We start from the raw sequence: 57,671 nt of genomic DNA on the forward strand, positions 1-57,671 counted from the left end.
AAACGTGGCTTTACCGGATCACCGCGAATAAATGCAAAGACCATTTAAGAAGTGCTTATGTGAGAAGGGTTTTTCCTGTCCATTACATGAAGGAAGCCCGCCATAATGAGAACCAGACAGAAAAGGCTCTTATGGATGGGGAATTTTCAGAGTGGCTGAAGGATTGTATTTTCAAGCTCCCGGTTAAATACAGAGAAGTCATTATGCTCTATTATTATCAGGAGCTGAGTGCTGCAGAAATAGCTGAAGTGCTCCAAGTACCTGAGAGCACGGTAAGAACCCGGCTCGACCGCGCCCGAAAAAAACTCGCACCCCTCATTAAAGAGGAGGAATTATTTAATGAATAAATTCAAAGTACAAATGGATCAAACGGAATTCGGTTCGATGAAGTTCGATAAGGTGGATCAGCTTGCGGTGATGAAGGAAATAAGGGGAACTCAAAACCGCGGCCGAAAGCGCAAGAAGAAGTTTCCATCTGTTATTCTGACCACGATGGCAGCCGCCGCCATCCTGTTTATTCTATTGATGCAATCGCCTATTAAAGATCAGATTGAAGCGGGAAAATCGAAGCCGGACACCTTGTTAAGCCAGTCCAATGATCCGGGGCTCGTCGCCTGGAGCCAAAAAAATGATCCGCAGAAGGTGAACAAAACATCAGAGAGCAGCGGCATCAAGGTAACCATTAAAGAAATCATGTACGACGGATACCGGATGGCCATCGGCTATGAAGTTCAATCGAAAACAAAATTCGTCGGTCCTGTTCACAATCCGAAGATTACCGTGGAGGGGAAGGGTGTCAGTGTTTCTGATTCAACCGATTCAGTAGAATCACAGATCACTGCCTTTCAAAAGGAAACCCACTCTTTTAAAGGCGTGACAAGCTTTTTTATAAAGGAGAAGCTGCCGGAAAAATTTGATGTGAAGCTCCAATTTTTCTCGAATCAAAACCTATTAGAAGCTCGTAAAGCGGCCGCATCTGATAAGACAAGAGGGACAAAAGGGAAATGGGAATTTTCAATTCCAATAGACCAAAAAGGAGAGGTCTATACCGTTAAACCAAAAGTGAGTACTACAAAAAATTCAACCAAACTTAGTGTGGAACAAATCATTCTAGCGCCTTCCGTAACGGAAGTTTCTGTATTGAAGGAAGATAAAGGGAGAGGTGCGTTTGGAGGAGCTAATTATAGACTCTTGGATGATAAAGAAAATCTGATTTCTGTTTTCGGTAATAGTGATTACTCAGGAGAAGAGAAAAAAGGAAAGTTTATTCTTCGCGCCACCGGAAAATATGCACCCACTGATGGTATTCCATCTTATATCCTGGTGCAGCCCTTCTCATATAATGATGCTGAAAACAATCCCAATCAAGGACAGATTACGATAAAAAAGATTACTGATCCGCTACCAATGACCTTCCCGCAGAACAATAAGGCTATTGTGGTAAATAAAATTGAGGAATCTAAGGATAAGAAAAGGTTGAAAATTTATTATAAAGTAAAAGGTGATCTTCCTGAGCTGAGGTCTAGGTTTCTTCATCTCACCATAGGAAAGGAATCGAATGGTGGTAAAAATCTATTGATGGATCAAAACTTATTCGAAAACATCAACAGCAATGAGAGTGACAAAGTAGCAGAGTTTAATACTGGGCTTAGAAACGACTTGTACTTATCAAGCCCGAATGTAAATCCGGTCCTCTATAAAGAGATGGAATTGAAAATCCCGATTAACAAAAAGGACCTGATTAAAAAATAGTCAAAAACCCGGTGATTGCAGCACCGGGTTTTTTAAATACTTTGATCAATCGACTTCGAAAAAACAGGTCGTAGTTTTTTGTATGATATCTTGTAATAATGTGTATTAGAAAGAGAAGAATAAAATCGTTTGTTTGGAGGAATTCCAATGAATTTGGAAGAACAGAAAAAGTTCATTTTAACAGGTCAAATGTACAACGATTTAACCCCGGAACTAATTAAAGCAAGAGAAAATGCAGTTTTCCTTACAAATGAATACAATAATAGCTTTAGCAAACCCCAGTATGAGAGAGAAGAACTGTTAAAAAAGCTTGTGAAAAGCATGGGAAAAGGCGTTCATTTAGAACCGAATTTCAGATGTGAATTTGGGTTTAATATTACGATAGGGGATCATTTTTATGCTAATTTCGATTGCGTCATGCTGGACGGGGCAGAGATACATATAGGAAATCATGTTTTGTTTGGACCTAGAGTTGGAATCTATACCTCTAATCATGCAATAGATCCAAAGGAAAGAGCAGCTGGAGGATGTTATGCCAAGCCTGTACGTATTGGACATAACGTATGGATTGGTGCAGGCGTTCATATCAATCAGGGTGTAACTATTGGAGAAAATACAATCATTGGATCGGGCAGTGTGGTTACAAAAAGTATTCCGGCAAATGTCATAGCAGCTGGTGTTCCATGTAAAGTCATTCGGGAAATTACAGAAAACGATCGAACTGGATTTGAAATATAAGGGTGGTGCCAGACACCACCCTTAGTTTGTTGATAAAACACTCTATGCTGAAGAGAACGCTATATCCTTGAGAGCTCATTTCCGGAAAAAATTCGTATAGTCCGCCTTATCCTCAATATTAAATTCAATCATTTTCTCAAGCAATTCGTAATTTACCGGCTCATTCCAAGGAATGCGAAACAATCCTTTTGTAGCGCTGTAGCCGGCTTTTGCAATGTCATCAGCAAAGTGCGCAATGCCTGCTTCTTCAGGTGAAACGCTCAAATGATGCTTCGCTGTGGAAATGCCGAGGATGAATGTGCCGTGATCCGTAAACATGGGGGTATTCCACTTGATCTGCGGCTCCAATTTTGGGAATTTAGTTGCGACCCACGTCAGGATTTCCTCTGTTCGGCTGCGGTGGGCGGGGTTTTCAATGCCAGCTAAATAGTCTGTGAAAACGTTCATATCGATCTCCTCCAATTATTGCTTCAAATAGTGGACAGGCCGGATTTCAATACGCCAGTCAAAGTGTTCACCGGCTGGGATTTGCACGGAAGGATGCAACGAGGCTACCCGAATCGCATCATCTATGTCCAGTGCTTCAAGAAGGAATACACTTCCCAGCGATTCTTCTGTTTTTGCACTTGAACCGTCCGTAACCACGATCTGCCCGTTCTCCCGCCGCAAACCGATTGTTTCTGACTCGACACCAGCATCGAGCCGAACCTGGCCGCTTTTGTGAAATTCATCAAGATGAGGCTGGCATTGAGTCATAACCGCCTCAATCTCTGTTTTAGGCCGGGCATCCATTTTTGCTGAATTTAAGTAACCTAAGCATAGGTACAACATATTAATCGCTCCATTCTATTCCTATGAGGAAATTTTAAAGCCTGCATTACAAGGTTGTTTTTTCTTATCAATTCCCAATTCCAAGACATTTGCTTATGGGATTAATCCATTTCCATCCGTATTTCAATGCCTGATAAATACTTTAAAAAAGCGTCCATGTGTCTCTCCTTTGATTATTTTTCGGAGGACCATTCTTTAGCATTTGTCCTGATTTTTTCACCTAACTCAGAAACATGGCCTGTATCATTTAATGCTTGCTGTGCATATTCCTTTGGAAACATCTTTTCAATCGAAGATCGGTATTCTGATCCATCCCTTGGCTGTTTGTATTCGATGGCTTGAAACTTGCCATTTTCTTTTTTGAGCTTAATTAATACAGGTGTAGAGTAACCTGGTGCTCCATTTTGTGCTCCTTTGTTGAAAGCTTCATATCGGGTATAGGTATAAACTGAAGTGATCTCATTCTTTTCGGTAGCTCCATAAATTAGGTGCGCCTCAAATTCATTAGCTGATACAGTATCCACAAAAGTATTCGTCATCTCTAAAATTCCTTCTGAAACAGCTGCATCCATTTCATTGGTTACCTTTACTTGATCCCCGGCTTGAACCATGCTGCAGCCGGCTAAATTTGCTTCGAGTAGTAATATAACTCCTATTTTAAATCTCAAATCAGTCTACCCCCTAAAAATTAACAATCCTTCCCTATGTGATTTTAACATATAGTGGTTTTTGATGGTGGTGTGAAAGATATTTGCACTTAAACTGACGAAGTACTAAATCATCAGAATAAGAGAACAACAGAGCTATAAAGAACCCGATATGGGGATGAATTTTATCTTGCCTATCGGAAAAACATTGGTATACTCTACCTGTAAATACAAACACTGGGGAGGATATTGCAATGAATGCAATTGATTTAATTGTTTTAAATTTTGAAGAAGTTAGACGCAGGAGTATAAAAGTATGGAAATATTTACCTGAAGAAATGTTAAATTGGAAACCTGATGAAAATGCTCTTACTTGTGCTGAAATGATTAGACACTTAGTAGAAAGTGAATTTTTTTATCACCAAATTCTTATCAGGAGAGGAAGTCATTCTTTATCTGATTTAATTAATCCCTATGATACAAAAGAATTTACAACGGTTGATGCTGAACTTACATTCGCCCATCCTTATCGTGAAGAATTCTTAAATTATATTAAGTCATTTCGTGCAATTGATTTAGAAATTATCAAAATAGACCGTTCTGATGCAGGCTATGTAAGGACGCTTGGGGATATGTTATTGCGTATCGCTTACCACGAATCTGTTCACACAGGGCAGTTATTAGACTATATGAGAACAATGGAGATTGACCGCCCAAAGGTCTGGGATTAATAGTTTAGTTCAAACAAGACTTTATTAAGCGAGCCAACCTCCTCTTCAAGCTCCCTAAGCGGGGGAAGATCGCGGTTTTGAATGGGTTCTTATTGGTAGTTCAACTACGACCCGTGTCAGTATCTCCTCAGTTCGACTGCACTGGGAGGGAGAACTGATACCAGCTAAAGATTCTGCCTCCATGTTTCCCTCTTTCGACAGGCTGCTATTTGGCCGGAAAATTAGGAGAGATGCAGGAAAGTTCGAATAAAGAAATGAAAGCTTCAATTAAATGGACTTGTGTGATCCATCACAGGAGGGCATTTTTTGAGATTGTCCGCACGTGCAATCTTTTAATCCCTTCCCATCCAGGATTTGAGGCAAATACTTTTCAACTCTTGCTACCCGGGTTTTGGATTGTTTAGGCGCAGCAAAGTAAAGAAGATAGGCTCTTTGCCGTCCTGGGGTAAGTGCTTCAAAAGCCGTTTTCAACGAAGGCATTTCATCTAATTTATTTTGAAATTCTTCAGGAACGGCGAATTCTGTATGCTTTTTAAGGTTTACTTCCAAACCGGTTTTTTCAACTTCAATGGCTTCATAAATATAGGCTTTCAGAGTCGCTTCCATTTCAGCTATTTCTTGAACATTGGTGAACCGGATTTGGCGCGCCGCCTGTACATTTTCTGTTTGCTGGACTAGAATCCCGTGAGCATCTTTCAGCAATGCACCTTTGTGGAACAGAAGCGCACAATACTCTTTGAATCCGTGCATTAAAACGATGTTTTTCCCCTCAAGTGTGTAACATGGATGCATCCATTTAAATTCTTCGGTAAGCTCGCAATCAAGAACGATTTTTCTTAGCTTCTCGTATTCTTCCTGCCAGGTTTTGGCTTCGCTTAGAAATTCATCAACTTTAGGATTTGTTTTGCTTGTTGTCATCAAAAAACACCTCATTTGAAAATATTTTTGCTGAATAAACTTATTCAAATCTCCAGCCCTTTAGCTGCAGTGCAATTTGGTCAATCTAAGTGACTTGTACGATTAGCAAATTTTATAATTTGCCGTCCTTTGTAATAATCCAAGAAATGAATACCTGTGTTGTTCGTATGAAACCAATTGTTGTTTTCAAACGGTAAATGAAGAAAACTTTCAATTATTTTCGTTATCATTCCACCGTGGGTGATGACGGCAATGGTAGAGTATGCTTTACTGTTTTCTCTAATATAAGAAAGAACGGATTCTCCCCGCATCCTAAATTCGTGGTTACTCTCTGAATCCTGCTGTTCGATTAATTGATCTATGTAATGAACCGGACAGCCGATAGTCTTTGATAAAACGTCTGCCGTGCCGCTGGCTCTTTTTAACGTGCTGCTCCAAACAAAATCGGGAGGGAATTCTTTAGAAACCCGCTGCGCCATTTTCTCTGATTGCAGCAGCCCGTTTGGGGTTAAAGGCAGATCCGTTGAACCATTATAATTCTGCTCTAAAAAGTCGTCTTCTGATTCCCCGTGACGAATCAATAAAATCTGCATCCAGACCATCCTCTTCAATCGAATTTCCTCTGCATATTATAACTAACAAAATTCGATGATAGCCTGCTATTATCCTTCCTTGTTGCAGGATGCAGACCTTCCTTTTTAGATAAGCACTACTATTAATCTCTATTCACTGCAGAATAGCCGTCAATCATCCTTCTATATTCCGGGACCAATCTGGCAAAGAAGGGGGTAACAGCAGTTGCAGGAAAACGGTCTTTTTTGTATTTGAGTATTTTAAAGCGAAGTGTCCAGATTAGTAATCTTGCCGAAAAGCAATGCATCATAATACATACCCTCTATAAAATAGTGGTCTTTTAATCGGCCTTCTAACGCATACCGGTTCTTTTCAAGTATCCGTCCAGACCCAACATTTGCATGCACGACTCTGGCATAGAGTTTATGAAGATTAAGGGATTTGAATGCAAAATCACTCATCAATGCAACAGCTTCTGTGCCAAACCCTTTACCCCAATGATTTTTATGCAATACATAACCAATTTCAGCATGGTTTGCATCACGGTCAAAATTGAAAATCATGGCAGTCCCTATCATTTTTTGTGTTGATTTTTCAGCAATGGAGGCATATAAATGGGTACCTTCCGATTCACGTCTTAACATGGTTTCGATGTGCGCAGAAGTTTCCTCCAAACTATTCATCAAATTCCAGCCGATAAATCGCGAAACGTCTCGATCAGACGCATAAAGATGCATCTCTTGAACATCATCGATTCTGAGTGGTTTGAAGAAGATTTTTTCACCGTCCAGTGAATGAAATAACTTAGCCTGCTCCTTCATTAGTAACATCCATTTGTAAATGTTGATCTATCAAAGCGGTACATTCCCAAGCTTAGCGTACTTTTTTAAAAGAAGGACTTGAGTAGAGTCCTATTCTGCACACTGAAAATTAGCTGCCTGCCGCATTATAGGATCATGTGATTTTTTCAATCCCTTCAATTGCTTCCAAGATTACGGGGTCGAAGTCCAGTGACTCAAGAAGAGCGATTCCTTCCACTATTACCAGGGCCAAGGCAGCCGCCTGTTCATTCGTTTCTCCTTCACCGACTTTTATGACCTTTTTGTAAAACTCATAAAAACTGTCACAAATCTCTCTTGCTATGGGATAGAAGGGATCTTCTTTTTTGGAGGCAATTGCAATTAATTCGAGCCACAACTTCATGTAGGGGCTAACTTCCGGATTTTTCATCATCTGATAAAGATACTTTACAACGCTTGAGAATGATTTTTTCTCCATTTCTGTGTTGTCTAACATATGGATTAACTTTGCTGAAATCGATGATAGGACTACAGTGAGCAGTTCTTCTTTATCTTTAAAATAGTGAAGAAGCATTCTATCACTTGTTTCCGCTGCTTGTGCAAGGTTTCGCAGGCTGGCAGATTGGATTCCATTTGAAAGGATATACGCAGACATCTCTTCAATTAATTCTTGTTTTCTTATTGCCCCTTTTTTCACAACGAACACCCTTCATCTCTTTTTGTGTAGTATATGCTACATCTTATTTGTGCAGCAAACGAACCATAGGATTACGATTAACTATTTCAAGGCTGAGTCTTAGTTCACTTTATCATGTTTATCCCTTTTTTCGTACTTGATATATAGTGTAGCAGGTGCTACATTGATTACATGTAGTGAACGCTACACTTTTAAAAAGGGGGGGAATCAATATGTTACAGAATAAGACCGAACCGCAGAATAGTTCTTATGACAGTCCAATTTCCAAAAAGCTTATCATCGCTGTACTTGTGCTATTTACTCCGTTAACCGCAATGGCTGTTGTTCAAAATGGGTTTTTGGGGATATTCGCCAAGGCGTTCCAAAATTACGCCACCATTCAAATCTTTGTAGATTTGCTCATTGCCAGTTTCTTAATCCTTATATGGATGTGGTTTGATGCCAAGAAAACAAATCGCTCTTTTTGGCCTTGGGCATTGCTTACTTTGGCAGCAGGATCATTCGGTCCCCTTTTATACTTATTATTCGGCAAAGATAGGCGAGCGAAAACTGCTAAATAACAAAGCCGATTGTCCTTGTATGATCGGGTTGGTTTTAACGAAGTCATCCAATACATGGGGAATGGGTAAAGCTATAATCACTCTATAACGTATTTTTAAATAGAGACGCAGATAAGGTGATTAGATGCTGCCGGACACAATCAGATTAAAAGGTTTCACAAGAGAAAACAGGCATGAAATGATCGACTATTCAGCTGGAAGTATTTCGAATTGTTCAGGGTGGGTTACAAATCATACGATGTATTCCAATAAAATCATTGTGATTAATTTTGAGATGAAAGTTAAGGGAGTAAAGGAACTAATCCATTTAATTAACAGTAACGGCATGACTTTATTTGAAGACAGCCTCAAAATCATTGCAGATTTTCCAGAAAATCTGGTTGACGCTGATAAGGAAAAGGAGATAATGGGTTCGATTAATATTACGTTTATCAATGATGAACCCGATATAAGAATTCCGATTCCTCCTATTCCAGGGTAAGAGGAATACAATTTAATATGCTTATGAGGGAAGTGTTAAAATAGCTTTCCTTTTTTAAATTTGCTTATGGCCAAAATATAAAAAAGCGAGGGATAAAAATGACCGTACATATGAGCAAGTGCAGTGCAGAAGATTTGCAGCTGCTGCAGGAAATAGGAATTGAGACATTTAATGATACATTTAAAGATCAGAATACAGCTGAAAACATGGAAGCCTATTTAGAAAGGGCCTTTGAATTAAAACAGGTAGAAAAAGAATTATCGAATCCCTTCTCCGAGTTTTATTTCATTTATTTTAATGAAGAGCTCGCTGGATATTTAAAGGTGAATATCAATGATGCCCAGTCGGAAAAAATGGATGACGAGTCACTTGAGATTGAAAGGATTTATGTACGAACAAGATTTCAAAAGCAGGGGCTTGGAAAAGTTCTTTTAAACAAAGCGGTCGAACGAGCGGCAGAACAGGATAAAAAGAAAATCTGGCTTGGAGTTTGGGAAAAGAACGAGAACGCCATCGCTTTCTATAAAAAGATGGGATTTGTTCAAACGGGAGCCCACTCTTTTTATATGGGCGATGAAAAACAAACCGATTATATTCTGGTCAAGTCACTTGGCTGAATGTCAGATGACTGTGGAAAAGTTTTACTGAGCAGCACTTTTCCACAGTTTAATAACAAGAAGTGTAATATCGCCTTAAAAGGTTTAATGAAATCGATTTATCCACACTGTGGATAAAATAATCTTTTATCCAAAAATCTGTGCAGCAATCCCATATAAATGGTTGTTTCTGGTAGGCATGCTATCAGAATTGATGATCATTATTGGAGGTTGACTGACTTTTTCAAAACCGCTATTTCTCAAACGATTCATAAACATTCCATCCCGGGGTGGAAGATCAATCCTTAGCTTTCCTTTGTGATTAAATGCCAATCGATTAAGCAGATAAGCAGCCGCTCTGTCATTAACGGCAACAATCGGACCTAAAATTAAATGGCATGGACCTAAGACAGAAAGACCGAAACCAAGCACGCTTCCTATTTCATCTCTCAAAACAAGAGATTGATGTGACTGTTTAATTCTATTTATGAGGAGTTTTCGGCGGAAATCACCAAAAGCATTTTTGTCTAATTCAAAAACCTTAACTAAATCAGCATCCTGTAAAACCTCTGCTTTTAATCCTTAGCAGGAAAACTATTATAAGGTACATAGTTAATACAAATGAACTTATGTACATCACCGACTACTTTAAAGTCCATTCTATTCCGCAATTGATTTTCCATTTGAACTTTTCCACAGCTTATTAAGAATCAGCACAAAAGGACTGCCGAGCTCAGTTTATAAATGATCCACAATCCTGATATAATAGGTAGGAGTAGAATTCATCAAAAGGGAGATGGTTTTAGCGTGAGTATGCCTAAAGAAAACCATGTATCCATCCAAGAGTATTATAAAAGACGTGAGCAAAGTGATACGCTGATGGAATATATAAATGGAGTGGTATACATGACTCCTTCTCCTTCAACCGCCCACCAGCGAATTTCAGGCCGCTTATTTGTGCAGCTGTACCAGCTTTTAGAAGGAGAAGAGTGTGAAGCCTTTCATGCTCCATTTGATATTGAGTTATCGAAAGAGGATATATCGGAAAACAAAGTGGTTATTCCCGATCTTTCGGTAATCTGTGACAAATCCGGGTTAAGTGAGAGTAGATATACGGGCGTTCCTGCCTTAATTATAGAAATTATTAGTCCCTCCAACCAATCGCATGACTTGGTAACGAAGTTAAATCTGTATATGCAGTACGGGGTCCAGGAATACTGGATTGTTAATCCGCTCATTCATACGATCCACGTGTATACCCTTTCTGATAATAAGCAATATGTGCAAAAAGATGTAGTGAAAGAAATAGGGGTTATTCAATCGAGTTTGTTTGAAGAGTTTTATGTAGATGCGAAATTCTTGTTTAAGCAATAAAAATGCCTTTTTGGGGCTTTTTTTTGTTGGATTGGAAAATCACCCTTTCCCCCATCCGCCCATAGAATACATATCAGCGATTATGGGGGGAAGTTATGTACACGTATGATCCCAGAGCCATTCAGCCGCAGGTTGTCGCGTTTGCGAGGAAAGATGTCACAGGAGACCGGATCCCGGACAATGTGTATTTAACCGGGATTAAAACGGCAGACAGTCCATTTATTAAAAACATCACGCTTCTTGTGCAGGACGGCAGAACAGGCACAGCTACAAGAGTTCAGCTGCGGGAAAATGCGGGCTATAGTCCGACTTTATTTTTGGAGGACTTTACTGGTGATGGAATTGCCGATATTTTAATCAGAATTGAATCGGGTGGAAGCGGGGCTTTTACGTATGACTACCTCTATTCATTTCTCCAAAATAAACCCCGGCTGCTTTTCGATTCCGAGAAGTATAACGGGCAGTATGAATATGAGGTCACGTATCAGGACTACTATAGGGTGAAATTGGTCAGCAAGGCGAATAATCTGACCTATTTAATTGATATTTCCTTAAGGGACCCGGAGTACTTAAATGAAATCTATGATCGAAACGGCAAGCTGAAAACGCCTATAAAGGGATTCGTGAATCCATTGAGCGGCTTGTATCCTGTGGATTTCGATTCGAATGGAGTGTATGAATTGCTGGCGTATCAAAAGGTCGCGGGAAGATACAATGCGGATGCTTTAGGATATGTCCAAAACACGCTGGCATGGAAAACGGACCGGTTTGTGCTGCAGAATCAGTATGTGGCTATATTTGGAGCTTAAACTTTTCCCCTCGGACATTGGTCTGAGGGATTTTTTTTTGTATCGCGGCTTGAAGATCAGTTTGTATGAATATCTTTATACGAGTAGATTGGAGGGAAAGGAATGAAAGCAATCGTTTCTGATAAATATGGTCCGCCTGATGTTCTTCAATTAAAAGAAATCCCAACACCTATTTTTAAAGACACTCAAGTACTTGTAAAGGTGCATGCAGCCTCCCTGAATTATGGCAACGTGGTTCTTCTTAGAGGAAAACCGTTTCTGGCCCGATTTGCCTTCGGTCTGCTAAAACCTAAATACTCTATACCTGGGGGTGACATATCAGGGACGGTTGAAGCTGTCGGCAAAGATGTTAAGCAGCTTCAGCCCGGTGATGAGGTGTTCGGCGATCTATCCCTGAGCGGGTGGGGCGGTTTTGCTGAATATGTATCGGTTCCTGAGCGTGCACTCGTTCGTAAACCAGCCAGCCTTTCCTTTGAGGAAGCAGCTGCTGTCCCGATGGCTGGCGTTACGGCGTTACAGGCTCTCCGTGATAAAGGGAAGATCCAGTCAGGACAAAGGGTTTTAATTTATGGAGCATCTGGTGGTGTAGGGACGTTTGCGGTGCAGATTGCGAAAGCGTTCGGAGCAGAGGTAACGGCTCTATGCAGTACGAGAAATGTAAACATTGCGCAATCAATAAGTGCGGATTATGTGATTGACTATAGAAAGGAAGATTTTAGCAAGCAGACGGAGCGATATGACCTGATTTTGGCTGCTAACGGGTACCAGCCAATTTCGGTTTACAGGCGTGCACTAACTTCGAATGGAACCTATGTAATGGCTGGAGGCTCCGGTGCTCAAATGTTCCAAGCCATGGCTCTTGGCCCATTGCTGTCGATGTCCGGAAGAAGGAAAATGGGAAATGTTCTCCAAAAGGCAAACCAAAAGGACTTGGTTTTCTTGAAAGAACTTATTGAAACCGGCAAAGTAAAACCCGTGATTGACCGGGGTTTTAAGCTATGTGAAGTTCCCGAAGCATTCAGGTATTTTGAAGAAGGACACGCTCAGGGAAAAGTGGTCATTTCTGTGTGAAGTCCATGAAAAGTAAAAAAGTCTGCTTTATTTCAAAATGCTGTCGTTTATCCCCTTTAAATTTTCATCAGTTCTTCGTATAATGACAACGGATGAGGAAAATGGGGGTGGAACGATGGAGATACCTTTGAATGAATTGAATATGTATAAAAATTTTGAAGAAATGGCATCTGATATTCTTGAAATGGCCAATGAGTTTATGCCTGATAAGCTGATTTTTTTAAGCACGCTGACCGATTCTGAGCAAATTATCCTTAAAGTACGTGATAACAACACGAACATTCCAGTATGGGAAGGAATGCGTATGGACCTTCCTGACACCGCTTGCAACCGGATTGATTTCGACCGGAATGCGCCATTGATATTTGAAGACGTGCGTAAAGAGAGCCATCTCAATGGGGTGAAGAAAATACTGTTGGATGCCAACATCAATTCATATATTGGCGTTCCGATTATCCTTCACAATGGAGAAGCCTTTGGGACGCTGTGCGCGGTTGAAGCATCTGCCGCCGCATTCAGCACAAAAAGCATTCAAATGTTTCAAAGGATTGCAAAGATGTTTTCTTTTTATTTGGATTTGGAGCGGAGAGCGTACAGAGATTCTTTAACCGGTTTGTATAATCGGGAGTTTTTATCGAAACATTTTCATGATTATTCAGCCAGCGGGGGAGCTTTGTTCTTTCTGGATCTGGATGGCTTTAAAAAAGTGAATGATATGTATGGGCATGATAAAGGGGATGAAGTGCTAAAAGAAACGGCGCTGAAACTGGATGAGTTCATGAAACTGCACAGCGGTTTCGCGACCCGTTTGGGAGGAGATGAATTTATCCTCAACTTCGTCGGTCTTTTCCAAATGGAGGATCTACGCATGCTTGCCGAAAACCTGCTTGCATACCTATCCTCCTCGGATACGCAGCTAGCTGATTTCCATTTGTCTGTCAGTATTGGAATTGCGTCCTACCTGCCTGGTGACAGCAAACCTTTAAACATGCTTCTCAAAAATGCAGATCATGCATTATACCGGGCTAAAACACAAGGAAAGAACACGTTTCGGTTTTATTAAGAATGCGGAAGGCAACTCATGGTTGTCTTTTTTTAATTCTATCTAAATCCAATTATGGTAAAATTATGATGTTCAAATAGAGTAAGTGAGGAAGTGTTTCCTATAAACTTTACGATTAATTTTCCCCCGTTTAATGTAGCAACTGCAATGGCCGGCTTGGGGGCGTGGGGAGTCATTATCTTTTTTGCCTATTGGATTTATAAGAAACAAACAGCCAAACCGAAAGTTTGGAAGATTGCTGCTGTCGTATTGGTCGGGTTCTTTTCTTTATCCTTTGATGTAAATATGTTCGGTACAGCAGTTAAGCTGTCCATTTTGCCTCTTGGAGTAGGGATTCTCTATTATCTGTTAAACAAAAATAAAGAAAAGTGGCAGACGTATCGGGCGTTTGCCTGGTTAGGATATCTGGCGAATTTTATTTTTCTTCTATTTGCTTTGCTGGCTATTCCGGTCCACCACGTGCTTTATCCTGCAAATGAGCCATCTACCTATCTGGCAAATGTGGAGGATGCATCGATTATCGCCATTCATCCCACTGCCAAGGAATCCAACATACATATTGAAAGTCTGAAGAAACAGCTGCCTTTGCTGAAGCAGCGTCCGATCCATAGTGATGTGTGGTACTACGAGATGGTTAAGGATAAAGAAGCGAAAGAACGAGATGAACGGTTTCCCAACCTCCTTACCGGGACCATCTCGAAATGGGGAAGCGGGTTGAATCCGCTCATTTTTATTGAAGCCGACGGAAAAGGAATCCTGCTCTCCACCCCTAAAGAGCAGTTTTATTTCCGCTCTGGAGCTTCATTGCTAGAGGAGGAGGTCAAATGACGAAGAAAAAGATGGTTCCTCTGGCAGCAGTTGTTTTAGCGGCAGCCCTATTCGCCTATTGGTTTTATTTTTCAAAGCCCTCTGAGTTTCCGGCGAATGAGCAAGCGGTCGCTGAGATTAACCGTACATTCCCGAAGGCTTACTCGCGGACCATTCAAGAAGCCATTAGAATTGACGACCGCCATATGGTCCTCCCATTTATTTCGAAGGTAAAGAATTACGGCCTGAGTTATTGGGTGTGGAGAAATCACAAATGGAATGTCGTGAGTGTTGATACAAATGGAAAGCCGTCGATGTGGAAAATCGATCCAACGGACCCATCATCGTATTATCTGATTTGGAATCTACAGCCTGATCACCCGTTAAGTTCGATAAACTTTTACCTGATTGGAGAAAGAGAATACCATATTTCAGGAGGAATCGAGGATTACCAGCCAAAAGTCCAAATGAAAAAGAAAATTTTCCTTCAGGAGAAATCTTATGGAGCGGTTCAGCTTCCTGAACAATGGACAGCATCAATTAATGTTTTATCACAAGCAGAATCAGCACAAAACCCTGATGTGCTTACCATGGATATGTTCCCTGAACAATCCATGTTTATTGGCTGGATCCCCTATGATAAAGCGGGTAAAGAATCGAATATCATGTTTGAGGGCCCCAGCTACTCAAGCAGTTATGAAGCAATTGAAGAGCTGAGGCCGATTAATGAAAGTGACATGGAGCGTCCGTAGCCGGCTCGTATGGTGAAAAAATACTCAAAAGTCATTATTAGAAAAATAGTAAAGAGTAAAGAGTCCAGTAGAAATATTGCCCTTTAACTCTCCCAATAATTGAAAAAAAGGATGATTTTTGATTAGTTGAACCTATTAAGATTCCTAAATTGAATTTTAAGAGTCTAAATACCTATTATTAAATAGGTATTTTTCAATCGTTACCGATTGTCTCTCGTTGTGGTACTATGGTAGCGGTTATAAAGTAAGGAATCATATCGAGGGGGACAACTTTCATCATGAAAAAAAGCCTATTCTTGGGAGTGGCTTTGGCAGGAGCAATTAGTTTCGCTGCAGCTTCGGATGCAGAGGCTGCATCATCCCAAACGTACCGGGTAAAATCGGGAGACAGCCTGTCAAAAATCGCAAATGTTTACAAGGTAACCGTCAGCCAGCTGAAACAGTGGAATCACCTCAAAACCGACATCATCTATGCTGGAAAAACACTGTATGTAAAAAATCCCGCCGCCGCTCAAGCCACTGCCTCCAGTTCAAAAAAACACATCGTCCGTTCAGGAGAAACACTATCCAGCATTTCAAAAAAATATGGCGTAGCAATCGACAAGATCAAAGAGGCCAACCGGTTAAAGTCTGCGGTCATTAAAACAGGACAAACCTTGGTTATCCCTAAAGCAGCGCCTGTAAAAACAACCAGCACAGTTAAGACACCAGCACCAGCTAAGACACCAGCTAAAGCAGCTGCGCCGGCCAAAGCAACAACCTACTATATCGTAAAACCGGGAAATACCCTCTCTGCCATTGCCAAACTATTTAATACATCGGTCCAGGAGATCAAAAGATTAAATAGTTTAAAGAGTGACAAATTGCTTGTAGGGCAAAAATTAAAAATGACAGAGGGTGTATTGCCTGTACTGGCTGAAGGAGTCTTTCCTTTAAAGCCTGGAAGCTTCCAGACCTATCCTAATTCATGGGGCAATTCCAGAACTTATGGAGGTTCAAGGACCCATGAGGGAATCGACATTATGGCGAAAAAGGGAACGCCTATCTATTCCGTAACCGATGGAGTCATTGAAAGATACGGCTGGAATGAATTGGGAGGATGGAGATTGACCATCAGAACAAAAGAAGGCTACCGAATCTATTACGCCCACTTGGATCAATATGCGGCCGGCATGAAGCAAGGCCTATCTGTGAAAAAGGGACAGTTCCTTGGTACAGTCGGAGACAGCGGATATGGAAAAACCGGAACAAAAGGGAAATTTGCTCCGCATTTGCATATCGGCGTCTACAATCAAAGCTTCCAAGCCGTTAACCCCTATCCGTTTTTGATTTATTGGGAAAGAAATTAAATGAAGTGCTAGGAGCAGGTGGACTGCTCCTTTTTTGTGGTTCAAAATATCAGTAGTATGAAAATTCCGGTGAAGGAACCCTTCGAACCCTAATCAACGTACGAAATCAGCTGAAACTCCCAACCAATCTGTACCGTTACGGCTCTCAGATCAAAGCAATCAGTGGAAAAGACCTGCTTTATCTGAGGAAGTCAGCAGCTAAGTCAGACGGTCGGGGGAGCGGACACGTTTAACGTAACGGACAAAATCCTGCGGTGAACGGCCAGTATATGGTTGTGGACGGACAGAACAAATGGAACGGACAGATTCGGTGGGGCAGCAGACAGAATAGGCGGTTCAACGGATAAATCAGCTAATTTCAACATACAAAAATGCCCGGAGAAAGAAATCTCTCCGGGCAATAATACTATTTAAAGGATGCGTATCCTTCATCAGCCATTACAACACTGCCGTTGATTGCGTCGGCTTCTTCTAATGAAAGAAGGTAGACCGCATTTGCCAGTTGTTCAGGCTGAGTAAGTTTGTTGCCCATGACCTTGGCTTTCATAGAATCAATGATGCCATGGTCTTTATAGGTTTGGATAATCGGGGTATCAACCACTCCAGGCGCAATTCCCACTACACGGATTCCGTAAGGAGCTAATTCAAGGGCCGCTGATTTTGTCATCATGTTTACGGCTCCTTTTGTCGCATGGTATGCGAATGTGCTCGGGGATGCGAGAATTCCGTATACGGAGGTTGTGTTAATTATAACCCCTTTAATATTCAGTTCTTTCATCTTTTTGCCGGCTGCGATGATTCCATATGCTACACCGTGCTGATTAATATCAATAATTTTATGATAGGCATCCATATTCATATCCAGAACAGGTGTGGATGAGCCAATTCCGGCATTATTAAACATAATATCAATTCTTCCGTATTCTTCAACGGTTTTCTCGATTAAGCGGGTAACATCCTCATACTTGGAAACGTCCGTTTTGATGAAGATGGCTTCCCCGTTATTTGAACGGATCATCTCGGCTGTCTCATTTCCGGCTGCTTCATTAAAATCAGCAACGACAACACGATCTCCTTTTTTGGCAAATTTAAGGCATGTCTCTCTTCCAATCCCGCTGGCTCCGCCTGTAATAACAGCTACTCTTTTCGTCATTTTCTATTTCCTCCCTGTTTTTAGCATAATTTGATTTTATCATTCCTTATCATTCATTATAATTTAATAAAAGTAACATTTAGTTAAGTGCAGCTTAAGGAGGGACGGACGTTGAATATTGAGCAATTGGAGCATGTTGCAGAAGCGGCGAAAGCAGGGTCTCTTACGAAGGCGGCCGATCATTTGCATGTAAGCCTATCAGCCATCAGCCAGTCGATCAGCAAGCTGGAAAAAGAACTGGGAGTCCAGCTTTTTATCCGCAATCGCCAAGGCACAGCTTTAACGGCCGAAGGAATACTAATAATGGAGAAAACAGAAAAAGTTCTGGCAGCGATTGGAGAACTGAGAGAGGAAGCCAACCGCTGCTCGGATACGCTTGCCGGTGATTTGAAAATTGGCATGATTCCGGGTCCTATTAACCTTTTAATCGATATGGTTTCAGCATATAAAACCGATTATCCGAACGTCAAAGTGGAAATCTATGAAATGGGGCCCGTGAAAATTGCCGAAGGGATTCTGAATAATGATCTGGATATCGGTCTGATCTTAACCTCCCATTCGTTTGCGGTTCAAAACCACGAACTGATTGCTGAGAAGATCTTAGAAGGGAAGATGGTGGTGGGTGTTCATAAACAATCCCCGCTCGCAGAACTGGATCGGATCTCTCCGGAGCAGCTTTTTAAGGAAACGCTCGTCCTGTATAACGATGACTATATTAAAAAGTTCGCGTACGATACCTTATCTCCATATGGGCCAATTGATATTCTTTTTACCACGAACAACACGGAGGCTATTAAGCGCGCTGTACAAAGCGGAGTAGCTGTTACACTTGGGATAGATTATTCTTTCCGCAGCCGTTCCCCTTATCCAGATCATACAATCATTCCGATTGATATTGAAGGAAAGGATAAAGAGCCGCTTAACCTTGCTTTGATTAGGAGGAAAGACAAGGCCCCTTCGCGGAAGGTAGAAGAAATCATGAGAAGAATTCATAGGGAGCTAAAATGAACATAAATTAAGTGGCAGTAGCCCAAGATGCGGTTATAGGCTGGTTAAAAATCAAGAGAAATGAGATACTGGATAAAAAAGCAGATGTAGTCTGAAATTAAAAATGACATATTGATTTCCAAAAAGAAATAGGGTAATGTTGGAAATATCAATGAAGTTTTTCGGAAGGGTGACCAAGAGGCGATGATCTGCTAATTCCTTATTAGAAAAACAGTCGTAATCATGCCAAATACGAGCTATTTTTCTGGATTGGATTAGTTTTGCCTTTTGAGCGCTGAATTGTAAGACACTTATGCCCCCTATGGGGATGTTCTGTCTTCTAACTGTGATCAAAGCAAAACCTCTTGTCCAGGAATGGAAAAGGAGGTTTTTTTATGTCAGAAATGACGAGCCCGAAAAAATTAGGTATGGGGGCTTTGTTTCAAAATCGAGTAATTCGGACGATTTTGCTATCGGTGTTTTTTCTTCAGATAGGAATTTGGGTGAGGAATTATTCGATCCTGCTGTACGTAATCGAAAAGACGAATGAAAGTCCAGTGGCGGTATCACTGATTTCTGTTGCTGAATTTGCTCCGATCTTTTTATTTTCATTCATAGGCGGAACGTTTGCGGATAGGTGGCGTCCGAAGAGGACGATGGTATGGTGTGATTTATTAAGCGCCGTTTCCGTGTTTGTCGTTCTTCTTACTTTGTTCTTTGGAGACTGGAAAATCATTTTCTTCGCGACTCTCGTTTCCTCAATTCTTTCTCAGTTTTCCCAGCCGGCGGGGATGAAGCTATTCAAGCTGCATGTTCCGGCAGAGCTTGTTCAAATGGGGATGTCAATGTATCAGACCGTTTTTGCCCTGTTTATGATTTTAGGTCCGATTCTTGGAACGTTTGTATTTCAGCGGTACGGAATTCTGGCGGCCGTTGGTGTAATGGGCGTGGCCTTCTTAATTTCAGCTGCGGTTCTCCTCATGCTGCCGGCGGATCCTGAACCGAAAAAGGAAAAACCGAAGACCACTTTAATGGAGGAAATGAAGGAAGGGTTCCGTTATGTATTAAACAGCAAGGCACTAACTCTTCTTGGGGCGTGCTTTGCAGCGGCTGGTCTTGCGATCGGATTAACGCAGCCGCTCGGTGTGTTCCTGATAACGGAAAGACTCGGACTTCCTAAAGAAGAGCTGCAATGGCTCATGGCCGCCTTCGGAATCGGGATGATCCTCGGCGGGGGAATTACCATTGCCATTTCCAAAAAAGTGATGCCTCAAATGCTCCTTGCCATCGGGATGACGGCAAGCGCGATTGGAATGGTCGGGATGGGACTCTCTACAGAATTATGGCTCACATTGACGGCTCAATTCTTTGCCGGGCTGTTCATGCCATGTATTCATATCGGAATCAATACAATGATCCTGCAAAATACGGAAGAGTCTTTCATCGGAAGGGTAAACGGGATATTGAATCCGCTGTTTATGGGAGCGATGGTTATTACTATGTCCGCTTCCGGATGGCTGAAAACCCATCTATCCATTGTGTACGTATATGAAATATCCGCTGTACTCCTGGTTATTGGCGTGCTGGTGCTTGTGCCGATAATGAGGAAATCGTCCGTTAAGCAGGAATTTAAACAGGGGATGTAATAATTAGAGGCGTGCAGTGATTTAGCTGTACGCCTTTTCATTTAAGTTTTGTAATTTTATTTGGCAGGGGACCCGTTGAATCGGCTGGAAAAGTGCAGTAATGCTTTTGATTAAACCATACAGTGTTAAAATAAAGACAAAAGAACAAAGTAAATACATAAGGATAAAAGAAAGGAAGATACGATGGGAACTGAATCAGCAAAAACAGGATGGTGCCTGGAAAGCAGCTACACCAGTCTGCCATCATCCTTTTACACAGTAATCGATCCAAATCCTGTGAATCATCCACAAATGGTTATTTTTAATAAACAGCTTGCCGCAAGTCTTGGTCTAAATGCAAAACAGCTCCAAATCGATGCCGCCAGCCTTTCCGGAAACGAGATTCCAGAAGGTTCCGTCCCTCTGGCTCAAGCGTACGCAGGTCATCAATTCGGGAACTTTACGATGCTTGGAGACGGACGGGCCATGCTGATTGGAGAACAGATCACTCCTTCAGGGAAACGGATGGATATCCAGCTGAAAGGGTCAGGCCCGACACCTTATTCACGCCGCGGGGACGGCCGGGCGGCGCTCGGTCCGATGCTGCGCGAATACATCATCAGTGAAGCGATGCATGGTCTTGGGATCCCGACAACACGAAGCCTCGCGGTAGTAGCAACGGGGGAACCGATTTACCGCGAAACCGAATTGCCTGGCGCCATTTTAACGAGAACAGCTGCCAGCCATCTGCGCGTCGGCACCTTTCAATATGCAGCCAACTGGACATCCGAGGAAGAACTGAGGGCGCTTGCTGACTATGCGATCGACCGGCATTATCCGGAAATCAAAGATGATGATAACCGCTATTTGTCGCTGCTTCAGGAAGTCATGAAGCGGCAGGCCGAACTGATTTCCAAATGGATGCTTGTTGGATTTATCCATGGTGTCATGAACACGGACAATATGACAATCAGCGGGGAAACGATTGATTACGGCCCATGTGCTTTTATGGATACGTATGATCCGGAAACCGTCTTCAGCTCGATTGATGTTCAGGGCCGCTATGCCTACGTGAATCAGCCGGGGATTGGCGGTTGGAACCTGGCGAGATTCGCTGAAAGCCTCTTGCCGCTGCTGCATAAAGAGCAGGAGGAAGCGGTGAAAATCGCGCAGGAGGCGATTTCTGGCTATCCTGAGCTGTACAAGCAGCAATGGTATAAGGGAATGAGGTCAAAGCTCGGCATTTTTAATGAAGAAAAAGAGGATGAAACGCTGATTCAGCAATTGCTCACTATGATGCAGAAGGAAAAAGCAGACTATACGAATACCTTTGTAGCTTTGACTTTTAACCGTGAAACAGTCCTTTCGAAAAATCAGGACTTGGCTGATTGGAAAGCACGCTGGCAGGAAAGATTGTCGAGACAGGAAGAATCGGAAGCAGCTATTCATCAGCTGATGCGGAACAGCAATCCTGCCATCATTCCAAGGAATCATCATGTGGAAGCGGCGCTTGATGCTGCGGTTAATGGGGATTTAACTGTGATGGAAAAGCTTTTGCATGCTCTTTCAAATCCATATGAGCACTCGGAAAAACAGGTGGCATATGCTGAGCCGCCGGGGCCTGAATGCGGGCCTTATGAGACGTATTGCGGGACCTGATTGAATAAGAAAAGCTGACCGGGAAGGATGTTGGATTCCTTTTGGTCAGCTTTTTTTGCTGGGTGCCAGTCCCGCTCTGCTTCACCGCATTGGGGGACAGAGGCAATGTCCAGCCAGCCCTTGTGCATGGGGGCTTTCCAGTGGAGGTGCCGGAGCTTTAGTACAGTACAATTTGTGGGGACTGGCACGGTGCCAGTCCCGTTATGCTTCACAGTATCGGGGGACAGAGGACATATCCGGTCAGCCCTTGTGAATCAAGGCATAACAAAAGAGGTGCCATAGCTTTAGTGCGGTAAAATTTGTGGGGACTGGCACACTAGCTTTGCACGACTTCGAAAATATGGATAAATCATCAAGTTGGATCCTTTACAGAACAAAAAAAGTGATGCAATTAAAAGGATCGTATATAGAGAAAAAAGGCTTTGATAACACGGCAAAAGTACTCCAATTTATAAATGCGGGCTTTCAGGGCGGGGAACAAACGTGACTTCCTCATCCACCCGGGAACAGTTCAACTCTATGGAAGAAATCTCTTTATCACCTACATACTTTCTGAAAATGTGCAGCTTCGGGTGCAGGTGAAACAGCGGAACAGAATCAGGTCAAAGTATGTTGAATAGAAGAGGAAAATATAGAGTGAAAGCCCTCTCGAAACAATTGACAATTTATGTATCAGCATCATATTATAGGAATAGAAACCGGCAGATTATTAAATAGCATATATGGTCATAACTTCTTCCAGGCAGAATCGGTACGGGCCGGTCTGACGGGAAGCGAAATAGGCATATATGTTGCTTATGATAAATCGGGCATCCTCTTTTTTGTGCAGACAAAAAGAGGATGCCCTTTTTCTATAGGGGGGATCGGATGAGCAAGGGAGAAATGGAAGATATCATCAGCAGGCTTATCACAAAGTGGGAGAAGGAATACTTGGGAAGAGGTCCTCTTCAAGTGAAAACAAGCATCTTGGAACATGCAGTCATTGTGGTGCTGAGGGGGTTTTAACACCGGCGGAGCAGAAGCTTTCTGAAACGGAAAGCGGTCTGCTGTCGGTAAAGAAAATCCGGGCAGAACTAGTGGAATCAGGCGCAGATGAATTAAAGCAAATTGTCAGCAGCGCGACAGGAGTGGAAATTATGAGCTTTCATACAGACATCAGTACGCGCACAGGGGAGCGGGTCATGGTGTTTCTGACGGAAGGAAATGAAAAACGGGAGACATTTAAAAAGCCCTGAAGAGGGCGGTTTAATGCAGACCGGTAAAGAGTGTAAAGGGTGGAGAAATCCGCCCTGCTCTTTACCGGTTTTTTGTTTTTAAGGAAGCGATCTACATGCTCCTTATTGCTGATACGCTGCTGGATAAGGAATCTTTATCTAGCTCCAGCGTCCGGACCATGGAGGTCACTTCAGATAATCCAGCCAAGACAAAGTCGGACTTTACCGGATTCCTTACAAGTGTTTTTCAGTGGCCTGATGGAGATAAGTTCTGCGCTGCAACAGGATGTCGCCGGCTTAGCAGATCTCTTCAAGGCTCTTAAGTTTTTGTTTATACCAAAAAAGGAGGTTTTGCTATGGATGGGATAAAAGAGAATCGGAAACCCCGTGTATTAATCCTTGCAGATATGGATGCTGTGCTTCAAGAGGATGGAGCTTATGTGATCCGCTGCCCGAGCAAGCAGATTTGGGATGGATACGGTTCGTTTATAAGGGGAGTACTAATGCTGGTTTATAAGCTGAAAATAGACCGGATTGAGGTCATTTTGACAGACGGAAAAAGCGGTCCAGAACAATGGAAGGAGTTAATGCGGGACAATGGGATTTCAGAGGAATGTTTGAGCGGTTCAGATTATTTATTAAAGTATTTACATGGATTGGATCCTGCGCGATGGTTTGAAGAACGGTCCGCCCTGGAAAATGTCAGGGATACGGTTACATTACTGCAGCAGCATCCACTCCTGCCTAAAAACATAACGGTCACAGGCTATATTTTAATGAAAGGAACCATGCAGCAGCTTTCCGGAAAGGAGCAGAGAGGATGAATCATCCATATTCCGGAAAAGAAGCAGCCTTTGCCACGATGCACAAAAAGGAAGAAATAGCCGCTCCGGTGTTCGCTGAACTCCACGTTTCACTTCGTGTCCCCCCGAATATCAACACAGATGAATTCGGGACATTTACTGGAGAGACAAAAAGAAAACAAACTCCCTTAGAAACAGCCCGTTTAAAAGCAAGGCTTGGGATGAAGCAGCTAGGCCTCCCGTACGGTCTAGCCAGTGAAGGAAGTTTTGGTCCATGCAGGTACTTTCCTTTTGTCGGGGAGGATTGTGAAATTTTTTTGTGGATGGATGAAATACTTGGAATCGAAATACATGAACAGGTCATCAGTACCTCCACCAATTTCAGTTCAGCGGCTGTTCCGTCCTTAGAAAAAGCCGAGTTTTTTTTAACACAAGCGAGCTTTCCTTCCCATTCCTTAATTGTAAGGCCGAATCAATTAACTGAGCCTGTTTTTTACAAAGGAATCTGCAGGAAAAGAGAACTGGAGGAAGCGATTGCCGCATGTACAGCGATCTCAAAAGATGGGCTCGCTTTGATTCAAACGGATATGAGGGCCCATCATAATCCGATGCGGCAGAAGGTCATCCAAGAGGCTGCAAGAAAGCTTGTGAAACGGATGGGGTCTCTATGTCCCCAATGCGGATGTCCTGGCTGGGGAGTTAGCAAAACGGTAAGGGGGCTTCCTTGTGAACTGTGCCATTTTCCGACTGCGATGGTGAAGGAGGAAATTTTCAGCTGCAAAGGATGCACCTATACCAGGATGACAGAACGAAGTGATGGCAAGAAAAAAGCGGGTGCGATGTATTGTGATAGCTGCAATCCATAAGAATAGGAGAGATGGAGATGAATTGTGTATATTGCGATGGACATGGAGAAGTAGTTTGTATATGTTTGCACGCTGGGCAAATGGAAAGGGAGAACTTCGGACAGGACTGCGCCAAATGCCATAACCATGGATACATGGTTTGCCATACATGCAACGGAAGCGGTTATTTGGAAACAGGAGAATAATGGGGGAATGAAAATGAAAAAGCAAATTACTGTGGCTTATGGGGATGGAATTGGTCCGGAAATAATGGCTGCGGTACTCCGTATGATTAAAGCAGCAGGTGCTGAGCTTGAGATTGAGGAAGTAGAAATTGGAGAAAAGGTTTACCAGCGGGGTGTTACTGCGGGAATGGACCGCAGGGCATGGGATTCAATCCGCCGGACAAAAGTGTTTTTGAAGGCGCCTATTACCACTCCGCAGGGCGGGGGCTACAAAAGCTTAAACGTAACGACCCGCAAGGCACTTGGATTATATGCAAACGTACGCCCTTGCCTATCCTTTTCCCCGTTTGTGGATACACTTCATCCGGACATGGATGTCGTGATCATACGAGAGAATGAAGAGGATTTATATGCTGGGATTGAGCACAGGCAAACGGATGATGTATATCAGTGTCTAAAGCTCATTTCGCGGCCGGGGACGGAGAAAATTGTCCGCTATGCATTTGAATATGCCAGGCATCATAACCGTAAAAAGGTAACATGCTTTGTGAAGGACAACATTATGAAGCTTACAGACGGGTTATTCAGCAAAATCTTTCAAGAGATTGGCGAGGAATATCCTGAAATCAAGAAGGAAAACTGGATTGTTGATATCGGAGCAGCAAAACTTGCGGATACACCGGAAATGTTCGATGTCATCGTCATGCCAAATCTATATGGAGACATTTTATCGGATGTTGCCGCCCAAATTGCAGGGTCGGTCGGGATGGCGGGCTCTGCAAATATAGGAGAACAGTGCGCGATGTTTGAGGCAATCCATGGCTCCGCACCGAGACGTGCCGGCCAAAATCTCGCAAACCCATCCGGTCTGCTGCATGGAGCAATCATGATGCTGGTTCATATCGGACAGCCGGAAGCAGCCGAAAAGGTCCATAATGCCTGGCTGAAAACGCTGGAGGATGGCATTCATACGTATGACTTATACAAAGAAGGAACAAGCAAACAAAAAGCCGGTACCCAAGAATTCGCGGATGCAGTCATCTCACGGATTGGACAGATTCCCACAGGCCTTAAACCTGTCTCTTATAGCACGGGAACTTCATGGAAAATCGCGGCATCAGAAACCAAACCGGCGAAAAAAGAGCTGGCAGGAATCGATATTTTTCTTCATTGGAAAGGCGGGAATCCAGATGATCTCGGCGGTAAGGTGTCTGCCATCAAGTCGGGAAATCTAAGTCTGTTCGTCATTACTAACCGTGGAGTGAAGGTTTATCCAGAGGGCTTCCCGGAAACATACTGCACGGACCATTGGCGCTGCCGTTTTCTTGGCGAAGGCATTACACCTGAACAGGCGGCAGAACTGTATGGACAGCTTATCCAAAATGGATTTGACTGCATTAAAACGGAAAATTTATATCTGTTTGACGGAATACCGGGCTTTTCGGCAGTGCATGGATAGAGACCGGTTTAAGACATGGAAGCTTCTTATGGGGGAAGAACTGTAGAACCGAGATGGACACTGTGAGCGAAAATCATCACTGCGGCCTTCATTGGTTGAATAGTGAATGGAAACTGAAAAAAGGATAGCCAAAAGGAATAAGGTGGTTTCCTTTTGGAGCGATCCTTTTTCATTTCCGCTCTTTTAACATAGTATGGATCAAGAATTTATCAAAAGGACGAAATCCTACAAGGTATTCATATTACCCTCCAGCCATGGTAAATATGGCATTCGATGAGAATAAGCAATGATCCATAACCTTTTTGTCCATTATTTATTGATGACGGAATTGGACCAAGAATAACCAACTCCAATTTTGTTCAAGGTATGCTGCCACTCCGTTCAATCTTTCCATCCAGCCTGTCAAGCGGCTATGCGAAGGGGGTAAAATAAAATCTCCGAATTCATATGAAAACCCGGAAAAACAGGAGGCATTTGCTGATGCGGGCCTTATGCGGCGTACTGGGAGACCTGATGAAATAAAGGAAAGTCTTTAGACCATGACCTAATCAGGTGGGTTCTCTTTCTCCATAAAAGCTGGAAGCAATAAGTTATTTAAGCTTCTAGATTATTTATATTCATACCCCCTTATAAAACTTCTTATCCTGACCGATACAAGGTGAGTAGAGATTAATAGTGGGGGAATTGCAAAGTGAAATTAACGACAATGCTAAAGGTGATCCTGACTTCCGTAGTTGTCTTATCCGGGATTACCATCATCAGTTTGGCTCTTTTGATCACATCTTTGATCAATCGGGGGGAAGCTTTTGATCGTCAGCTTGAGTTTAAGAACCTGGCGGTCGAATTAGAGGGAGCATCCGATTATTTAACCAATGAGGTCAGAAATTATGTTGTGCTCGGTGAACAGGAACACGTTGACAACTATTGGAAAGAGGTTAATGAAACCAAGACCCGGGATAAAGTGGTTTCAAGGCTGAAGGAATTGAATACGCCAAAGCAATTGCTTTCACTTGTAGAGGAAGCAAAGCAAAAATCGGACACCTTGATCAATCTTGAGGATGCTGCAATGAAAGCAGTGGAAGAAAAGGACTTTAACAAAGCAAGATTGCTTGTATTTGGAAAAGAATATGAGCAGGGTAAATCACAAATTCTCATTCCAATTGATAAATTCCAAAAGGATTTGGCCGATTGGTCTAATAAGCAATCAGAAGATATAAGCAGAAAAATGACTGTCTATTTAATTGTAACTGGAATTAGCATACTGATTCTTATGCTTGTCATCATCGTGAGCTTGTTCATTTTTATGAAAAAAATCAACCCGCTGAAAGAGATGACCGCAATCGCACAAAGCGTAGCTGGTGGAAATCTTGCGGCAGGACGGGTGAAGGAGAGCACCAAAGATGAAGTAGGTGTTCTAGCTCAATCCATTAACAAGATGGTGGATAATTTAAGGACACTCATCTTGGAGGTCAGCCAGGCATCTGAGCATGTGGCATCAAGTGCCGAAGAACTGACAGCCAGTGCGGAGCAGGGAAGCAATGCAGCAGAAGGGATCACCGGTTTAACCCAAGAGCTTGCATCAGGCTCGGAAAAACAGCTTCTTACGGTCAGTGAAAGCAGCAGGTATTTTAATCAGATGTATGAGAGCGTAGAGGAGATTTTGAGTAAAGCTAAATCAGCTTCCGATTCAGCAAGGAATACGTCCAATAAAGCGATTATTGGAAATGGAGCGATTACGACATCAATTGAGCAAATGAACTCGATTCAGGCTAATGTATTGAATCTATCAGCTGTCATCAAAGAACTCGGTAATCGCTCGTATGAAATCGGTAAAATCGTCGATGTAATTACAGGTATAGCTGACCAGACAAATCTGCTGGCTCTAAACGCAGCAATTGAAGCAGCAAGAGCGGGTGAGCAGGGGAAAGGATTTGCTGTTGTAGCAGATGAGGTTCGAAAGCTGGCGGAACAATCCGCAGCGTCGGCCAAACAGATTTTCACTCTAATCAATCTCATCCAGGATTCTACGAATCGGGCTGTAAATGGAATGGAAGAAACAACAAATGAAGTTTCCGCTGGCATTACCATCGTCCAAACAGCAGGTGATTCGTTCAAAGAAATCATCTCTTCTACAAAAGGAGTCGCAATAGAAATTGAAGAGATGTCCGGCAGTGTGAATGAGCTAGCTGATAATACAGAAAAGGTATCCCAATCAACAAAAGAAATTTCTCAGGTAGCAGAAGAATCCTCAGCCGGAGTCCGAATGGCGGCTGCTTCTTCTGAAGAACAGCTGGCTGCTATGGAGGAAATCACTTCTTCGGCAGTGATGCTGGCAAAAATGGCAGAAGATCTGCAGAATGTAATAGGCAAATTTAATCTTGAATAATAGGCAGGCACGTTATAGTCAGCGGGAATACTCAACGCTGATTCCCGCTGGCAAATCAAGAAGCTGCCTGCTTGGTGCCTGACCCGCTCTGCTTCACCGTAATGGGGGACAGAGGCAATGCCCATCCAGCCCTTATGTATCAAGGCTTTGAAGCGGAGGTGCCGGATCTTTAGTTCAGTAAAATTTGTGGGGACTGGCACGGTGCCAGTCCCGTTTTGCTTCACCGTATCGGGGGACAGAGGCAATAGCCATTCAGCCCTTGTGCACCAAGGATTCAAAAAGGAGGTGCCAGAGCTTTAGTTCGGTGAAATTTGAGGGGACTGACCCCGCTTCTCTCTCAATTCCCCGGTGAAATTTGAGGGGACTGACCCCGCTTCTCTCTCAATTCCCCCCAATCCACCCCAAGCTCTCCTCATCACATACCACATATAGCTTCGTTCCCGGAGCAAGCGGTTCACCAAGTTTTTGCAACACATTCATATCCTCCTGATCCGACAGCAGCAGGACGTTCTTTTCGCGTAAATGGTCAAAGGCATCCCGGTACGTTTTCCATTCCGGAAGAGAGCGGATTTCCCGCAGTTCTGCGTCGCGGTTTCCATTGTTTAATAACTTGTCAAAGACGGTACTCGTGCCGTGGTGCCGGGCGGATTTGGCCATCAAATGCGAAGCTGAATGCTGCGATAAAACGAATTCATCGATATTGGCGTGCTTGAACATTTTAACGTGCTGTTTATTAAGGATTTCCGCTATCGTGTAAATGTTCTTCTCCGTGCCGGTGTCATATTCTTCAATGCTTGAGGCAATGAGCAGAGTTCTCCCGTCAGCGAGATCCATGTCTTCGATGTGAGCCGGTGCAAAGATGAGAACCGCTTTGGAACGGGAGATGCCTGCCTGATCCAGAATAGCCGAATCGGTTGCACTTCCGCTGATGAAGTGGAACCGTTCATGGGTAACCGGGGATTTTTCAAGCTCATCAATTAAAACAAGGTCTGTATCCGGCTCCTCGAACAGCAGCTCTTTAACCGCCTCTTTTGATTTAAGGGTCCAGCCGATGATGACATAATGATTCTGTCCTTTGTACATGAGTTTCCCTTCTTCCTTCATTTGCTTATGTTTGGAAAAAGAATCGACAATCATTCCAATGACGATTCCAAAAATTCCGATCCCGAAAGGATAAATGACGAGCATTGTCCACAGCCTGCCTGCAGGTGTGACGGGAGAAACATCTCCATATCCAACCGTTGTCATCGTGGTCATCAGCCACCAGATTGCATGCAGGTAACTTTCGAAGGTTTCAGGCTCAAGTCCCTTTATGATCCAGGCGTTAAGGAACAGGAATAACAGGGTGGCAGTCATGAGGGTGATGAACTTGATTTTTATCGCTTTCAAATAGAACTTTCTAAATAAATACAAGGGCCATTCTCCTATCTATGTATACCTGGTGAGACGGGTTTATTGTAGTCGATTTGCGGCCGCTTGACTAGAAGTATTTGGTTTTTCTGTAAGATTACAAAGCCCCAATGATGCTCGTATAGTAAATCACAAAACCTAAGAACGGAATAAGGATGAGGAGGAACAGGTGCTTGACCCATCTTTTTTAATTTCGCAAAACCATTAATCCAACTGCAAATCCTGACAAAACTAAGAACAATCCAGTAAAAACAACGCCAAATGATTGCAGCCAAATAGGCCATCCCTGTACAGATGCGAAAGGCATGATCATTGGTAAGGCTGCAATTACTACCAATATCAAAGCGTATTCCGCGTATAGGAAGGCGCTGAACTTGAGGAAGTGGTAAAATCGGCCATCAAAATGGGCTGCCGCAGCATCGATACAGCAGCGATTTATGGAAATGAAGCAAGCGTCGGCCACGATTCCAAAATCGATGAATGAAACAAGAATGCAGCAAAACCTGGATCTATTTAATTTTGAACTGAGAGAAGCACAAATTGATCAGCTGGACGCCATGAACGAAAATCTTCGCAGCGGTCCGCATCCGGATGAATTTGATTTAAGATGTAATGAGAATAGAAAAAAGGAAGAGGCAGATGCCATCTTCCTTTCTGAAATATTTTCATCTGTATCTTAAGGGCGGTTTTCTACTAAGGCAAAGCCTATATGTGCTAATGCCGCTGCCAGAGATTTTTTCACTAAAATACCGTCTAAAGCCAAATTGCTCTGAACCATTTGCTGTGCATGTTCAGGAAGGATGCCGGTCAGGATGGGGGTTACTCCGATTAACTTCAGCATGTTAACCAGTTGAAGCAGGTGGTGGATGACCTCTTTGTTGATTCGGGAAATTCCTGATAAATCCAGTATGAGGTATTGAAGGCAGCGGTCGGAACTTTGCTTCAGGGTTGATTTAATGATGATTTCTGCCCTCTTTTGACTGATGTCTCCAATAACAGGTAGAACGGCTATGTCATCTGTGAGCGGCACCATCGGAGCGGATAATTCCTCTACTTCGCGATTGACTCTATCCAAATCGAGGACATAGCTCAAGAGGGAGGCCATCGTAGTAAATAGCTCCACGTGTTCTTCCTCAAATTGCACCTCTTTAGAATCAAGACCGCAGATCGTTCCATAGTTTTCCCCTGTACTGAAATTGATAGGAATACCAATGAAGCTTCCTCCCGTTAAATTGCGGGTAACGGCCATATTCTTTGTCCAATCATTTTGATTCAAATCCTCAATGATCAGCACGCGATCCCCATAATCCACACTTAACTTACAGAACGTATCTTGAAAAGGCAGGGTATCCCCGCTATTCAGCAAGCAATAGTCGCGGTTAATCACTTTCTCGATTTTATTGGATTTTTGATCATTTTTAGCAATGAAAAGAGTGTTGATAGGAATGATCGTGCTCATAAAACTTAAAATCTTTTCTGCTGCCTCGTCAAAATTCTGTATGGAATGAATCATGCAATCCTTCCTTTTCTGCTAGTGATTTATGTATTTATGATATTAGTCCTATTTGATTTTCTAGCTTTCATTTAGCCTTGCAGCACATTATACCAAAGATTCAATTCTAATAGCCCAAAATATAAAGTACCCTGTTTTTTAATGGCATAAACAAGCAAGATAATAGATCAAACTCCCCTGTGTAATACTAAATTTTTCTATTTTTATTAAAATATATATTTTTTAGGTCACAAATACCTAATCCTGATGTAAAATATATGGGGAGTTTGTCTAAGTATAGGAGAGACAGGATGCAAGTCAGCAAGCAGTCAAATGCAGAGAAACGCCCCCAAAACGTTTCTGCTATTGTAGATGCGTTTTTTTATGGTTAAGTTTATACCATTCAATTAATTTCCAGGAGGATTTCCATGTTTAACAGAAAGCTAGTTTTCTATTTTCTTCTTTTCTTTTTTATCGCAGGTCAGGTTACTTCAGGTCAGGCAGCAGCAGCTGCTGTTCCAAAAATCTATAGCCAGTACGCTGTAGTCATGGACGCAAATTCAGGGGAACTCATTTATACGAGGAATCAGGACAAAAGATGGTATCCGGCGAGCATGACGAAGGTGCTGACCGCGATGATCTTAATGGATAAAGTATCACCCGGTACGATGATGACGGCAAGCAAGAACGCCGTGAGTAAGGATGCAAGCAACTCGTATTTCCGCTTAAAGGCCGGCGAAAAAATGAGCCGGGAGGATGCGCTCAATGCCTTGCTGATCCTGAGCTGCAATGATGTGGCGGCGATGATTGCCGAGCATATAGCGGGAAGCGAATCGAAATTCAGCGCATTAATGAATAAGAAGGCAAAGGAAATCGGGGCAAAGAATAGCCATTTCGTCACCCCGAACGGACTGCACAGCAGCAAACACTATACGACTACTCAGGATATGGCACTGCTCGCACGGGAAGCGTACTTGAAATATCCGGAAGTTCTTAAAGCGATGGGAACAAAATCAGCAGTCGTCCGTACCTCAAAGCGGACCGTGAAATTGACAAGCAAGGCCACCTTCCATGCCATGCCATACGTCATCGGGGGTAAAACAGGATACACCAATGCAGCCCGCAATTCCCTCGTTGAAATCGTAAAGAAAAATAACACCACCCTGATCGGAGTGGTGATGAAATCGACTAAATCCCATGCGGTAAAGGACATCGCCGCTATGACGAACTACTCCTTCTCCATGATGGAGACCATCCAGCCAGTCGCGGCGGGACAAACGGCGGCCACCATTAATGTCCGCAACACCAAGGTCCCATTAATTGTTCAGAATGCCATCTCCTTTTCCACCAAAAAGGATTCAAGACTGCCGATTACGATAAAAAATATTTTTCCAAGAACGCCGATCACTTCTATTGCCGTTGGACAGCCATTTGGTGAGGTAACGGTTTGGAAGAATGACGTAAAGGTAGGAAGCTCGCCGCTCATTTCGACAGCAGCGGTGAAGGAACCGATCGTTCAACCTGTTGATAATGAATAGAGAACAAAGATGACAGTCTTTTTGAAGAGGCTGTTCTTTTTTTTGCACACATTTGGCCGGTGTATAAAAATTAAAAAGACGCTTGTCTTTTGATAGGTGAAAATGTGGTTAAAAGGGGAGTTTAGATAAAACGCTGTAAGTGATGCAAAATTCTATAAGCACTGATATTGCCTATATTTTCAATTCATTTTATTTTGGATTAATAAAAGGCAGCTGCCTGTTGACTAATTTGGAGGAGAGAACTTGTATTCCGCAAAAATCGTTTAAATCAACTGTTATGCAATGGCTGGTCGTCTTAAGAGAATAAACACAATCAGGCAATTCAACTTTGCATCCATCTATACTCAAAGGTTTCAGGGATGTTAAAGTGGCACAGTGCTGAATTTCATCTATGCTTTTCAAAATAAAGAACGGGGAAGAAAAGAAATCATCATCACCATTTATGACAATACCTTCAAAAGGCTCACCAGATTCTGTGTAAAGCAAAATGGGCAAACCTTGGCTGCCTTCTAACTCTTGTAATTTTTTTGGGGTCATATGTCTTTGCTGGAATTCCAAAAACATATCATGTTTATTTCTCATTATAATCACTCGGTTTCTAGATGAATTTGAAATGTCCTTTTGTTATGCTAAATCGGATTTAATTGAAAATGAATATGCCTTGCAGCTTTTAACGCAATGGATTTAGCCTCATCCTTTGTTTTCCCTTTTGCCATTACATAACCGCATCTTTGCCCCATTGCCATAGGGGGTGTCAGGATCTGTCCCAATTGGGGTTTAATATAAACATCTACTACTCCAGCCGTGTTCATTGCTTTGTCACTTCCTGAAATCCGTGACAATTTTCCTGTCGTATCAACTGTAAGGTAATGGGCGTAAACAGACTCTTCTTGGATCTTGGCTATTGATGGTTCCATACCCAAATAAACCTTTACAATTTGTTCTGTATAATCAAATCCGTAAGCTTCTTTAATCAGATTGTTCATTACTCCTCCAGAAATACGGGGATTTGCCTCAATTAACTTCCATTGCCCATCGACAAGTCTTAACTCTAGATGGCAATTTCCATTTTCCAGACCTAAGTCTTTTATTATCTCAAAGGATTTTTCACAAAGAGTGTTGTATACCTGTAAATCTATTTCAGGTGTTATGCTGTACCCTGTGACAATAAACCTTTCTTTTTTTGTTATTTCCTGTTCAATCACTGCAGCAATTTCAATGTGTCCCTTATAAACAATCGCCTCTACAATATATTGCGGGCCATCGAGGTATTCTTCAACTAGAATATCTTCCTTTGGGTAATGATTTTTAAGAAACTGAAGCCGGTTTCTTAATTTCCCTTTAGAGGTAATTAGAAAAACATCTTTTGAACCACAGGATTTCGGTGATTTGACAATAATGGGATTACGATCCTCAACAAGGTGAAGAAAATCCTTAATCAACTCATCTGTTCGAATCGATAAATACCAAGGTGAATAATCCTTATTGTGAAGATGTTTTCTTGTTAAGAGTTTATCCTCCATACGCATGAAGGAATCCACCGATAAATTTGTTCCGCAAAATTGATTGGACAAACCTGCTGCTAAATAAACCTGTGAATCAATAAAGCTAATAATACAAGAAACATGATGGCTCGTGCAGATTTTTAAAACAGTGTCTTCTATTTCTGCCATACGATTCAGATTAACTGCATGAATTTCATCGACCTCGGGAAAGTGATCCCTATTTTCTATTCGATTTTTAAGCAAATGTATATAGAATCCAAGTCTTTTAGCAACCTTGATTCCTCCATAGGAGGAACCAGTTGTATTTGTATTAATAAAAATAATGGATTTCAAATCAAACATGCCTCCCATGAAAGTGGAAGTGCTCCTGGGCTGGTTTTCGATCCCTTTCTTTCTATAAACTATTCCATTCATTGAAATCGTGTGAATGATCTTGCCTCTAAAGGCCGCCCATTAAGGTCTCTCATCAAAAAGAACCGCTATCCCTTCTTTCTCCGCATTGTAATGATTTTTTCGTAAATACTTCGATCTTGCAGCCTTTTAAAAAGGGTAATATCGGGGACTAAATTCGTTTCGAAAATCCAGATGCGGCCTCTATGGTCAATACCAATATCCATGCCAATACAAGTGACGTCTTGATAATAATCCCCTAAATACAGGGCTCCAATCTTGCAAATTCGATCTATTTTAGACAGTAATTTTTTAATTTTTCTTTTGTTATTTGATGAGTTACCCAGTGCTTCTTCCAGCAGCAAGATTGATTTGGCTACATTGGTCACGATAAAGTCCTTTGTCGCAATCTTCGCAACTTTCGCGGTAATTTCCCAAGTACTATTGCTGTCTTCCCGCTGGACCATCACTCGAGCGTCAAAGATGCAATCATCAATCGTGCCCAATTTTATCCTATTTTGAATGATGTACCTGTCTTTTGAAAAATAATGTGTTTGAAGATAGTCGGTGATTTCCTGCTGACCCTTCAATTCGACTTTTTTTCTTTCGCTGTGAACCTCAAAAATGCCCCCTTTTTTCAGGGAGACTTTTATTACACCAATTCCCCATTGTCCATTACATGGTTTCAGCATGACCTGCCTGTACTTTTTAATAAAGCTAAAAAATGTGTTCGGGGTAGCTAGTTGAGTATGGGGGAGGAAGCGGGATAGGTCATCGTTGAAGGATAATAGTTGATATTGACTCCATTTGCTTTTAGAAAAATGCAGTTCGATATCTTGAATCCACAACTTATCTAGTAATAATCCAAATTCAATGATGATTGTTGAACAGTCTGCTTCATCCCCCACTAAACATAAAGCTGCCTCAATTGCAGCATCATTTACCATTTTTAAGATGGATTTCATTTGCCTGCGATTCGTCAGACCATTCTTTTCAATGATGTCTGTTACTTGCCATATAAAACGCAGATCCCGGTGTACCGTTACAAGGAGTTCAAAAATAGGAGCATCTTTTGTACGCAGTAAATCGGTATCTTGGAGTATGTAAAACTGATCCGTTTTACATAAGTCATTTAGGTGATGATAAACTTCTTTTTTTCCGCTTAACGTAGATTCTGTCCGGCCAAACACATCTATTACTTTAAATTGATCTTCCCTTCCCGCAATCTTGGAAACCCGGATTTCCTCCCGTCCGAAACATGGTCTGATGGTTAAATGATGTTGTAAATTTTTTAAAAATGAGTCTTCCATAAATAGGTCTGTTTTTAATAAATAGGAGTTGATGTTTTCATTAGCTTGCAATGTTTGGTATTGGCTCCATCTTCCCCTCGGAATTTTGCTCATTTTAATCCCCCGATTCTTTTCTATAACAATATATGTAGATGAAATCAGGGGTGCCAAAGGAAAATAGCAAGTTAAAACAAATTTGGATTCTTTTTCAATGGACTAACCCAATCAATGATTAAAACTTTTCATATTCTATCAATAGAAAGGAGGTGCTTCTTCATGGGAGTACGTTGTAGTTGTGGTGTTCTAGTTGATGCCTCTAAAGATAATGTTAACGTGAAGTTCGAGAGCATTATGGGCAACGAAAAGGGAACGATCACATATACAGCAGATGTTTGTTTTGAAACACTTGAAACATCTACACTTTCGTTAAAATTTGTTAACACGGATGGACCGCCGGACACTTCTTTCACATTTGATGTGAATCCGTCGCTTTCAGGCACGGAAATTACTTCTGTAACATGTAAACAAGAAGGTAATAACTGTGTCATTACGGTAACGGGAATAGGTCAAAAAGAAGGTTTTGAAGGCTCAGCTCTCTTATCCTTTACTGCAGTCTTTAGAGATGGGGTAGGAACCGATAATGTACAAAGTTTCGACATCCCCGGCTTTTTCGCTCAAACTGGTGCTGAACCAGTTCCGGATGGTTCCATTACAAACCAAGGGTGTGCTGAATGATATTTAAAGGATTTCCCTTCATCAAATAGCAGACCCCAGCAATAGATTTCAATAAACAGGACGGTAATCACAAATATTTTCTGGTGATCACCGTCCTGTTTGATGATGCCATTGCTCTGGAATCTCCCCCTTACCTTCCAATCAAAACACAGACTTACTTTAATAGGTAGATGTACAAACCAACCTTTTATAAACCACATATGGATAAGAAAGGAGGCAGATAGTCAGGTGGAACCATTATTAGTTAGCAGAATAAGAAAGATATTAAGGGGCGATTTGCATTGCGGTACAGAGGATTGGTATATAAAGCATGCAATTGTGCATAATCGCCAAGAGCTAAAGGGAAAAAATTCACTTATATTTTTAAACAAGAGGGAATCCATTCATTGGGGATTTCTTGAAAAAGTAAGCCCTTGTTTGGTTGTTACAGATAAACCTGTGGAAGAATTACGCAGCGTACGGCAGAATACTACCGTTATACGTGTGAAGAGCATGCTTCAGGCGTATTGGAAATTCATGGATTACTACCGAAATCTATTTGATATTCCTGTTGTGGCCATTACAGGTACATGCGGAAAAACGACGACCAAAGAAATGATCAAATATATATTGAGCCAAACTTATAGTGTACAAGCAACAGAAAGCAGCAAGAATGAGCCCCGGCTATCATTTCCTTATCTATTGGGCATTGATAAAAATACGGATATGGCAGTCTTTGAAACGGGTCTGGGGAATACAGGCAATATTAAACACCAGTGTCTTATATACCAGCCCACTATCGGAATAATCACGAATATTGGGGCCCACCATCTCGATGGCTGCAAGACATTAGAAGGGTATATTCAGGCTAAGGGAGAGATGGTAGAAGGCGTTAAACCGAATGGGACCCTGATTTTAAATGCAGACGATGAAAATATTAAAAAGATTTCCTTGGACCGTTTCAGAGGGAAAGTTATTTATTTTAGTACAAAAATCAGTTCTGATTTTAAAGCTGACAGAATTCTTTTTGCAAAGGGCGGGATGGAGTTTACTCTTGTTTATAACCGAACAAGGTATCCCGTATTTGTGCCCGGTTATGGAGAACATCAAGTTTCCAATGCACTTGCTGCAATTGCGGCTGTTACAGAGATGGGAATGGAGATTAAAGAAGCTATTAAGGGCTTGGCGACTTTCAAAAATATGCAGCGCCATTTAGAGGTCACAAAAGGGATTAAGGGTTCAACCATTATTGATGACACTTGGACCATCAACCCTTTGTCGATTGAGGCTGCCTTAAATGTAATGGATGAGATAGGAATGGGTCGTAAAAAAATCTTATTATTAGGTGATATTAATCGTCTCGGCAGTTATGAAAAAGAATACCATCAAAAAATAGGAAAGATTGTTGCTGAAAGATCCTATGATACATTATTCACAATTGGCATAAAGGCAGAAGAAATAGGACAGCAAGCAATCCGAAGCGGTTTTAAAGGGAATGTTCATATGTTTCCCGCAGTGGATGGTTTGAAAGAGCTTTTAGTCAAGAAACTGGACGCTAATACGATGGTCCTTATCAAAGGTCCGATGAAAAGCAGGTCAATGATTGATTTAGCCAGCAGTTTAAAGCTAAATGAGCAGCATGAATAACGAATTTGGGCAGCAGGAGAAAGATATAAGTATCATGTCATCTGTATATGGAGCTCCTTGCACGAATGAACCAGCGTTCTTGTCCGTGCATTAAGAAAAGGCGGCAAATGTCCATGCAAATCCCCGCTTCCCCTCATAACCTATAAGGGTATTCGAGAAATTGGAGGTGGGTTTGTGAAAACCATTATTTTTATTGCAGTAAATAAATCCGGATCCAGCAGAGAGGCTGTAAAAGCAGCAGAACAATTAGGATATTATACAGTTGTGTTTACAGACCGTGAAAAACAAATACAGGATCGAAAGGAATATCCTGATGTTCACCAGCTCATCTTATCAAATTTAAGCGATCTGGGGATGTTGAGGAATCAAATAGAGTCATTAAAACTTAGGGGAAATGAGATTGCTGCGATAACAAGCTTTGTCGATCAGCATGTTTACACAGCCTCAGTTTTAGCTGATGAATTTTGCCATAATTATTTATCCAGTGATGCCATTTTTGTCATGGAAAATAAGGAAGAGACAAGGAAACATTTTTCAGCGGAACCCTACACACCAGCTTTTTTATTGATTGAAGAAGATTCTAAGCTGGATATGAAAACCTCCATTGAAAAGGTGAATTATCCTGCAATGGTCAAGTGTTCGAAATCAACGGGGTCAAAAGATGTATTTTTTTGCGCTAACCGGAATGTACTGCTGAAACATGTAACAAGGCTGCGGGAGAAAGATCCGGGAGAAACACTAATTATTGAAGAGTACATTGATGGGGAGCAATATTTAGTGGAGGTCCTTGTTTTCAAAGGACAAATACGGACAGCTGCCATAGTTAAACAGGAAATTACCAGGGGAAAGAGATTTATCATAACGGGGTATGGGGTGCTGGCTGAGGTTCAGCCTGGTTTGGAAGAAGGCATTACGAAAATCATCCAATCTATCGTCTCTTCATTGAAAATAAACAATGGAGCTTTTCATCTTGAGTTAAGGCTGACAGATCGGGGATGGAAACTCATTGAAATAAATCCGAGAATTTCTGGCGGAGCCATGAATAAAATGATTCAAGCAGCTTTTGGATATAGTCTCGTAAAAGAAACGCTTAAAATGCTTCTTGGCGACAGTCCGTCATTGGAAAGGCAGACAAATCAATTTGTCTTTACACAGCATGTGATTATTGAAAATAAAGGCGTATTAGAAAAGGTAACAGGTAAAGGAAGAGCAATTAACACTCCCGGTGTGGTGGAGGTCTATATAAAACCTAGAAAAGGAACCTTCATTACACCGCCGTTGTCGATGGGACATAGGTATGCATACGTTATAGCAGCGGGGGATTCAATGGAGAAAGCTGAAAGCTCAGCGAAGAGAGCAGCCAATGAGATTGTGTTTCATATACGAGAAGAAGGACAGAAAAACACCCGCATCGAATGATATGGGTGTTTTTTTGCTCATGAATAATCAAAAGAAGAAGGCAGAAGGAGAGACTCCATCTACCTGATTTCACCTATAGTGGTACTGAGGTACCGAACCGTATCAAACATATTTGTTTTACTCGCACCTTTAACCAGAACGGTGTCATGTTGTTTTAAAATCCCCTGCAAATACTCATGCAGCTTCTCCTTATCCAGAAAATGCCGGACGTGCTGAGCTGGGATGCCTGCACGGATAGCTTCGGTACCGATTGTATCTGTTTTATACCCGTAGGTGATCACCCTATCAATCTTCTGCTTGGCAAGATACTGACCCACTTTTTTATATTGTTCGGTTTGCAGCTCGCCTAGCTCCCTCATTTGTCCTATTATGGCAATTTTTCTGTGTGAACCTATATTTTTAAGCACATCGATTGCAGCCATTACTCCTTGTGGATGTGAGTGAACCGTATCATCAATCAAGGTAATGGATTTATTTAGATTATAGATGGTCAAGCGGCGAGGGGGCTTCTTAAAGAGCAGTCCAGATTTTATTTCGAGCGGTGTGAACCCTAAATGGTCTGCAACTGCAATGGCATTGATCGCGTTATAGATATGGTGCTCCCCATAAATTGGAATGAAAAATGAATACTCTTCATTGTGAAGCTTCATTTTAAAATTCATGCCATTATCCCCATAAGATACATCATAAGCCTTGTAATCAGCTGGAGTTTTTATTCCGGTAGTGATGATTTTACCCTTGAAACGATCTATTTCAAGATGTTTTGAATTCTCATCATCCTTATTGATGAATAAAACTCCGTCTTGGCGCATTCCATGAATTAACTCTGATTTGGCTTGGGCGACTTTTGTGATATCCCCGTTAAAGTTTCCGATGTGAGCCATACCTATGTTCGTAACGACACTAATGTTTGGCTGAATGATGCTGCAATGTTCCGTAATGACGCCAGGATAGGCCATACCATACTCCAGGACAATCGCCTCATGAGATGAATCGATTTCATCTGCATGCTTTTTCGTATGCTCCGTCGTATTCCAGTAATCCTTTGATTCAAATATATTCATTCTTGTTTTAAGAATAGATGAGATAAAGGACTTAGTCGTAGTTTTCCCCGCACTTCCTGTTATAGCGATGGTCGGGATTTTCTTTTTTTCCATATTCTTTTTCTTTACTTGCTGGATTTCCTTTTTGATTTTTTGCTGATTATTGGCTAAGTACATAGCGTATTGAATCGTGTTCTTTACCACGTCCATTTCTAAATAAAAGGCTGGAGGACAGCCCGGGCGCCAATTCACTTCATAAATCCAGAGTTTATTGTCTTTATCTAAACCAGCATCAATCCCAATTTCATCGATGACTTCTTGATATTCCAGCATTTGAAGTTCATCAAGGTGGCGAGCCAGCCCGAGAGAAAAATGTTCAAGTGTCCGCTTAATATTATAAGATTCTTCTTCTCCAAATTCTTTGTTGAGAAAAGGTTCCAGATAATTTGTATATCCTCCGTTGTTAATATTGGTTATAATGGTGCCTTCTGGAGCAATACGAGGATAGATCGTGGTAATGACCCAGTCCCCTGATCCATTTTTTTGAACATGGAGACGAAGATCAAATACGAGGCCTGTTTTTGTTTTGCTGCAAATATAGGGCTGAACAATGTAGGCGTTCTCTTTAAACAAAGTCTGTAAAAAATGCTCTAGTTCCTGCAGTGTATAAGTTCTATCCTTAAAGTCTTTATTAACGATAAAACCGCTTTTGGTTTTTCGAATAAAAAAGATTCCTTGCCCTTTCCTTCCATCAATCGGTTTTACTACAACTTCATTAAAGGCATTTAACACTCCATAAAAGTCTTTCCATTCTTTCATGATCTTTGAAGGGATTAAATATTTAGAGAATTCCTTTCCTTTTTTTAATCGTTCGTTTACATTCCATTTATTCCCTATTGAATAGGTAGTGAACGGAATAAAGTTTCGCAGCCTTTTGATTATATCTTTTGACTTTTCCAGTTTTTCAGGACTTCCGGTATTGTATATGACATCAGGAAATGCCGTGATTCGCTCATTCCATGAGCCATTTTCATATACGTAACCCTTTATTGTCTTATTTACAAAATTTACGCCTTTAGGTGTGAAATAGACAAAATCAGCACCTTCTGCCTTTGCGACAATGGCGTAGGCATAAGATTTAATCACCGTAGCAGGATCTCTCCTATGATGAAGCATGCCTATTAAAGTCATGCAAATACCCCCTTCCTAAATTACATACATAGAATATGCGGGTTAGTCCGTTTTGGTATGGGGGATATGCGGAAGTATAAATAATGAATGGGTAGTGGAATAAATACAAAAGACCAAGCCGCATATGCAGCTTGGTCTTTTAGCATCTTGTTACTTCATCACTCTTCGTGCTGTTAAATAATTCTCGTCGTACCAAGGATAAAACAGCACCCTTGAGACAACTCCATCAGAAGGATTGGTGAGGATGATTTTGTGATTTCCACCGTATATTCCAACAATATTAGGTGATCCATTTTTATTGCCGAAGAATACTAAGTCGCCTTTTTTCAGGTTTGATCTTGGTACATATGTACCTTTTTTAGCAAGCTCGCTAACGTAGTTTGACCCAAGAGATATTCCGTTTTGCCCATACACATAGTTCACAAACCCGCCGTTCGTAAAAGTTTTCGTGGATGGATTATTAACAGAATTACTGGCTTTCACGTCACCCATTAAGGTATAAGCCAAATTCACAGTTTTGTCGGCTGCAGTATATGGCTTTGAAGGCAGATAGCTTTGAATTACACGTCTGGCTCCAGCATAATTGTCTTTGTAGTAAGATTTAGCATTCATGTCAGTAATCACAATATTTTGTTTAGAGTCAGCCATATGAAGGAGCTTGTTATCCCCCATATAAATTCCTACATGATCAGAGGGATTGCTATCTGTTTTGACCTGATCGAAGAACACCAAATCTCCTTTTTGAAGCTGATCTTTATTTACTGAAACCCCTAGCTGCAGCATGTAATCTTCATTGTAGGTTGCTAAATCTACTCCATTTTGTTTGAAAATGTAGTCAATAAAGCTGGCACATGAAAATTTGTACGGATATGTATTTTTGTATTCACTTGTACTGTAAGTTGCTTTACCCATTAAACCAACACCTGATTTAATGATGGAATCCGCAACCTGGTCAGCTGTTTGGCTGTTATTGACAATTGGTGCTGCACTCGCATTGTTATCTTTTGGTATGTGAATAATGGACATCAATAACATACCTGCTATAACAAACATAAATTTCTTCACTGCATTGTCCTCCTGGCATAATGTTTTTTTGCTGCACATTGCTCTTGCTCCAATGAATGATTTTTACAAAAAAGTAATGATCAGTTGCAAAGAACTAGTAGCAGATCGGCAAAATGGATCTGGAACAAATCGACACATTCGTGCGGTGATGAATGGAGAAGAAAAATTTTAGAGCGATTCGTTCTGATCATGGGAAGATCGTAGAAGTAATTCACAACAACATTTTCGAATATTCGGTATTTGCTGCGTGCGATGTCCTTAAAAATCCCGCCGTTATCAAGCTGATCTGAGTGAAAAAGAAGAGTATGATAGCCAGGAGCAAGAGCTTGGTCATGTGTGGCTAAATCGTATCATGCTGAAAAATTGATAACAACAAACACTTATTTCCAAACTGGCAAGGATGCAGGTGACAGGCTAATTAACATCAAGTTTTAGAGGGTTATTTTTTTATGGGTGAAAGGGGTGCCAGTCCCGTTGTGCTTCACCGCATCGGGGGACAGAGGATGTGGTCCATGATCCCTTCTGCCGCAGCGGGTTGCGGAGGAGGTGCCGGAGCTTTTGTACGGTAAAATCTTTGGGGACTGGCACGGTGCCAGTCCCGCGATCCTTCACCGCAAAAGGGGACAGAGGCTGAGGTCTATGATCCCTTATGCCGCAACGGTTTGCGGAGAAGGTGCCAGAGCTTTAGTTCGGTGAAATTTGTGGGGACTGACCCCGCCCGCACATCTTTCCACCCAAAATATTTAAAGAATATTAGTTCTTACGAAGCATGCTTGGCGTTATGCGCTGCGCTTCAGGTACTCGCTTTTCTACGAAGGAGTCTTGCGGCTTACGCTCCAATCAACATTAAGCTTTAACAGATAAATAGTTAAATAGCAGCATCTTACGGCATGGTTTTTCTAATACTTATTTAATGAACAGCTTGTCATAGATTATAAGACATACCGTTTAAAAATTATTCCAAAAAAATACAATAAACAACTAGTGAATGACAGGCAGTTTTATTGGAAGGACTGTCCATTTTGTGTTCATTATTGCATCTATGGTTATTATTGGATACGATAATTAAAAGTCTGGCAATTAGGCCGAATAAAGACTAGGAGGAAAAAACAGTGTTGAAATGTGTATCCAGTAAATCTATGAAACTATTGATGGCCGCGGCCATCGCTTTGCCAATGGGGGTGCAAACCGTCCATGCAGCCAGCAGCGAAACGAGCGTCAAAACGGAGGCTCCCGCTGTCAATCAAGTCACAGTCGAAAAAGCTGCCATGAATGCCTTCATGAGCAAAGTCGATCAAGATTATGCCTTCAGCAAAGCCTATGAGCTCAGCAAATACAAATGGAGAACTGCAGGCAGCCAAGCAGAGCATCAGGCATCTTTATATGTTGAAAAGGAAATGCGAAAGCTAGGCTTACAAGATGTGAAGAAAGAGAGTTTCGAAGTGGACAGCTGGGAGTTTAAGGGGGGAAGTCTCACATTAAAGGATTATCCGCGCATTTCGATGCCGGTTGCCTCCTATGCAACGAAAGGGACTCCAAAGTCCGGATTGAAGGCGGATCTCATCTATGTGGGCAAGGGGACACAGGATGATTACAAGGACATTGATGCCAAGGGAAAAATCGTTTTATTGGATATTGATTTAAAAAATGACTGGTGGATCAACTATCCAGCCCTTCAGGCGGAGCTTCAGGGAGCGGCAGGTGTCATCGCAATCGTCCGTGATACATACGGAACAATCAGCAGGGACACACTGAATACCTTTGATTTCACAGGACCCGACACGATTCCGACCGTCAACATTTCCGTAAAGGACGGAAGCAAGCTGAAAAACATTTTAAAGAAGAAAAAGTCTCTTTCCGTCAACCTGAAGAGCGACAATAAGGTGACTCCAAAGGGAACCAGCTACAACGTGGTCGGAAAAATTCCCGGCAAGACCAATACAGGAGGCATCATCGTCGGTGGCCACCTGGACGGATACTTCGAAGGCTTCAATGATAACGCAGCCTCCATCGGTTTAATGCTTGGTGTCGCAAAAGCGATGAAGGATTCAAACTATAAGCCTGAACATCCCATTTATTTTGTTGGACATGCTGCTGAGGAATATGGCGCCATCAATTCCTACTTCGACTGGCAGATCGGAAGCTGGAACATGATCAACAAGCTCCATCCGGAATGGCGCGGCAATTCCCGTCTTTTCGTGAACACCGAATTCGCAGCCATCAAACTAAAGGACTCGGATGAAGTCAATACAAACGATGAACTGATGGGATTTGTGCAGAATTATATCGACAGGCAGGCACCTGCCGTGAACACGGCCACCTATCCGAAGGGCTATAAAGTAACGGGGAACAACAGCACAGGCTCCGACGACTACAGCTATTCCATTGCCGGCGTCCCGACCGTGGCAAACGACCGCTCCGGCTCGGACTTCTTCACGACTCTTTACCATACTCAATATGACACGGCGAGATACGGAAACAAAGAAATCCTTGCTGACCATGTCAAACTGTACGGTTCACTTATGATTCATGCCGATCAGATCTCTATCATGCCATTTGACTTCGGGAAGAAAATGGAAGCCTTTCAACAAAGCATGGACGACGACATCCTGAAAAGTGCCGGCATTGATCCAGCGCCGCTCAGAACGGAAACCGGAGAAGCGAAAAAGCTTGCAGATGCCCTCTATAAAAAGATGCTCGACATCAATGCAAAGCAAGCGGTATCGCCCCAGCAAAAAGCAGCCCTGGCAAAAGCAGAAAAAGAACTGCTCCAGGTATTCCAGCTGACACAAGGCGACTTGATGAAGCTGAACTGGTCGATCGCCCCAACCTTTGCCCACAAAGAGCATCAGAAAACGATCAGCCTGCTCGATCAAAGCATCGCTGCCCTCCAACAGGGAAAAGGACAGGAAGCATTGGACGAGTATTTGCTGTCGATCGAGGATGAATGGTACAGCTACCACTTTGATAAAGAAGTGATTGACCAGGTCACAGACTCAGCCCTCCATCAGCCGGATGACCGCTTGTTCTGGGGAGCGGGGAAATACGTGAAGAATGTAGATCTTTACGATGTGATTCAATCCGTAAAAGAGAATACAAAAGGGGATTACTCAAAAGAAATCACAGAATTAAAGAAGATAAAAGCGGAACAGGAAGCAGAATTGCGCAAGGCGGTTAAAGAAGAGACAGAACTGATGAAGAAGATTCGGATGAAGCTGGAAAATGTGAAATTGGAATAGTGTTTGTGCAGGAACTCGGTAGTATAGGGAGTTCCTGTTTTTTTGTTGGGGTCAATGGTTTTGGGGGTGGCGCCTGACCCGCTGTGCTTTACCGCAACGGGGGACAGAGGATGAGGTCCGTGATCCCTTATATTCCAACGGTTTGCGGAGCAGGTGCCGGAGCTTTCGTACGGTAAAATTTTCGGGGACTGGCACGGTGCCAGTCCCCGAAAATTTTACCGTAACGGGGGACAAAGACCCGCACCAAAGAGCCTTTCTGCCCCAAGGGTTTGAAAAGAAGGTGCCAGAGCTTTAGTACTGTGAAATTTGTGGGGACTGGCACCGTCACAATATAAATGGTAGGTAACAACCAAATGCGGTTGAAATTATTCTATTTATAAAGAATCTTGTAAGTTATTGTGGTACTATAGTTATAGGTAAATATAACTATAATATATGTACGTGAAGGGAACGAATAATATGGGCTTTCTGAAATCACTTGGCAAAGGTGCCGGACAATTTGTCGGTGGAGTTACAGGCGGGATTATTAAGGGTGTAGGGGAGTTAACGAATTCTGACTTCATTAAAGAAGTGGGAGATGGTGTGAAAACGTCGACGGAATTTGCCGGGAAGCAGTTAGGCAACTTGGCGGAAGGCGCTTGGAATGTCGGAAGCGGAATGATTGGGAGCGATGAAAGTAAAATCGATAAGGGATTTTCCGATATAGGGGAAGGCGTTACGAGCACAGCAAAAGCGGTAGGACGCGGCATTTCCTCGACGGTTAAAAATGTTGGAGAAGTGGCTGGAGGAATGATGGAAGGTGATGAAGAACGCTGGAAAAAAGGGCTGCGGGATGTAGGGAAGACAGTAGCAGTTAGTGCACTGGGTGTTTCTGTACTGGAAATGACCGACGTTGTCGATGTAAACGGTGATGAAAGTACATCACTTGCAAGCGATCATAACGGCAGCCATCATGTTGATGCCCACTGGGTGGATGGATATGAGCGTGCAGATGGTACATATGTCGAAGGCTACTGGAGAGATGGCGACGGAGATACTAGTGTGAACCAGAACAGCGGCTGGACACAAAGCAACCCTGGCACAGCGGCCAGTCAGACAATAGAAAACAGCGGCAGCCATCATGTTGATGCACACTGGATAAACGGATATGAGCGTGCAGACGGTACATATGTCGAAGGTTACTGGAGAGACGGCGACGGAGATACAAGCGTCAATCAGAACAGCGGCTGGACACAAAGTAATCCAGATTACCGAAAGGCATAAGCACAGACAAAGACGAGAGGAAACCATCCTCTCGTCTTTTCGTTCTATTCGGGGTCAACGGTTTTGGGGGCGGCGCCTGACCCGCTGTGCTTCACCGCAGCGGGGGACAGAGGGGGAGGTCCGTGAACCCTTGTGCCGCAGCGTTTTGCGGAGCAGGTGCCTAAGCTTTCGTACGGTAAAATCTTCGGGGACTGGCACGGTGCCAGTCCCGCGATCCTTCACCGTAACGGGGGACAGAGGCAGCTGTCTCAAAACCATTATGCCCCAAAGGTTAGCAGAAAAGGTGCCAGAGCTTTAGTTCTGTAAAATCTGTGGGGACTGACCCCGAACCTGCTCCTCTCCACCCAAAATATTAAAAAAGTCCAGACAATATTAAAAGAATACTAGTTGTTAACGCTTTCAAACCGGGACCTTCAGCATATAATTGAGCTGTAATCATACAAAATCAGTTCAGGGGGTTTACAAATGAACAAATTTTTTAAAGCGTTTTCATCGCTGATGGTTCTTATGCTGTTTGTCGGGATGCTTGCAGCGTGCAACAGCAAAAGCACTGGCGGTGGCGGCGGTGGCAAGGGAGTCGATGTAGGGATTGTATTGCCTACTAAAGATGAGCCAAGATGGGTACAGGATGAGCAAAGATTTAAGGAAGCTCTAAAAGATTCGAAATATACAACAGAAATTCTTTTCAGCCAAGGTTCTTCCGCTAAGGAAAAAGAAAATGTTGAGACATTGCTGAACAAAGGAATCAAGGTTCTGATCATCAGCCCGCAGGATGGCGACGCGGCTGCAGCTGCTGTAGAAGCGGCGAAGAAAGATGATGTAACGGTTATTTCCTACGATCGTCTGATCACGAACACGGATGCAGTAGACTACTACGTAACATTCGACAGCCTAGCTGTTGGTGCAGCTCAAGGACAATACTTAATCGACCATGCAAAAGGCAAAGGAACTCCATTGTACCTGTATGCCGGTGCAGCGTCTGACAACAACGCGTTCTTGTTCTTCCAAGGTGCCTGGAGCGTTCTTCAGCCGAAAATTGCTGACGGAACATTCAAGGTGGCAAACTCAAGCGAGGCAGAAGCTCTTAAGGATACAGCTGAACTTTCCCGTGATCAGTTGAGCAAAATTCTTGGCCAGGTAACAACAAACTGGGATCCAAGTGAAGCGAAAAACAAAGCGCAAACTCACTTGACTGCAGCTAAAGCTGACATGAAGGGCGACGTTGCGGTTCTTGCTCCAAACGACGGAACAGCTCGTTCCATCGCAGATGTTTTCGGTTCTGACGGAGATGTGAAAAGCTTCGTCGTGACTGGCCAGGATGCAGAGAAAGCTTCCATTCAATACGTGATCGACGGCAAGCAATCTATGACCGTATTCAAGGATGTTCGTACTCTTGTAAAAGATGCAATGGGTATGGCAATTGAAATTCTTGACGGCAAAAAACCTGAAACAACAGGTGACTACGACAACGGCAAGAAAAAAGTAAACGCTAAACAAACAGACGTTATTGTCGTAGATAAAGAAAACGTGAAAAAGGAATTGATTGATTCCAAGTACTACGAAGAGAAAGAATTCTCAGGTCTGTAAAAATTTAAACACCAGGCGGAATAGTGGTAGAGTTTTCTATCACTATTTCGTGATTGTATCAGCTGTTTTGTTAAGGGGGATCACATGATGAGTGAACACATTCTGGAGATGAGACAGATCTCCAAGCATTTTACAGGGGTCAAAGCACTCGACAATGTCAACTTCAAGGTGAGAAAAGGCGAGATTCACTTCCTCGTCGGTGAAAACGGCGCAGGGAAATCCACGCTGATGAAGGTGCTCAGCGGTGTGTATCCATATGGAACGTATGATGGAGACATCGTCTATGAAGACAGCGTGCAGCAGTTTAATAAAATCAATGACAGTGTGAACGCAGGCATCGCGATCATCTATCAGGAGCTTGCGCTGTTTCCGGATCTCACAGTCTATGAAAATATCTTTGCCGGGAACGAAGTTAAAAAAGGCGGGGTCATCGACTGGAACGAGACAATCGTCGAAGCGAAGAAAATGCTTGCTAAGGTCAAGCTTGATGTTACCCCTGATACCCTGATTAAGGATCTTGGGGTCGGAAAGCGGCAGCTTGTGGAAATTGCGAAGGCACTGAGCAAGGATGTAAAATTGCTTATTCTTGATGAACCGACCGCGGCACTGAATGAAGATGATAGTGAAAACCTTCTCGAGCTTCTGTGTGAACTGAAAAAGCAGGGCATTACGTGTATCATGATTTCGCACAAGTTAAAAGAAGTGATTTCCATTGCCGACCAGGCTACGGTTCTCCGTGACGGCCAAACCATCTGCACATTGGACGGTCCTTCAGGACAAATCACCGAAGCCGCCATCATCAAAAACATGGTCGGCCGGGCCATTGATGATATTTATCCGAAGCGTCCAAAGAAAGCACCGGGTGAAACGATCCTCGAATTATCGAATTGGTCCGCCTATGATCCAAAATTGGGCCGAAAGGTAATCAAGGATGTAGACCTGCATGTGAAGAAAGGCGAAATCGTCGGACTTGCGGGGCTGATGGGATCAGGAAGGACCGAGCTTGCCCTCAGTATTTTCGGGAATGCCAAGTCCTATAAATTAGAAGGGAATTTGAAGCTCAACGGGAAGCCTGCGAACCTGAAGCATACGAGTGATGCCATTCGCGAAGGAATCGCCTATGTAACCGAGGACCGGAAAGGGGACGGCCTGTTCCTGATCCAGGATATCAAGAACAACATCACTGCCGCCAACCTCAAAGGGATCTCCTCAAAAGGGGTGCTGAACAACAACGAAGAAATCAAGATCGCCGACCATTATAAAAAATCTCTTCATATTAAGACGTCTTCACTCGAGCAATTGGCCGGCAACCTGAGCGGGGGGAACCAGCAGAAGGTGTCTCTCGGCAAATGGCTGTTCGTCGGACCGAAGCTGCTCATTCTCGACGAACCGACGCGTGGAATCGATGTCGGGGCGAAGTTTGAAATCTACTCGGTCATGAACGAACTCATCAATGAAGGCATGAGCATCATCATGATCTCATCCGAGCTCGGGGAAGTGCTTGGGATGAGCGACCGGGTGTATGTCATGGCTCAAGGCGCCATCAAAGGCGAGCTCGCCATCGAAGAAGCCGATCAAGAAAAAATTATGCAGCTTGCGACGCAATAGGAGGTACTATTCAATGAATTTTTTTCGTGAAGCCAGAACGCTAATCAGTGAAAACATTCGTGACTACGGCATGTACATCGCCTTATTCGCTATTATCCTTACATTCTCCGTCATGACGGATGGACTCTTCATGTCCTCCCGGAATATCAGCAATCTTATCGACTCCGCCGGTTATATCGCGGTGCTTGCAGTCGGGATGACCCTCGTTATCGTCATCCGCCACATCGACTTATCGGTCGGATTCGTCGCCGGTTTCCTCGGCGCCATCGTCGCGATCATGCTGACAAAGGCAGGAATGCCGATGCTGATCGTCATTCCGCTCATCCTGATCCTTGGGATTGTTGTTGGACTATTTAACGGTCTGCTTGTTGCCCAAATCGGTATCCCGTCATTCGTAGCAACACTTGCCGGAATGCTCATCTTCAGGGGAGCGCTCCTTCAAGTGACGGAGAAAACCGGTACAATCATCATTCAAGATGATGCATTCAATGCTATCGGGAACGGATACATCCCGTCCCTGCTGGAGGTAGGCGGACTGCATGTGCTATCCCTGCTTGTCGGGCTGCTCGGCATCCTCTACCTGATTTACAGCGAAATCAAAACACGCCGAAACAAAGTGAAATACGGATTTGAAGTGACGTCATTCGGAATCTTTATCCTGAAACTCGTCTTCATTTCCTCCATTGTTGCCTATATTACCTGGATTCTTGCAGGCTACAACGGTTTCTCCTGGACGGTCATCATTATGTTGCTCGTCGTCATTGTATATCACTTCCTGACAACGAAAACCGTGCTTGGCCGCCATATCTATGCAGTCGGAAGCAACCCGGAAGCGGCGCACTTGAGCGGGATGAACGTGAAGAAAATTACGTACATCGTCTTCGGTTCCATGGGGATGCTCGCCGCTCTGTCCGGAATCCTGTTCACCTCCCGTCTTCAATCCGCGACAACGACGGCCGGAACGCTGTTCGAGCTTGATGCCATCGCGGCAGCCTACGTGGGCGGTGTCTCCTCTGCAGGGGGAGTCGGAAAAGTAACGGGTGCGATCATCGGGGCAATCGTTATGGCCTCCCTCACAAGCGGGATGAACCTGCTTGGTGTCGGAATCTCCTATCAGTACATGATCCGCGGAGGGGTACTTGCTGGAGCGGTAATCTTCGATGTCATGACAAGGAAAAAACGATAAGAAACCGCAGGAGGGACTGAAAATAGTCCCTCTTTTTTCTTGTTTTTGTAGATGGCTGGATGTGGGATGGTATATGATTAGGAAGAAGGGAACGCTTTCATTCAAGGGGAAACAGGACTTAAGACGGAAAAACCGAATCGATTATTTAGATAAAGCTAACATATATAAAATAAACAACCGGGAGTGGATGGGGATGATCAGGCTCCTGATTACGGATGATGAACAGATTGAGCGGGATGGGATGCAGCTCATCTTAACAAAGAACTTTCCAGAGCTCATCATTGAGCAGGCAAGAAACGGGAACATGGCCGCTCAGATGGCGAAAGAGTTTAAGCCGGATCTGATTCTAATGGATATCAAAATGCCGGGGATGAACGGGCTGGAGGCTGTAGAACAAATTGCAGCGGACGATCCAGGCATCAAATTCATCATGGTCACCGCATATGATACGTTTGATTTTATGCGCCAGGCCATTAAATTCGGGGTAAAGGACTATCTGCTGAAGCCGAGCAAGGCGGCCGACATCGTCATGACGATCGGCAAAGTCCTGAAGGAAATCGAAGAAGAAAAAAGAACACTTGAAAGCAGCCGGCAGGAGATGCAAAGCACCCGGTCACTCGTCGAAACGGATGCCGTCACCCAGTTGCTGTTCCACCACGTCCACGATGTACGGGTGGACCAATTGATTGAAATCCTCGACATCCAGTCGGCAGACGAGATGTTCGCGATGATCGTCCTGCTTCCAGATGGGGAGGACCATTTCTATCCCCTCGTCAAAGAAAAAGTAAGGCAGACCGGAAGCGGATGGGTCGGGGCTCTGAACGGAAACCAGCTCCCTGTGATTCTCTTCCGGAAACCGGGCCAATCGTTCCGCGCGCAGGCCTCAACCCTCGCCCGGGACATTCTCTCCATCGCAAAATCCGGAGCGCAGGAGAACTGGTTCGTCGGAATCGGCACCGTGTACGATTCCCTTGACCAAATCAGGCAGTCCTATAAGGAAGCGCTCATGGCGGCCATGGATACGGGGGTCCCGTCTAAATTCCGGTTCTATTCCGATGTACCGGTCACGGGCGACTTAAGCGAAGAACCATTCGCCGACCAGCAGGAAAAAGAACTGTCCGACCAGGTGCGCCGCGGCGAGTGGCAGCAGGTACGGACAAGGCTGATGAATCTCATCCAGCACTACGAAAACAAAGGAACCGACCTGCTCCAAAGCCAGCAGCGCATGCTCGAAGTACTCTGGATCGGATCCCGCGTCATGAGGGAAATGGGCATCGAAACCATAACCCCCCTCTATTCCTACCAAACCTACCAGTACCGCCAGCTGCGCTCCGAAACCGACGCCCTGCTCGACCGGATGAAAGAAACCTATGCCAGCCACAACAAACGAACCGAAGCCGACACCATCCACCAAATCAAACAATACATCATCGACCACTCAAACGAAGACATGTCCCTAGACACCCTGGCCACCAAAGTCGGCCTCAGTCCCATCTACATCAGCAAAATGTTCAAGGAAAAACTCGGCATCAACTACATCGACCTTCTAACCGAATGCCGGATTGAAAAGGCGAAAAAGCTGCTGGGGAATCCTGAGAAGAGCATTAAGGAAATTACGTATGAGGTTGGGTATCATGATCCAAATTATTTCAGTAAGGTGTTTAAGAAGATTTGCAGGGTTTCGCCGAAGGAGTATCGGCGGGGGATTTTGGGGAGGGCGAATTGATTTATTATCTAAAGAAGACAACCCGCTAATTAACAGGTTGTCTTCTTCTTATTAACTTAATAGATTGCGAGAATTATCTTTTCTCTCAAAATAGAGATGAAGCCGATACTCACAGATCTCTTTAGTCCAAAGATAAAGAGTTTCTTTCGAGCTGTTATCAGGATCTATCTGAAAAGAAAACTCTCCATCACTAAACCTCACCAACCCATCAGAACTACCGCTCCACTTACTCATCGGCATTTTCTCAATCAATCCCGCAACCTTCTCCTGATCGTAGTCCCACAGTTTTTTTCCTTGTCCATCGGAAAAGTCTATTCTCTTTCTGTATTCCTTTGACATAAGATAGGTATGAAAAAATGGAGCCGCTTCACGGGCAGTTATCGGTTTATACCAATTGTCCATGCCCCGTTCGAGCATTGCCAGTAGAAGAATCATTTTATAGCTTTTACTCATCCCTGTCCGTTCTACTTCGCGCAGCCAGTTTTCATGCTGAAAAAATACCTTTTGTTCATCGATGGTTAATTCATTGGTCCAATTTAAAAAGCTGAAAAGAGTTTTAAACTCTGACTTATACTCATTCGCAGAAAGCTGACCATATAAATGCAACTCAAGATAACTAGGTCTCCTGCCCAGCTCTTCTTTCACCATTTGATAGTTGCTTAGCAGTCTTTCTCTCCGCGGCTGTCGTTTCTTTGTTAATTCTTTTAACAGGTTAATGACTTGAATATCCAGGTCCACAGAACAGGAGAGTGGGACAACCGGCTGAATGACCTTTTCTTTTTTAGCAGTGGGAGTAGTTGTATCAAACAGGCTCAGCTTAATGTCGGCATTTCGGTAGTTTCCAATGAGATCGATGATGACACAGTGCTCCTTGTCAGGATGCAGTCGCAGTCCCCGTCCGATTTGCTGGGTGAAGATGGTGAGAGATTCGGTCGGTCTTACGAACAGAAGAGTATCCACTGTTGGAATATCTACTCCTTCATTGAAAAGGTCCACGACGAATATGGCGTCCAGTTCACCATCAGCTAATGCACGGGCGGCGTCCTTCCGATTGACTTGCTTTTGCTTGGAGTGAAGTGAAACCGTCCGATAGCCATTGTCTGCAAAATAAGAAGACAGGAAATCAGCCTGGCGGATGGAGGAGCAAAAGACGAGTGTTCTGCTTTTCCTGTAGGTTTCCCATGACTGGAGAATATGAGCTGCCTGCTCCGTTCTTAGCTGGACAGCCATCAGTTCTTCTTGGTCATATTGTGTCCCGCGCCATGTCAGCTTCGAATAGTCTGTTTCATCGTAAATACCATAATATCGAAACGGAGAGAGCCATGTTCTTTGAATGGCCTCGAGAAAATCAATTTTGTAGGCAACATTTCCTTCGCATAGCGCATACACATCCCGGTTATCAGCGCGGTCAGGTGTGGCTGTAATGCCGAGCAGGAAGGAGGGCTTGAAATAATCCAGTATCTTATTGTAGGATGCAGCCGCCGCATGATGAAACTCATCGATTACAATCAAATCGAATTCCTCTGGATCAAACACCTCTAAATGGCGTTTCCTGCTTAACGTTTGAATGGAAGCAAACAGTAGCTCCGCATCAGTATTTTTTTGACGTCCGTTATAAATACCGGCAGTTTTATCAGGCATCACCTTTAGAAACGATTCAGCGGACTGGTGCAGGATCTCTTCTAAATGGGCAATGAACAGAACCTTGGAGAAATTCTGCGCGAAAAACCCGGCCAGATAGGTTTTTCCAAGACCGGTAGCCATCACAACCATGGCTTTTTTGTAGCCTTCCTCCACTGTACTGTGCAGCTGTTCAAGTGCTTCTATCTGAGCGAAGCGGGGGGCCAGAACAGAGTAGCTTTCCTCTGTCTCCATTATCATCATCGAATCGGGATCAGGCTTCTCTTCATCCGGCATCATGAGCTCCTGCTCTTCCTGCTTGGTCCACGTTCTTGCTAAATTCGGGTGCTGCTTATGAAAGTCTATGTATTCTTCTTCATACCTTTTGGAGGTTTCCAGATTAACCGCAATGGTGTTTTCCGCTTGAAACAAATCAATGAATTTTCGGCTTGCTTCTTCAAATAGAAGCTTTTCCTCGTTTTCAAGAATGCCGACACTCCATTCCACCCCATTGGTTAAAGCGGATTTTGATAGATTGGAAGAGCCGATAATGGAATGGCCCTGTGCTTCGGATTCAAACAAATAAGCCTTCGGATGAAAGCTGATTCCGCTGCTCCGCCATAAGCGGACTTCAATACTTTCATGAATGGATGCCAGTTCTTTTAACGCATCCGGCTGGGTGACATATAAGTAGTCTCCGGTTAAGAGCTTAATATCGGCTCCCCGTTCAGCGGCTTCTGCCAAAGCTGTCTTCAGCAAAGAGACTCCTGACTTCATGGCAAAGGCAGTCAGAATATAGATTGTGCTGGACTGCTGAATCCGGTCAAGAACCGGAATCAGCAGCTTCTCTGTATATAGGGAGATCTGCATTTAATCCTCTACCTGAACCAAAAAGATTTTCTCCTCAAACCCGCCACGCTTTTCCGCTTTTTCCTGGCGGATCTTCTCGACTTCGGCAAGACTTGAGCCGTGCACCTCTGCAAAGGCCTTGATGATTTCCATTAGGTCTGCCAGTTCTTCAATTGCCTCTGCGTTCGTTTCAGCGGTCATGTATTCATCCAGTTCTTCGAAGCTCTTTTTCTTCAGCTCATTGATGTATTCCTCGTTTTCCAGTATCCGGGTTTCGAAAGACTTGCCGGTTGCTTGGATGATTTGAGGGATGTTGTCGCGTACGAGTTTGTTGTAGACAGGCATAGCTTAATTCCTCCGTTTTGGTTGTTTCTCTTATTTTACCATTATCCTCTCTCGTCATTGCAACGTTCTCTTTTTCTTATAGCTGTGTTATAGCGTAGTGTTTATTTTGACGCGAACGCCTTAAGCGGAAATCTATATCGTTTTTGGAAATATATGTTTGGTGGTGGTGGCGAGGTTGAATAAAATCCCTGGAAATAGACTGACCGAATGAAAAAAGACAGTATAAGCACTCCGTTTTTCGGTTTGCTGGACTGTCTTTTTTCTATGCATGGACCATTCTTTTTGTCCTCACACGTTACTACTTTACTTTTTTTAGAAATTTGTGAATTAGCTCACTGATTTCTGCAGCATGTGTTTCAAGTGCAAAATGTCCAGTATCAAGTAAATAAACTTCTGCAGATGGAATGTCGCGCTTATAAGCCTCGGCTCCAGCAGGGAGAAATGCAGGATCATTTTTACCCCATACGGCTAAAAGTTTAGGTTGGAACTTACGAAAATAAGCCTGAAAGTCAGGATAACGTTCAATATTTGATTTATAGTCAAGAATTAAGTCCAGTTGGATTTCTTCAGCTTCTGGGCGAGACATGTAAGCAATGTCCAAGGAATACCCGTCTGGTGAAACAAGACTGGCTTCAGTTCCATGTAGATACTGAAAATTTTTAATGGTTTCGGGGGTCAAA

The 57,671-nt window shown here is 43.0% G+C and carries 52 protein-coding genes and 2 pseudogenes (2 of these 54 running past the window's edge); 35 read left to right on the forward strand and 19 right to left on the reverse strand.

Annotation, left to right across the window (positions count from 1 at the left end):
- The 3 genes from J9317_RS03345 to J9317_RS03355 form a co-directional block, all read left to right on the forward strand.
- A protein-coding gene (locus J9317_RS03345) for a sigma-70 family RNA polymerase sigma factor (RefSeq protein WP_211556474.1) crosses the window boundary here: on the forward strand, positions 1-347 show its 3' portion. It extends 217 nt beyond the left edge of the window; the window shows 347 of its 564 coding nt (coding positions 218-564); the start codon falls outside the window, past its left edge; its stop codon occupies positions 345-347.
- Positions 340-1,752 carry a DUF4179 domain-containing protein gene (locus J9317_RS03350; protein ID WP_211556475.1) on the forward strand — a complete coding sequence of 471 codons (1,413 nt, stop codon included), beginning with the start codon at positions 340-342 and terminating at the stop codon, positions 1,750-1,752. The genes J9317_RS03345 and J9317_RS03350 overlap by 8 nt, the downstream gene beginning before the upstream one ends.
- Before the next feature lie 147 nt (positions 1,753-1,899).
- Complete coding sequence (locus J9317_RS03355) at positions 1,900-2,490, forward strand: sugar O-acetyltransferase (RefSeq protein ID WP_211556476.1); 591 nt, start codon at positions 1,900-1,902, stop codon at positions 2,488-2,490.
- 75 nt (positions 2,491-2,565) lie between these two features.
- On the opposite strand, the gene J9317_RS03360 is transcribed toward J9317_RS03355, so the two are convergent.
- The 3 genes from J9317_RS03360 to J9317_RS03370 form a co-directional block, all read right to left on the reverse strand.
- Complete coding sequence (locus tag J9317_RS03360) at positions 2,566-2,937, reverse strand: iron chaperone (RefSeq protein ID WP_211556477.1); 372 nt, start codon at positions 2,935-2,937, stop codon at positions 2,566-2,568.
- A 15-nt stretch (positions 2,938-2,952) separates the two neighbouring features.
- Positions 2,953-3,321 (reverse strand): YciI family protein, encoded by a 369-nt coding sequence (locus tag J9317_RS03365; protein ID WP_211556478.1) that lies wholly within the window; start codon positions 3,319-3,321, stop codon positions 2,953-2,955.
- A 173-nt stretch (positions 3,322-3,494) separates the two neighbouring features.
- A complete protein-coding gene (locus J9317_RS03370) occupies positions 3,495-3,989 on the reverse strand; it encodes a hypothetical protein (RefSeq protein ID WP_211556479.1) in 495 nt (164 codons plus the stop codon).
- Positions 3,990-4,222: 233 nt separating this feature from the next.
- Here J9317_RS03370 and J9317_RS03375 point away from each other — a divergent pair, with 233 nt between their 5' ends.
- Entirely contained in the window at positions 4,223-4,699 is a 477-nt protein-coding gene (locus J9317_RS03375; protein ID WP_211556480.1) for a DinB family protein, read from the forward strand.
- Positions 4,700-4,966: 267 nt separating this feature from the next.
- Here J9317_RS03375 and J9317_RS03380 read toward each other — a convergent pair whose 3' ends face one another.
- From J9317_RS03380 to J9317_RS03395, 4 genes are all read right to left on the reverse strand, one after another.
- Positions 4,967-5,617, reverse strand: a complete 651-nt coding sequence (locus J9317_RS03380; protein ID WP_211556481.1) for a DUF1801 domain-containing protein — start codon at positions 5,615-5,617, stop codon at positions 4,967-4,969.
- An 80-nt stretch (positions 5,618-5,697) separates the two neighbouring features.
- Complete coding sequence (locus J9317_RS03385) at positions 5,698-6,210, reverse strand: histidine phosphatase family protein (protein WP_211556482.1); 513 nt, start codon at positions 6,208-6,210, stop codon at positions 5,698-5,700.
- Positions 6,211-6,450: 240 nt separating this feature from the next.
- A complete protein-coding gene (locus tag J9317_RS03390) occupies positions 6,451-7,011 on the reverse strand; it encodes a GNAT family N-acetyltransferase (RefSeq protein WP_211556483.1) in 561 nt (186 codons plus the stop codon).
- Positions 7,012-7,144: 133 nt separating this feature from the next.
- Positions 7,145-7,687, reverse strand: coding sequence for a TetR/AcrR family transcriptional regulator (locus tag J9317_RS03395; RefSeq protein ID WP_211556484.1), 543 nt, complete (start codon positions 7,685-7,687; stop codon positions 7,145-7,147).
- A gap of 212 nt (positions 7,688-7,899) precedes the next feature.
- On the opposite strand from J9317_RS03395, the gene J9317_RS03400 reads away from it, so the two are divergent.
- The 3 genes from J9317_RS03400 (at position 7,900) to paiA (ending at position 9,345) form a co-directional block, all read left to right on the forward strand.
- Entirely contained in the window at positions 7,900-8,247 is a 348-nt protein-coding gene (locus J9317_RS03400) for a DUF2834 domain-containing protein (RefSeq protein ID WP_211556485.1), read from the forward strand.
- A 124-nt stretch (positions 8,248-8,371) separates the two neighbouring features.
- Positions 8,372-8,728 (forward strand): hypothetical protein, encoded by a 357-nt coding sequence (locus J9317_RS03405; RefSeq protein ID WP_211556486.1) that lies wholly within the window; start codon positions 8,372-8,374, stop codon positions 8,726-8,728.
- Between the two features lie 98 nt (positions 8,729-8,826).
- Positions 8,827-9,345, forward strand: a complete 519-nt coding sequence (gene paiA, locus J9317_RS03410) for a spermidine/spermine N(1)-acetyltransferase (RefSeq protein ID WP_211556487.1) — start codon at positions 8,827-8,829, stop codon at positions 9,343-9,345.
- A 126-nt stretch (positions 9,346-9,471) separates the two neighbouring features.
- On the opposite strand, the pseudogene J9317_RS20980 reads toward paiA, so the two are convergent.
- Positions 9,472-9,852: pseudogene (locus J9317_RS20980) on the reverse strand (GNAT family N-acetyltransferase); the annotation flags it as partial.
- Positions 9,853-10,131: 279 nt separating this feature from the next.
- On the opposite strand from J9317_RS20980, the gene J9317_RS03420 reads away from it, so the two are divergent.
- From J9317_RS03420 to J9317_RS03450, 7 genes are all read left to right on the forward strand, one after another.
- Positions 10,132-10,698 (forward strand): Uma2 family endonuclease, encoded by a 567-nt coding sequence (locus J9317_RS03420; protein ID WP_211556488.1) that lies wholly within the window; start codon positions 10,132-10,134, stop codon positions 10,696-10,698.
- 95 nt (positions 10,699-10,793) lie between these two features.
- Positions 10,794-11,507 carry a VCBS repeat-containing protein gene (locus tag J9317_RS03425; RefSeq protein WP_211556489.1) on the forward strand — a complete coding sequence of 238 codons (714 nt, stop codon included), beginning with the start codon at positions 10,794-10,796 and terminating at the stop codon, positions 11,505-11,507.
- Between the two features lie 102 nt (positions 11,508-11,609).
- Positions 11,610-12,578, forward strand: a complete 969-nt coding sequence (locus J9317_RS03430) for an NAD(P)-dependent alcohol dehydrogenase (protein WP_211556490.1) — start codon at positions 11,610-11,612, stop codon at positions 12,576-12,578.
- A gap of 115 nt (positions 12,579-12,693) precedes the next feature.
- Positions 12,694-13,641 (forward strand): sensor domain-containing diguanylate cyclase, encoded by a 948-nt coding sequence (locus J9317_RS03435; protein ID WP_211556491.1) that lies wholly within the window; start codon positions 12,694-12,696, stop codon positions 13,639-13,641.
- Between the two features lie 93 nt (positions 13,642-13,734).
- A complete protein-coding gene (locus J9317_RS03440; protein ID WP_347880495.1) occupies positions 13,735-14,469 on the forward strand; it encodes a hypothetical protein in 735 nt (244 codons plus the stop codon).
- Positions 14,466-15,200, forward strand: a complete 735-nt coding sequence (locus J9317_RS03445) for a hypothetical protein (RefSeq protein ID WP_211556492.1) — start codon at positions 14,466-14,468, stop codon at positions 15,198-15,200. The genes J9317_RS03440 and J9317_RS03445 overlap by 4 nt, the downstream gene beginning before the upstream one ends.
- A 278-nt stretch (positions 15,201-15,478) precedes the next feature.
- Positions 15,479-16,549 carry a LysM peptidoglycan-binding domain-containing protein gene (locus J9317_RS03450; protein ID WP_211556493.1) on the forward strand — a complete coding sequence of 357 codons (1,071 nt, stop codon included), beginning with the start codon at positions 15,479-15,481 and terminating at the stop codon, positions 16,547-16,549.
- A 406-nt stretch (positions 16,550-16,955) separates the two neighbouring features.
- Here J9317_RS03450 and J9317_RS03455 read toward each other — a convergent pair whose 3' ends face one another.
- Positions 16,956-17,702, reverse strand: coding sequence for an SDR family NAD(P)-dependent oxidoreductase (locus J9317_RS03455; RefSeq protein WP_211556494.1), 747 nt, complete (start codon positions 17,700-17,702; stop codon positions 16,956-16,958).
- A gap of 111 nt (positions 17,703-17,813) precedes the next feature.
- On the opposite strand from J9317_RS03455, the gene J9317_RS03460 reads away from it, so the two are divergent.
- The 9 genes from J9317_RS03460 (at position 17,814) to J9317_RS20875 (ending at position 28,865) form a co-directional block, all read left to right on the forward strand.
- Complete coding sequence (locus J9317_RS03460; RefSeq protein WP_211556495.1) at positions 17,814-18,710, forward strand: LysR family transcriptional regulator; 897 nt, start codon at positions 17,814-17,816, stop codon at positions 18,708-18,710.
- A gap of 374 nt (positions 18,711-19,084) precedes the next feature.
- The gene (locus J9317_RS03465) at positions 19,085-20,335 is read left to right on the forward strand and encodes an MFS transporter (RefSeq protein ID WP_431190667.1); all 1,251 of its coding nucleotides are present in this window, start codon (positions 19,085-19,087) and stop codon (positions 20,333-20,335) included.
- A gap of 183 nt (positions 20,336-20,518) precedes the next feature.
- The gene (locus J9317_RS03470; protein ID WP_211556496.1) at positions 20,519-21,973 is read left to right on the forward strand and encodes a protein adenylyltransferase SelO; all 1,455 of its coding nucleotides are present in this window, start codon (positions 20,519-20,521) and stop codon (positions 21,971-21,973) included.
- A 914-nt stretch (positions 21,974-22,887) separates the two neighbouring features.
- Complete coding sequence (locus J9317_RS03475) at positions 22,888-23,208, forward strand: Na-translocating system protein MpsC family protein (protein WP_347880496.1); 321 nt, start codon at positions 22,888-22,890, stop codon at positions 23,206-23,208.
- A gap of 335 nt (positions 23,209-23,543) precedes the next feature.
- Positions 23,544-24,011 carry a carbonic anhydrase gene (locus tag J9317_RS03480; RefSeq protein WP_211556497.1) on the forward strand — a complete coding sequence of 156 codons (468 nt, stop codon included), beginning with the start codon at positions 23,544-23,546 and terminating at the stop codon, positions 24,009-24,011.
- Positions 24,008-24,856, forward strand: a complete 849-nt coding sequence (locus J9317_RS03485; RefSeq protein ID WP_211556498.1) for a DUF6671 family protein — start codon at positions 24,008-24,010, stop codon at positions 24,854-24,856. The genes J9317_RS03480 and J9317_RS03485 overlap by 4 nt, the downstream gene beginning before the upstream one ends.
- Positions 24,857-24,873: 17 nt before the next feature.
- Positions 24,874-25,041 carry a hypothetical protein gene (locus J9317_RS03490; protein ID WP_211556499.1) on the forward strand — a complete coding sequence of 56 codons (168 nt, stop codon included), beginning with the start codon at positions 24,874-24,876 and terminating at the stop codon, positions 25,039-25,041.
- Positions 25,042-25,048: 7 nt separating this feature from the next.
- A complete protein-coding gene (locus tag J9317_RS03495; protein ID WP_211556500.1) occupies positions 25,049-26,479 on the forward strand; it encodes an NADP-dependent isocitrate dehydrogenase in 1,431 nt (476 codons plus the stop codon).
- 691 nt (positions 26,480-27,170) lie between these two features.
- Entirely contained in the window at positions 27,171-28,865 is a 1,695-nt protein-coding gene (locus J9317_RS20875; protein WP_211556501.1) for a methyl-accepting chemotaxis protein, read from the forward strand.
- A 381-nt stretch (positions 28,866-29,246) separates the two neighbouring features.
- On the opposite strand, the gene J9317_RS03505 is transcribed toward J9317_RS20875, so the two are convergent.
- Positions 29,247-30,278, reverse strand: a complete 1,032-nt coding sequence (locus J9317_RS03505; RefSeq protein ID WP_211556502.1) for an ion channel — start codon at positions 30,276-30,278, stop codon at positions 29,247-29,249.
- Between the two features lie 379 nt (positions 30,279-30,657).
- On the opposite strand from J9317_RS03505, the pseudogene J9317_RS20985 reads away from it, so the two are divergent.
- Both J9317_RS20985 and J9317_RS03510 read left to right on the forward strand, forming a co-directional pair.
- Positions 30,658-30,735, forward strand: a pseudogene (locus tag J9317_RS20985) (hypothetical protein); the annotation flags it as partial.
- On the forward strand, positions 30,713-30,955 hold the full coding sequence (locus tag J9317_RS03510; RefSeq protein ID WP_211556503.1) for a hypothetical protein: 243 nt from the start codon (positions 30,713-30,715) through the stop codon (positions 30,953-30,955). The pseudogene J9317_RS20985 and the gene J9317_RS03510, both read left to right, overlap by 23 nt.
- Here the strand turns inward: J9317_RS03510 and J9317_RS03515 are convergent.
- Positions 30,952-31,788 (reverse strand): STAS domain-containing protein, encoded by an 837-nt coding sequence (locus J9317_RS03515; protein WP_211556504.1) that lies wholly within the window; start codon positions 31,786-31,788, stop codon positions 30,952-30,954. The two genes, J9317_RS03510 and J9317_RS03515, sit on opposite strands and share 4 nt — an antisense overlap.
- Before the next feature lie 407 nt (positions 31,789-32,195).
- On the opposite strand from J9317_RS03515, the gene J9317_RS03520 reads away from it, so the two are divergent.
- A complete protein-coding gene (locus J9317_RS03520) occupies positions 32,196-33,305 on the forward strand; it encodes a D-alanyl-D-alanine carboxypeptidase family protein (RefSeq protein WP_211556505.1) in 1,110 nt (369 codons plus the stop codon).
- 189 nt (positions 33,306-33,494) lie between these two features.
- Here J9317_RS03520 and J9317_RS03525 read toward each other — a convergent pair whose 3' ends face one another.
- From J9317_RS03525 to J9317_RS03535, 3 genes are all read right to left on the reverse strand, one after another.
- A complete protein-coding gene (locus tag J9317_RS03525; protein ID WP_211556506.1) occupies positions 33,495-33,887 on the reverse strand; it encodes a CotY/CotZ family spore coat protein in 393 nt (130 codons plus the stop codon).
- A 47-nt stretch (positions 33,888-33,934) separates the two neighbouring features.
- Entirely contained in the window at positions 33,935-35,152 is a 1,218-nt protein-coding gene (locus J9317_RS03530) for an ATP-grasp domain-containing protein (protein ID WP_211556507.1), read from the reverse strand.
- 137 nt (positions 35,153-35,289) lie between these two features.
- A complete protein-coding gene (locus tag J9317_RS03535) occupies positions 35,290-36,603 on the reverse strand; it encodes a YheC/YheD family protein (RefSeq protein ID WP_211556508.1) in 1,314 nt (437 codons plus the stop codon).
- Positions 36,604-36,765: 162 nt separating this feature from the next.
- On the opposite strand from J9317_RS03535, the gene J9317_RS03540 reads away from it, so the two are divergent.
- The 3 genes from J9317_RS03540 to J9317_RS03550 all read left to right on the forward strand — a co-directional run bounded on the left by J9317_RS03540 (position 36,766) and on the right by J9317_RS03550 (position 40,269).
- A complete protein-coding gene (locus J9317_RS03540; protein ID WP_211556509.1) occupies positions 36,766-37,224 on the forward strand; it encodes a hypothetical protein in 459 nt (152 codons plus the stop codon).
- 102 nt (positions 37,225-37,326) lie between these two features.
- Positions 37,327-38,850, forward strand: coding sequence for a UDP-N-acetylmuramoyl-tripeptide--D-alanyl-D-alanine ligase (locus J9317_RS03545; protein ID WP_249292337.1), 1,524 nt, complete (start codon positions 37,327-37,329; stop codon positions 38,848-38,850).
- 174 nt (positions 38,851-39,024) lie between these two features.
- A complete protein-coding gene (locus J9317_RS03550) occupies positions 39,025-40,269 on the forward strand; it encodes an ATP-grasp domain-containing protein (RefSeq protein WP_211556510.1) in 1,245 nt (414 codons plus the stop codon).
- A gap of 59 nt (positions 40,270-40,328) precedes the next feature.
- On the opposite strand, the gene J9317_RS03555 is transcribed toward J9317_RS03550, so the two are convergent.
- Together J9317_RS03555 and J9317_RS03560 are read right to left on the reverse strand one after the other, a co-directional pair.
- Complete coding sequence (locus J9317_RS03555; protein ID WP_211556511.1) at positions 40,329-42,503, reverse strand: YheC/YheD family protein; 2,175 nt, start codon at positions 42,501-42,503, stop codon at positions 40,329-40,331.
- A gap of 150 nt (positions 42,504-42,653) precedes the next feature.
- Positions 42,654-43,568, reverse strand: coding sequence for a C40 family peptidase (locus tag J9317_RS03560; protein ID WP_211556512.1), 915 nt, complete (start codon positions 43,566-43,568; stop codon positions 42,654-42,656).
- Positions 43,569-44,680: 1,112 nt separating this feature from the next.
- On the opposite strand from J9317_RS03560, the gene J9317_RS03565 reads away from it, so the two are divergent.
- The 6 genes from J9317_RS03565 to J9317_RS03590 all read left to right on the forward strand — a co-directional run bounded on the left by J9317_RS03565 (position 44,681) and on the right by J9317_RS03590 (position 54,177).
- Positions 44,681-46,807 carry a M28 family peptidase gene (locus tag J9317_RS03565; RefSeq protein WP_211556513.1) on the forward strand — a complete coding sequence of 709 codons (2,127 nt, stop codon included), beginning with the start codon at positions 44,681-44,683 and terminating at the stop codon, positions 46,805-46,807.
- 459 nt (positions 46,808-47,266) lie between these two features.
- On the forward strand, positions 47,267-48,070 hold the full coding sequence (locus tag J9317_RS03570; protein WP_211556514.1) for a hypothetical protein: 804 nt from the start codon (positions 47,267-47,269) through the stop codon (positions 48,068-48,070).
- 465 nt (positions 48,071-48,535) lie between these two features.
- Positions 48,536-49,657 (forward strand): sugar ABC transporter substrate-binding protein, encoded by a 1,122-nt coding sequence (locus tag J9317_RS03575; RefSeq protein WP_211556515.1) that lies wholly within the window; start codon positions 48,536-48,538, stop codon positions 49,655-49,657.
- Between the two features lie 87 nt (positions 49,658-49,744).
- Complete coding sequence (locus J9317_RS03580) at positions 49,745-51,265, forward strand: sugar ABC transporter ATP-binding protein (RefSeq protein ID WP_211556516.1); 1,521 nt, start codon at positions 49,745-49,747, stop codon at positions 51,263-51,265.
- 13 nt (positions 51,266-51,278) lie between these two features.
- Entirely contained in the window at positions 51,279-52,451 is a 1,173-nt protein-coding gene (locus tag J9317_RS03585; RefSeq protein WP_211556517.1) for a sugar ABC transporter permease, read from the forward strand.
- A gap of 193 nt (positions 52,452-52,644) precedes the next feature.
- Entirely contained in the window at positions 52,645-54,177 is a 1,533-nt protein-coding gene (locus J9317_RS03590; protein WP_211562085.1) for a response regulator, read from the forward strand.
- A gap of 51 nt (positions 54,178-54,228) precedes the next feature.
- Here the strand turns inward: J9317_RS03590 and J9317_RS03595 are convergent, their stop codons facing one another.
- The 3 genes from J9317_RS03595 to J9317_RS03605 form a co-directional block, all read right to left on the reverse strand.
- Positions 54,229-56,667 (reverse strand): DEAD/DEAH box helicase family protein, encoded by a 2,439-nt coding sequence (locus J9317_RS03595; RefSeq protein WP_211556518.1) that lies wholly within the window; start codon positions 56,665-56,667, stop codon positions 54,229-54,231.
- Entirely contained in the window at positions 56,668-56,991 is a 324-nt protein-coding gene (locus J9317_RS03600; protein WP_211556519.1) for a nucleoside triphosphate pyrophosphohydrolase, read from the reverse strand. It abuts the gene before it with no gap.
- A gap of 298 nt (positions 56,992-57,289) precedes the next feature.
- On the reverse strand, positions 57,290-57,671 hold the end of the coding sequence (locus tag J9317_RS03605; RefSeq protein ID WP_211556520.1) for an alpha/beta fold hydrolase. Its footprint extends 476 nt past the window's final position; 382 of the gene's 858 nt are visible here — the last part of the coding sequence; the start codon falls outside the window, past its right edge; the stop codon is at positions 57,290-57,292.

It is taken from the genome of Metabacillus flavus (genome assembly GCF_018283675.1).
GTDB lineage: Bacteria > Bacillota > Bacilli > Bacillales > Bacillaceae > Metabacillus_B > Metabacillus_B flavus.

What these genes read in the sequence shown, in the direction of transcription:
- J9317_RS03405 (WP_211556486.1), top strand. Translation starts at nt 8,372, where the DNA reads ATGCTGCCGGACACAATCAGATTAAAAGGTTTCACAAGAGAAAACAGG.
- J9317_RS03435 (WP_211556491.1), top strand. Translation starts at nt 12,694, where the DNA reads ATGGAGATACCTTTGAATGAATTGAATATGTATAAAAATTTTGAAGAA.
- J9317_RS03480 (WP_211556497.1), top strand. Translation starts at nt 23,544, where the DNA reads ATGGATGGGATAAAAGAGAATCGGAAACCCCGTGTATTAATCCTTGCA.
- J9317_RS03520 (WP_211556505.1), top strand. Translation starts at nt 32,196, where the DNA reads ATGTTTAACAGAAAGCTAGTTTTCTATTTTCTTCTTTTCTTTTTTATC.
- J9317_RS03385 (WP_211556482.1), bottom strand. Translation starts at nt 6,210, where the DNA reads ATGCAGATTTTATTGATTCGTCACGGGGAATCAGAAGACGACTTTTTA.
- J9317_RS03540 (WP_211556509.1), top strand. Translation starts at nt 36,766, where the DNA reads ATGGGAGTACGTTGTAGTTGTGGTGTTCTAGTTGATGCCTCTAAAGAT.
- J9317_RS03490 (WP_211556499.1), top strand. Translation starts at nt 24,874, where the DNA reads ATGAATTGTGTATATTGCGATGGACATGGAGAAGTAGTTTGTATATGT.
- J9317_RS03430 (WP_211556490.1), top strand. Translation starts at nt 11,610, where the DNA reads ATGAAAGCAATCGTTTCTGATAAATATGGTCCGCCTGATGTTCTTCAA.
- J9317_RS03380 (WP_211556481.1), bottom strand. Translation starts at nt 5,617, where the DNA reads ATGACAACAAGCAAAACAAATCCTAAAGTTGATGAATTTCTAAGCGAA.
- J9317_RS03355 (WP_211556476.1), top strand. Translation starts at nt 1,900, where the DNA reads ATGAATTTGGAAGAACAGAAAAAGTTCATTTTAACAGGTCAAATGTAC.
- J9317_RS03570 (WP_211556514.1), top strand. Translation starts at nt 47,267, where the DNA reads ATGGGCTTTCTGAAATCACTTGGCAAAGGTGCCGGACAATTTGTCGGT.
- J9317_RS03465 (WP_431190667.1), top strand. Translation starts at nt 19,085, where the DNA reads ATGTCAGAAATGACGAGCCCGAAAAAATTAGGTATGGGGGCTTTGTTT.
- J9317_RS03555 (WP_211556511.1), bottom strand. Translation starts at nt 42,503, where the DNA reads ATGACTTTAATAGGCATGCTTCATCATAGGAGAGATCCTGCTACGGTG.
- J9317_RS03350 (WP_211556475.1), top strand. Translation starts at nt 340, where the DNA reads ATGAATAAATTCAAAGTACAAATGGATCAAACGGAATTCGGTTCGATG.
- J9317_RS03595 (WP_211556518.1), bottom strand. Translation starts at nt 56,667, where the DNA reads ATGCAGATCTCCCTATATACAGAGAAGCTGCTGATTCCGGTTCTTGAC.
- J9317_RS03470 (WP_211556496.1), top strand. Translation starts at nt 20,519, where the DNA reads ATGGGAACTGAATCAGCAAAAACAGGATGGTGCCTGGAAAGCAGCTAC.
- J9317_RS03365 (WP_211556478.1), bottom strand. Translation starts at nt 3,321, where the DNA reads ATGTTGTACCTATGCTTAGGTTACTTAAATTCAGCAAAAATGGATGCC.
- J9317_RS03590 (WP_211562085.1), top strand. Translation starts at nt 52,645, where the DNA reads ATGATCAGGCTCCTGATTACGGATGATGAACAGATTGAGCGGGATGGG.
- J9317_RS03375 (WP_211556480.1), top strand. Translation starts at nt 4,223, where the DNA reads ATGAATGCAATTGATTTAATTGTTTTAAATTTTGAAGAAGTTAGACGC.
- J9317_RS03535 (WP_211556508.1), bottom strand. Translation starts at nt 36,603, where the DNA reads ATGAGCAAAATTCCGAGGGGAAGATGGAGCCAATACCAAACATTGCAA.
- J9317_RS03445 (WP_211556492.1), top strand. Translation starts at nt 14,466, where the DNA reads ATGACGAAGAAAAAGATGGTTCCTCTGGCAGCAGTTGTTTTAGCGGCA.
- paiA (WP_211556487.1), top strand. Translation starts at nt 8,827, where the DNA reads ATGACCGTACATATGAGCAAGTGCAGTGCAGAAGATTTGCAGCTGCTG.
- J9317_RS03400 (WP_211556485.1), top strand. Translation starts at nt 7,900, where the DNA reads ATGTTACAGAATAAGACCGAACCGCAGAATAGTTCTTATGACAGTCCA.
- J9317_RS03515 (WP_211556504.1), bottom strand. Translation starts at nt 31,788, where the DNA reads ATGATTCATTCCATACAGAATTTTGACGAGGCAGCAGAAAAGATTTTA.
- J9317_RS03600 (WP_211556519.1), bottom strand. Translation starts at nt 56,991, where the DNA reads ATGCCTGTCTACAACAAACTCGTACGCGACAACATCCCTCAAATCATC.
- J9317_RS03525 (WP_211556506.1), bottom strand. Translation starts at nt 33,887, where the DNA reads ATGAGAAATAAACATGATATGTTTTTGGAATTCCAGCAAAGACATATG.
- J9317_RS03360 (WP_211556477.1), bottom strand. Translation starts at nt 2,937, where the DNA reads ATGAACGTTTTCACAGACTATTTAGCTGGCATTGAAAACCCCGCCCAC.
- J9317_RS03580 (WP_211556516.1), top strand. Translation starts at nt 49,745, where the DNA reads ATGAGTGAACACATTCTGGAGATGAGACAGATCTCCAAGCATTTTACA.
- J9317_RS03545 (WP_249292337.1), top strand. Translation starts at nt 37,327, where the DNA reads ATGATGCCATTGCTCTGGAATCTCCCCCTTACCTTCCAATCAAAACAC.
- J9317_RS03495 (WP_211556500.1), top strand. Translation starts at nt 25,049, where the DNA reads ATGAAAATGAAAAAGCAAATTACTGTGGCTTATGGGGATGGAATTGGT.
- J9317_RS03390 (WP_211556483.1), bottom strand. Translation starts at nt 7,011, where the DNA reads ATGAAGGAGCAGGCTAAGTTATTTCATTCACTGGACGGTGAAAAAATC.
- J9317_RS03450 (WP_211556493.1), top strand. Translation starts at nt 15,479, where the DNA reads ATGAAAAAAAGCCTATTCTTGGGAGTGGCTTTGGCAGGAGCAATTAGT.
- J9317_RS03485 (WP_211556498.1), top strand. Translation starts at nt 24,008, where the DNA reads ATGAATCATCCATATTCCGGAAAAGAAGCAGCCTTTGCCACGATGCAC.
- J9317_RS03530 (WP_211556507.1), bottom strand. Translation starts at nt 35,152, where the DNA reads ATGTTTGATTTGAAATCCATTATTTTTATTAATACAAATACAACTGGT.
- J9317_RS03425 (WP_211556489.1), top strand. Translation starts at nt 10,794, where the DNA reads ATGTACACGTATGATCCCAGAGCCATTCAGCCGCAGGTTGTCGCGTTT.
- J9317_RS03510 (WP_211556503.1), top strand. Translation starts at nt 30,713, where the DNA reads ATGGAAATGAAGCAAGCGTCGGCCACGATTCCAAAATCGATGAATGAA.
- J9317_RS03575 (WP_211556515.1), top strand. Translation starts at nt 48,536, where the DNA reads ATGAACAAATTTTTTAAAGCGTTTTCATCGCTGATGGTTCTTATGCTG.
- J9317_RS03455 (WP_211556494.1), bottom strand. Translation starts at nt 17,702, where the DNA reads ATGACGAAAAGAGTAGCTGTTATTACAGGCGGAGCCAGCGGGATTGGA.
- J9317_RS03585 (WP_211556517.1), top strand. Translation starts at nt 51,279, where the DNA reads ATGAATTTTTTTCGTGAAGCCAGAACGCTAATCAGTGAAAACATTCGT.